The following is a 49,543-nucleotide window of genomic DNA, read 5'->3' on the forward strand; positions in this document are numbered from 1 at the left end:
TTAGTATACCAACGAAGATTGGGCTCTTGCCTTTGTAATCCTCAGTCAATTGTTTTGCTAGTTCTAAAACTTTTGCTTGAATTTCTTCTTCTGTGAACATTATTTCTTTAATTCTATAAGCCATCATTACCCTCCATTATAACGTTTAGATAGTTTTTAGTTTTGCTACTTGCTCTATATTTATCAGCGATGTCATAGCCCACAACGTAGGCTATCTCGTCACCATTCATCAGAAACAAAACTTTACTTCTATCGTCCAAAGACACTTTTTTATCAACAAAGTAGTCCTTAATCTTCTTAGAACCCTTCATTCCGAAAGGATTGAACCTATCGCCACTGCGTCTATTTCTAAGACTAAGCTTACCAGTCAATAAATCGTAATCTAGGTACTTTTTGCTAAGTATTTTATCACTTAATACAAATTTAAATTTACTGCCATAAATATTGTATACTTTATCCAATTTAAAGTCAAGCGATATTTCTTCTGAAAGCTCATTAATATCAAGCTTTTTAAATATAGTTTTTTCAAAATCATTAACAAGATAATGCTTGCCATCTATATCATATTTTTTACCCGAATCGAGCTTAATTAAATTAATCATATCCTCGATATTGTCTTTGCTAATATTGTTTAAATAATTTAAATTCTCTCTTAAAAATTTTCTTAAGACAAGAGTCTTTTCATAGTGATTGAGATTATTGAATTCATCTCTACTAATGGTATTGTCCTTAACTATGTCAATGTATTTATCGCTAATAATATCTTCGAGATAAAGATTATTCTCTTTTGCAATAGACGCGAGCCTCGACATAGACGAAACGATATTCTCATTAAAATTCTTTTTGATAAATGGAATAATCTCGTTACGAATCATGTTTCTTTTGTAATCGTTAGTGAAGTTCGTCGAGTCATCGACGTAGTGGATATTATTTTCTTTTAAAAAATCAAGTATCTCTGACTTTTCAAAGCAAAGTATAGGCCTTATATAAAAGTCCCTTCTTAATGGAATCGATTCAAGTCCATCGAGGCCCGTGCCTCTGAATATATTTAGGAAGATGGTCTCGGCCACATCGTTTTCATTGTGAGCGATGGCAACCTTATCTGCCTTGTACTTTTCCTTGATTTCTTCGAAGAAAAGGTATCTTAGCTTACGGCCTGCCTCCTCGCAAGTAAGCGAGTGCTCCTTGGCATAGCCCGCCATGTCGATGTGCTCTACTTCATATATAAGTCCATACTTCTCTGCGAGATTCTTAACAAAGTCTTCGTCTCTTTGTGCTTCAGCACCTCGAAGGCCATGGTTAACGTGAGAGACAATTATCTTAAGACTATATTCCTCTTTGATTGCTAAAAGCATTTCAAGCATGAAAACAGAGTCAGAGCCGCCTGATACAGCACTGACTATGGTATCGCCTTTATCGATTAAATTATTTTCTTCGATGAAATTTTTGAATTTTTCTAATGTATTCATAATGACCTCTGCTCTTAGAAAAAATATATAAAGTAAAATTAAAGGCTGAACAAATTGTTCAACCTTGCTAAATTCATATTGCTTAAGAAGCTATCTGTTATAATCACCCTTCTTTGAGTGATAGCTGCTCCTTCTATTTTCTTTAAACTTCATTTGATCCATCTTCTCAGTACTTTCTTTTAAAAATCTTGAGATCTTATCTTCGAAGCTTAAATCTTGAGACTCTGTCTTTTCTCCTTCCCAAGTGTAGACCTTCCTAGCTTGCGGCTTAGAAAAATCTTTTCTTGGCTTTGAGAAATCTTTTTTATTATTAAAATCTCTTTGCTTAACAAATTCTTTTTTTGGAAGAGTTTGCTTAATTGACAAACTTAGCTTTCCGTTCTCATTTGACAAAACTTTGGCTTTAACCTCTTGTCCCTTCTCTAAAACATCTGAAACGTTTTCCACGTAATCATTTGATATCTCCGAGATATGTACAAGACCATTTTGCCCACCTTCTATTTCGATAAAAGCACCGAAATTAGTAATATTAACAACTTTTCCACTCACGATGTCTCCAACTGAAAGCGTCATAAAAAACAAAATCCTCCTTAATTTTTATTTGTTTTCCTTAAATATATCTGTGTCGACTTTGTCAACAACTTTTATTTCTTTAGGCTTAATCATGCCTAATTCATCTCTAGCTATTAATTCAATAAATTCTTGAGTTTTAGACTTAGAAAGCAATACCTTTACGTCTGATATTTCGTCCTTAAGTTCTGCTATCTCCTCTTGCTTTGCCTTATCTTCTTTCACTAATTTATTGTAAGTTACTACTTGATTATATAAGTGGATTGACACAATTAATAATAAGGATATAACACCTAACTTAAATGCTGTAATACCACCTTTTTTAGTTTTTTTCATAATCATCACTCCTTACAAATCATAGCTCTTTATACATCAGCTTAGCTTGATCCTTGTTTGGACTCTCCATCAATGATAAAACCTCATAGCTTCTGTGATCATCGCTAAACGTTGTCGTTATAACGTCGCCTACTTTTAATTCATCGCCAGGCTTAGCTACTTTTGAATTTATAAGTATCTTGCCGCTCTTAGCAGCATCATTAGCTACTGTTCTTCTCTTAATAATTCTCGATAGTTTTAAAAACTTATCAAGTCTCATGAAATCACCCTTATGTACATCGTAGAAAGTCAGGCAAAGCCTGACTTTTTACTTATTCTGCTAAAATAAACTTCCCTTAGGGTCTAGCTTATTTTCTTTTTCCTTTAGTGTTAACTGTTTCTTTTAATGTCTTACCAGCTTTGAAAACAGGTGCTTTTGATGCAGGAATCTTAATTTTTTGCTTAGGATCTCTTGGGTTTCTTCCTTCTCTAGCTTTTCTGTCCTTTACTTCGAAAGTACCAAAGCCTACTAGTTGAACCTTTTCACCTTTTTTAAGTGTTTCAGTAACAACACCTGTAAAAGCGTTTAGACAAGCTTCAACGTCCTTCTTAGTCATTTCAGTTTTTTCAGCCATAGCTGCAACTAATTGAGATTTGTTCATAATAAATCCTCCTTTTAAAAAGTGCTTTGAAAAGCCATTTGCGGCTCTTCTATACTTATATTATAACCTATTTTCGCTAAAAATCAAGGTTTTTTTGCATTTTTTTCTAATTTTATTGAAAAAATAGCGATTTTTTTGCTATTTTGATATAAAATCTTCTATTTTTACTAATTTTAGTAAAAGTGCAAGACCTGCATAAACTATAATCCCAAAGGAAATCGATAGTGATGTCGATACCAAAAGTGAAAATCTCATGCTTAAAAGTTCATATACTATCTTAACCGATATCGCCATCATTATGCTTATAGCTAAAACTTTTATCGCGTATGATAATAAATTATATTTTTTATCGACTATCTTTTCTAGATCGATGTAGTTTAGCACCATAGCTACTAAAAATGCGACGTCTGTACTTATTGCCGCGCCTTTTACATTAAAGTAGCTGATTCCAGTTAGTATATATGTTAAAACGATTTTAACGAGTGAGCCAATTACAAGATTCTTAACTGGCTTCTCTGGGCTGCCAACTGCTTGAAGTATAGCCGTAAGTATCTGTATCATACATAGGCAAATTAGGCTTATTGATAGTATACTAAGTAGCTCAGCTGTGCCGTTTATGGCCTCAGGCGAATTATTATAGTATATTAAAGATATGATCGGTTTACTTAGTGCGATAAAGCCCAATGCGCATGGAAAGGCAAAGAGACAAGTGAACTTAAGCCCACTATATATCGTTTGATGCATCTTTTCATGGTCATTTTTCACCATGTAAGCCGAAACTAGTGGCACTATACTCATTGACAAGGCTATGGATATAGCTTGAGGCATGTTAATAAGTGTTGTCGCCATACCCTTTAACCAGCCAAACATATCGTTCGCCTCTGCCATAGTGTAGCCAATGTCTGTTAGTCTCATAAAGACTAGCTTTGTATCGATAAAGTCCATAAGTGGATTGATCGACGCACCTATGGTGATGGGAACTGCTATGGCTAAGATGTTTTTAATAACTTCCTTGTCATCATATATAAAGCCACTCTCATCAAGTCTTTCTTCTCCCTTATATGATTTATAATTGAATAAAAATACTATAAGCAAAAATAAAAAGCCAAAGAAGGCTCCGATTGAACCGCCTGATTGTGCTGCACCTGCTGCAACGGCTACGCCATACATACTAAGAGCGTACTTTGTAAGCATTAGCCCAAAAATTAATTTAAATAGCTGCTCAATAACTTGTGAGATGGCTGTCGGCACCATATTGTCCTTGCCTTGATAAAAGCCTCTAAATGATGACATTAAAGGTGCAAATACAAGGGCCGGTATAAGTGCGACTAATGAGTACCAGCTGTTTTCATTTTGCAAAAAGCCAACTATTTGGTGGCTGAATACATAAACAAAGAGCGCACTCGCTATGCCCAGGATGAACATTAGCTTTGTCGACTCTCTGAATACTTTATGTGCTGCCTTTATTCTGCCAAGAGCATAATTCTCTGAAACAAGCTTGGCGACCGCTATCGGTAGGCCCGCTGTTGATATAGTTAAAAGTATTTGATACACAGGATAAGCTGCTTGATAGTAGCCAATCCCTGTATCCATGATGATGTTTGTTATAGGTATTCTATATACAGCGCCTATAATCTTAACTAAGATGCCCGCTATAACTAGAATAAAGGTATTCTTAAAAAATTTATTTGTTTTTTTCTTTTCCATATATTAATCTACGAAGTAGTAGCCTACCCCCCATTTAGTCTTTAAAAATTTTGGTCTCTTGCTGCTCTCTTCTATCTTGTTTCTAAGCCTTCTGATATGAACGTCAACAGTCCTTTCATCGCCATAGAATTGATAGCCCCAAACCTTTTCCAAAAGGTCCTTTCTCGAGAAAACAACTTCTTTATTCGAAGCCAGTATATAGAGTAAATCAAATTCCTTACCTGTTAGTGAAATTTCTACGCCATCTTTGAAAAGTTTTCTGCCAATGGTGTTTATGGTAAAGTGATTAAACTCAAGTATATTGTTCTTTGCCTCGTCATTCGCTCCTTGAACTCTTCTAAATAGTGACTTCATCCTAGCTTTAAGCTCAAGAATATTATAAGGCTTAACTAAAAAGTCATCTGCACCATATTCAAGTGCAAGTATCTTTTTGATCTCTTCCTTATTGTTTGTCGATATGATTATGGCGACGTTTGAGTCCCTTCTGATGTCTTGGCATAGATTGAGACCGCTCTTGTCTGGCAAGTCTATCTCCATAATTATTAAATTGTACTCATTTGGCTTAAGAAGCTTTTGTGCCTCTTCAGCGCTATATGCTGTATCTATAAGATACTCATCTTGTTCTAGACTGTATTTGAGACCCTGAACAAAGGTTTCATCACTATCTATTAATAAAATCTTTTGCATATATACTCCTACCTTTTTAATACTCTCTTATCGCCAAGCCTCTTCGTTAAGTTTGCCTTGTCAAAATCTTCAAGCAAAGCAAGCGATATCTTTCTATTTGATGAGATAAGGTCCCTGTACTCAGCCAGACTTATCTCTTGATTCTTGTTTAAATACTTAATTAGCTCTTCTCTTGCATTTAAGAAGGCTTTGTAGCTTATATAATCATCATGAAGCCTGCAGATGCTCTTGCTAGCTTGCAAATCTTGGAGCGCTTCATTTAAAAATTCTGGATTGATCTTGATTTTTTCTTGTATAGCATCTTTTGTAATACCGTCGTATTTTGCTTCTTCTATCATATTCAAAACCATATTCATGGACTTTTTGTCTTCATCCGACAAACTTGGTGCGTAGCCCTTGATTGAGACTAGCTCGCCATTTAGCTCTAAGCTTCCTTCGTCAAGTATTAGCTTAAGAAGGCTTTCATATAGCTTTTGATTGTTATTAAGCTTCTTAAAGAATCTATTTTTAATCTCTTCTTTGAAAATTCCTCTTCTAAGTGGATATTTTTCGTAGTATTTATTTAAGTGAACTATTAGTTCTTCGTTCACATTGTGTATATATCTTAATGATACAGGATAGATGCCGTTCTTTAATTCATATATAGCGATGGCTCCATCATCTACAAGTTCCTTTAGCTCTTTGTCAACTAAGTCCTCGGACTTACTTAATAATTTTGCGATTTCTTTTTTATTTAAGAAATCATCTTGTCTTGTATAGATAAGATTGTTTAGAACATCTGTATCAGAGCCCTTTTCATTTATCTTAAACTCTTCAACGGCTTCTTCGTCAAAACGCTTTTTCTTCTTTGGATTAGTTTCAAGTATCACGCCGCCCGCTATAGTTGACATCGGTGAGTAGAATCTTAAAATAAATCTATCCATCCTCTTACAAACTGTTTCGCTCTCAAGAATCAATTGCGCATAGCCTTCTTCGCCCGGATTAAGTACATCTCTATCTAATAGCACTACTCTTGCTAAAATTTCTTCAGTGCCTAAGTATAAGAAGACTCTTGATCCATTCTTTATGGCTCTTTCTTGATCCTTAATGCACTCGATCTTTACATCAATAAGATTAGTGTTTTTAAGTGCATCAGGAAGACTTATAACGCTGCCCCTATGTATATCTTCTTTTTTAACGCCAGGGATGTTTAGAGCGCATCTTTGTGAGGCATAAGCCACATCTTGTGATTCTTGGTGCACTTGTATGGACCTGATCTTAGTCTTTATTCTCTCTGGATATATTTCAATCTCATCTTGTAAGGATAATTTTCCGTCCATAAGAGTGCCTGTAACTATAGTTCCGAAGCCTGATATAACGAAGACCCTGTCAATAGGCAGCCTTGGTGTATCGTTCTTTTCTTCTTTTTCAAAGCTATCGGCATGCTTCCTTAAAATATTTTTTATATCGTCAATGCCTTCTAAAGTCTTGTTAGATACCCTAACTATTTCAGAATTTTCAAGGAAAGTGCCTTTTAAGCTGTCTCTTATGTCTGATGTGACTAGCTCTATCCACTCTTCATCGACTAAATCAGTCTTAGTTAAAGCGACAAAACCGTGTTCGACGCCAAGCATAGTAAGTATGTTTAAGTGCTCAATCGTTTGAGGCATAACGCCTTCATCAGCCGCAATGACAAGCATAACAAGGTCCATGCCGCTAACACCTTGAACCATGTTTCTAATGAATTTCTCATGACCAGGCACGTCGACTATACCTACTCTTAAATCCTTTTCTAGATCAAAGTAAGTAAAGCCAAGCTCTATCGATATTCCTCTCTTTTGCTCTTCCTTTAGCCTGTCAGTTTGCCTGCCAGTCAGGGTGCGTATTAAAGAAGTTTTCCCGTGGTCAACGTGACCTGCAGTTCCAAGTATTAAATGTTTCACTATCTCTCTCCTAAAATTCCCTTAAGTTCACTCGCAATAATTTCGTATTCTTCTTCGTCAATAGTCCTTAAATCAAGTAAGATCTTGTCCTTGTATATCCTAGTAATAATCGGTACTTCAAGCTTCCTAAGTCCTTCTTCAAGCTTTGCAGCCGATATATTTTTTGGATCAATTTCAATTGCCTTTGACTTGATAAATTGGTTTGGAAGTGAGCCGCCGCCTACTTCAGAGGCTGTTTCAACTATATTTAGCTCAGCTCCAGCCATTCCCTCAAGCATTGAGAATAGTTTTTCTGCTCTCTTCTCAATTGATTCGTATGACTCAGTTATCATCTTTATAGTCGGTATTTCAAATGTTTTGTTCTTGTCAATATAATAGTTTAGTATTGTTTCAAGAGCTGCTATAGTCATCTTGTCCACACGAAGTGCTCTTAATAATTGATTCTTCTTGATTTGGCTAATGTATTTTTCCTTGCCGACTATGATGCCCGCTTGTGGGCCGCCTAAAAGCTTGTCGCCACTGAATGTAACTACATCGACGCCGCTTGCAACTGATTCCATAACAGTTGGTTCGTGCTCAAGACCATAGTCCTCTAGATTAATTAAAACGCCTGATCCAAGGTCTTCAATTAGTGGTAGATCCCCCTTTATAGTAGCAATTTCACTTGCGCTAACGCTTTCAGTAAAGCCTAAAATTTTGTAATTTGATGTGTGAACCTTAAGTATTGCGCCTGTTTCTTCATTTATAGCGTTTTCATAATCTCTTAGGTGCGTCTTATTTGTTGTGCCGACCTCCCTAAGTGTCGCCAAGCTTCTTTCGCAAACGTCAGGTATTCTAAATGATCCACCTATCTCAATAAGCTCGCCCCTTGAAGTGATTACTTCCTTGTTCTTGCTAAGTGTGTCAAGTACAAGCATAACAGCCGCAGCATTGTTATTTACTACAAGTGCCGCCTCTGCTCCAGTAATCTTCTTAAGCTTTTCTTCTATATGAGAGTATCTTAAACCTCTTTCGCCTCTGTCTAAGTCATACTCAAGGTTTGAGTAGCTTGATAATAGTCTCATAATATTTTCTTGAGCCGATTTTGGTAGTTTTGATCTGCCAAGATTAGTGTGGATGATGACGCCTGTCGCATTTATAACTGGTCTAAGGCTATAATTAAGCTCATCAGCTAGCCTTTGTGCTACAGCCTTGTCAATATTTTTAAGTCTCTCTCTAAGAGCGTCTTCATCAAGACCTTTCTTAATCTCGTCTCTCATCTCATCTAAGATAGTTCTTATAGTATCGTTAATAAGTCCAGCGTCGTGAAGCTCGAATAATTTCTTAATCTCTTCATTTTCCATAACTTGATCAACGCCTGGGATCATTCTAAATAAATTCATATCACACCTACTTAATTAAAATATATTTATCGTCGAATTTTTTTGCCTTTGCAATTATATTTACATCAAATGGAAGGTCTATCCTTTCCATATAAGTCTTCGCATCCTCTTCTGATAGCGATATCAACAGGCCTCCAGAAGTTTGCGGGTCGAATAATAAATCTTCCATCTCTCTTTTTATCTCAATATCTATCCTAAAGTTATCACCAACAAAAACTCTGTTGTCATAAGCACCTGCTGGCACAAGGCCCATCATCGCATAATCAAGCGCTCCCTTTAGTATAGGTAATTTCTCTGTATATAGTTCAACTGTAACATCAGTATTTCTAAGCATTTCGTATACATGGCCCATAAGTCCAAAGCCTGTTATGTCAGTACATGCGTGTACATCAAGTCCTTCCATAGCGTCCTTCGCCTTCTTATTAAGCGTTTTCATTACTAAAACCGCTTCATCTAAGGAGTCCTTATCGCATATATCTCCCTTTACAGCTGTATTTATGATGCCTAGACCAAGTGGCTTAGTTAATATAAGGACGTCGCCCTCTTTAACACCAGTATTTCTCAAAACTTTGTCAGGATGAACAAAGCCAGTAACGCTCATGCCGTACTTAAGCTCATCGTCTTGAACAGTGTGTCCGCCTATTAGCAAGGCACCTGCCTCCTTAACCTTGTCAAAGCCGCCCTTTAATATTAGCTTTAATACATTTGGTGACAAACAGTTTGGGAAGCATGAGATATTCATCGCAAGTATCGGCTCTCCGCCCATGGCGTAGACGTCTGAAAGCGAGTTTGCTGCTGCTATTTGCCCAAATGTATATGGGTCGTCAACTATTGGCGTAAAAAAGTCCAAAGTTTCTATGATGGCTCTGTCCTCGCTAACCTTGTAAACAGCTGCGTCATCACTTGTTTCCAAGCCTACTAATAGGTCTGGATCTGGCGAATTTTTTTCTAATCCTTTTAATATTTGATCTAAAACCTCCGGTTTAACTTTCGCTGCTCAACCAGATGTCTTAGCGAAACTTGTTAATTTTACATTTATATCATTACTCATACAATCACCTTCCGCTTACGCTTATATAATCTTTCATGTTCTTAAACTTGTTCTCTCCGATTCCTTCTATGTTCATGATATCTTCAATCTTTTTAAACTTATTTTTCTCTCTGTAATCAATAATCTTTTGCGCAGTCTTCTCTCCAACGCTTGGTATTGATGTAAGCTCATATAGATCAGCCGTGTTAATGTTGATCTTCTTCGTTTGAACAGAGCTTGCTGCATGACTTGACTCGCCCGTTTCGCTCGTGCCCTTCGCAGGAACTATGATTCTCTCCTCATCAACTAGCTTTTCAGATAAATTGATTAAGTCGATGTCAGCGTCCTCAGTAAGACCGCCCGCCTCTTTGACAAGGTCGTCCATACGTGTGCCAGCCTTCATCTTGTATACACCAGGCTTTTTAATCTCGCCAGTGATGTGCGTGTAGATGTAGCCCTCTTCAGTATCAGCCTCGTCCAAAGAGTCCTTGGAGCCAGTATCGAAGGCTCTATCGACCTTGACCTCACCATCGCTTTGATTAAAGAAGTCCTTATTCATTATATTTATAAATACTATTATCAGTATGACTATAAGAAATATCTTTAGTCCCTTTTTGATTTTATCGATGTCCATAGAATCACCAGATATATTATACCATAAATTTGATAAAAATGAAACAACTTTATGAACTTTTATTCATAAAGCTTTATGATGCTTGCAATCACTTATTCTTATATGCAGTCACTGTCCATAGTAAAAAGACTTATAGTAAAGCGCACCTAGACATCTTTTTTTAATAAAATTTTTGTACGATAAATCAAGTAAATCTTGTAAATAACAGTATCATAGTAAGTCATATCTAGATTAAAATTTGTAATTTTGCTAAAATATATATTTTTTTGTTAAAATTCATTTCTTAGTCGAACACTAAAAAACGTTTTAAATCCAGCTATAAGCATAAAAAAAGATATAGACCTAGTCTATATCCTATAGTGGTGGAGATGAGGGGAGTCGAACCCCTGTCCGAAAGCCCTTCCTAAAGAACTTCTCCGAGCGCAGCTTTTTACCAAACTTCACTAAGACCAATTTAAAAAGCAAAATAAAGTCTTAGCTAGCTTTAAAATAATCTCTTAACTTTTAAGCTTGGCTAAAAGATTTTCTCGTCTAAGTTGACCCAATATAAAGCCGAACGAGAAAACTCTATATTGAGAGCCGCCTAACTAGGCAGCGTATGCAAAATTATTGTTTTCTGCGTTTATATTTTTTTGACAGATGTAACGTATCCATCGACCCGGCTCGCTATTCTAAATTCCAAACCCCCGTCGAAACCAAAATTCATCCCCGTGTATTTATTATTACCCAGAAGCGTTTTTTCTCTAACGCGTCTATGGCAATAGTTATGGGTGCACGAGGCACCCAATGCTATATATCCATTTGATAAATTCTATATGTTATGTTGATCTTTGCACCAAAGCTTTCAACGTCGTTCATCATGTCTCTGTTGTATTCCCAAATTGTTGATCCTTCAAGCTCTGTGTAGCCTTTTTTAACTGCGTTGATGTATGTCTTTAGGTACATGACGCTTGTAACGCCCTTCTTTTGATACTCAGGCACTACGAATAGAACGAAAAATCTGATTCTATCGATCTTTCTCTTGTGATACAAGAACTTTATAAAGCCAAATGGAAGTAGTCTTCCCTTCATCTTCTTGATGGCTTGGTTATAGTCTGGTAGTGTTATGTTAAAGCCGATTGGTTCATCTGTTTCGTTGTCTCTGGCTATGAATATAAGCTCAGGATCGGCATATGGTTTTAGCTGCTTAACTACCTTTCTTATCTCTTCTTCGTCAAGTGGAGCGAAGTCGTCCCATTCTTTTGGCATAGCCTTTTCAATTACATGCATAATGTCTGCCGCATCGCTGTCAAGTCTATTGAAATCAATATTGTCCACTCTAAAATTGAACTTCTTCATTGCATATGGAACAAGTTTTTCGAATCTTTCAATGTTGGTATCTTCAATGGTATCTTTATATGCATAGCAGTCAAAGTACTTTTCGAAGCCATATTTCACGAAGAAATCATTGTAGTAACTCTTGTTGTATGTGTTCATTATGTATGGTTGATCCTCAAAGTTATCGACTATAAAGCCTCTGTTGTCCTCGCCGCCTGGCAATGAAACTGGTCCTTTTATCTTCTTCATGCCATGTGCCCTCAGGTATTCTACTGCTGCATCAAGAAGCTTTTCAGCGTATTCGTAGTTGTTTTCGCACTCGAATTGTGAGATGTAGCCTTCTTTAAAGCCGTGGTAGTCATTAATGATTTCGTTGATGCCAACTAAAAGTCTTCCAACTACTCTGTCTCCATCGTAGCAGATAAACTTTGTATTTGGGCCTGCGTTGTTTAGGTCGTTGTCCACGCCTTGTAAATATTTTAAATATTCTTTTCTAATTGGCGGAACAAAGTTTTTGTCCCCTTCATATATATCATAGATAAAATAAGCAAACTCCTTTAAAGTTTTTTTGTCAGTAACTTCTTTTACGCTAATCATTGTTACCACTCCTTTTTATTTCTAAAAGCTCATAAACATCCGAGCTTAAATATTTTTTACAAGCCGAAAAATCATTTTCGTAGCACTCTCTGACCTTCGATGCGCTGATGACTTCGCCATCTATAGTCTTTCTCTCAATAAATTCAGTCGCTATACCATATTCAGAAAGTATTTTCTTCATCATTTCATTATACTTTTCAGTAACTTTGTCAATGGGTTCGCTGCCAAAGTACCTCTTTTTGATATTCAAATCCTTTGCAATGCGCTTTGCGAATATCTTTGCGTCAAGCTCTGTATATACCTTAAGCCTATCTGTATCCTTCTTCAAAAAATATGTTGGGAAGGTCGCCCTCGATATGATGTAAGGGCCTGATTTATAAATTTTTACACGATTATTGTCTTGATAATGCTTTTTAACTAGCTCATATCTATCCCTAGTACTAAAGTATGAGGCGTCCTCTTCCAAAACAAAGATGATCAAGTCACGAGGGTCTTCTAAGGCTTTATCTACTAGGTACTCATGACCAAGTGTTAGTGGATTTGCGTTCATGACGATTGCATTGTACTCATCTTTATCAAGATCTTTTTTAATAGTCTCTACCCAATCGGCATATTTAAAGAAACCGCCTTCAAGTAAAATAACGTCTTCAGTCTTTTCAATGACATCCATGGATAAGGAAGTAAAAATGTTTTCATTTTTTGCCTTCGTAAAGACAAAGTAGCTTCTATATCCACTGGCAATAATCTCTTCAAGCGCACTGTTAATAAGCTCTATCGCAAGTCCCTCGCCTTGATATTTATCCTCGATGTAGAAGAATTTAATTAAATTCTTCTTAACTGATACTGTAGCGATTATATTACCAGCATCTCTTATGATGTAGCTCGCATCAACATCTTCGTATATAACATCTCGCTCTAATAAAAAATCTCTAAGAGCCGTTTCGCTTGATGAGCCTTTTATAAGTTTATCTACATAAAACATGATTAATCCACTATAACGCCGCCGCCTACAACAGTTCTGCCATCGTATACAACGAGGCTTTGTGAAAGAGTTATCGCTCTTTGCGGCTCTTCAAAAGTAACTGTGTAAGTACCGTCGTCATTCTTCTTTATTTTTGCTTTTTCATCATTTGATCTATATCTAACTTTTGCTGTATATACCTTGTCTTCATCGATTTCGTCAATCGAGATCCAGTTCACATCTTTAATTATTGCAGTCTTTTTGAATAAATCCTCTTCTGGTCCAAGAATGATCTCGTTATTAATTGGATCTATCTTAGTCACAAAAGCTCTTTGACCCAAAGCAACATTAAGTCCGCGTCTTTGGCCTATAGTATAGTTTCTAATGCCATCGTGCTCGCCTAAAGCCTTGCCGTTCTTGTCTTTAATAAGGCCCTTCTTGCTAATATTTTCAGAATATTTATTTAAAAATGCCTTGTAATCATCATTTGCAATAAAGCATATCTCTTGCGAGTCCTTTTTATTGTATACAGGTATACCCGCTTCCTTCGCTATGGCCCTAGTTTTGTCCTTGTCCATGGCGCCAACTGGGAAGATTGCGTCTCTTAATTGATCTTGCTTTATATTGTATAGGAAATAGCTTTGATCTTTTCTAATGTTTGTAGATTTTTGAAGATAGTGAGTGCCATTTTCATCGTATTTTTCAACATAATGACCAGTCGCAATAAAGTCAGTATCAAAGTTTTTCATCTCATCGTGAAATCTCTTAAACTTGATATTTTTATTGCAAAAAATACAAGGGTTTGGCGTGTGACCAAGCTCGTACTCGCGGATGAATGGCTCAATTACCTTCTCCTTGAAGTCTTCTTTATAATCAACCACGTGATGCTCTATGCCGAGGTAGTCCGATACACGCTTTGCGTCCTCTATCATCTTTGTGTAATTGTCTTTAATAATATCGTCGCATAAATTAAATGTGATAGCTACTACATCGTAGCCAGCCTCTTTTAGTAAATATGCGCTGACGGAGCTATCGACCCCGCCCGATAAAGCTATTAAAACTCTCTTCAAACTATTTCGTCTCTCTTTCTATCAAATCAACTAAATCTTTTGCTAATTTCTTTAATTCATCTTCATCTTCGCCTTCAAGCATGACCCTTAGAAGCGGCTCAGTGCCTGATGGTCTGATGACTACCCTCATGTCAGGATTGTTCTTTGTTAAATAATCTATAGCGTTTTTAACGCTTTTTATCTCTAAAACTTTATTTTTTATCTCATCAGTAACTTTTGCGTTTAAAAGCACTTGTGGATATGTTTTCATAAGTCCATTTAATTCAGCGGAAGTCTTTTTTAGCTCGACCATGGCATTTATTAAAAATATCGCGCTTAAAAGACCATCGCCAGTATTTTGGTAATCCTTTAGTATTATGTGGCCCGATTGTTCTCCGCCAAGTGATAAGTCGTCCTTAATTAGCTCAGCTAAAACATATCTATCGCCAACGCTAGTCACATCAAGCTCTACGCCAATAGTATCAAGATACTTCTTTAGGCCAATGTTTGACATTATAGTCGCAACAAGTTTTTTTTTCTTAAGCTTGTCATGCTTTTTCAAATATGTTGCAAGCGCTGCTAATATATGGTCTCCGTCCATGGTCTTGCCATCAGAGTCAACCACTTGTAATCTATCTGCATCGCCATCAAAGGCTATGCCTATATCTGCCTTATTATCTTTAACAGTTTCTATAAGCGATTCCAAATGAGTTGATCCACAGTTTTTATTGATGTTTCTGCCATTTGGCTCGCCATGAATATATATCATCTCAGCGCCCGATGCGTTTAAAACTTCTTTCGCAGTCACGTAATTTGCTCCATTAGACATATCGCAGACAATTTTAAGGCCGCTGTAGTCCTTCATAAGTGAGCGTAAATAGCTTATATACTCAGTTTTGTCGATTTCATCAGTGATGTAATTACCGAAACGCTCTGGCTTTTTAAGCTCTTTGTCATTTAGCATATTTGTTTCAATCGCTTCTTCAACTTCGTCAGCAAGCTTGTAGCCATCCTTGTTAAAAACCTTTATGCCGTTGTATTCATAAGGGTTATGCGATGCTGAGACAACGATGCCGAATAAAGAATCATTTTTGCTAATGATGTAGCTTGCTTCTGGCGTCGATGATACATTTAAATCGTATACATCAAGTCCCATAGATGTGATGGCTGCTGCAAGTGATAGCTTTATCATGTCCTTTGACTCTCTTGTGTCGCTCGCTATAAAAACTTTGTTACCCTCGCCGCCAATAAAGTAGTCTGCTATATATTTACCTAATTTGTATGAAAATTCACTAGTTAAAAACTCGCCAGCGACGCCTCTAACGCCGTCTGTGCCAAATAATTTCTTCATTATTCTTCCTCCATATATTCTTTAAGAAGCGGGAGCAAAGTTTCTCTGTCGTTCTCAAGCTCGCCCAAACTCACCATTTCTTTAATTTTTCCAAGTGCGTGTGCAAATTTTTTGCCCGGCGCGTAGTCCATAGCAATCAAATCGTCGCCGCTAACAGCAAGTTTCAGCTCACCGCTTTTGTCAAGACTATCCTCTATCTCTTTTATGTAAGCCTCAAATTTTGTGATATTATCAAGCTCTCGGCCCGGTCTCGTCGCAATACTATCTGCCCTAATTAAATCAAGGTAGCGATAGATATTGTCCTTGCCATAGTAATTGTAAAGCCTTCTCACAGCCTTAATGCCAAAGTTCGGGTCCTGCTTCATGTGCTTTAAGATGAGGTCATGAACTAGATTTATAGTCTTCTTATCATAATTAAATTTTTTTAAAATATCGACTGCCATCTCGGCGCCGACCTTGTCGTGATCGTAATAGTGCGATATGTCCCCATCTTCAGAGCGTGTCAATGGTTTTGCAACATCATGAAATAAAGCCGCAAGACGCGTTGGCAAATCCTTTTCAGTTGCTTCAACCGCCTTCATCGTGTGAGTAAATAAATCATAGCTATGATAAGGATTGTTCTGGTCGTAGTGAAACTCCCTGTCAATCTCAGGAAGAACTTCCTTCAAAATGCCCAGCTCATGCATAAGTGTAAAAGCGTAATGAACATTGTCAAGAAGCAAAATCTTGTTAAATTCTTCACGAAATTTGTCCTTCGAAAGAGTTTTTACAAATGGCACAAATTTTTTCGCTGCCTTAAAAGTTTCTTCCTCTATCTCAAAGCCAAGCTTCGCCGCAAAGCGCACTAAACGCAGTATTCTTAAGTAATCCTTAGCAAAACTTTCATACGGATCAATCACCGTTCTTAAAATTTTTGCATCAAGATCCTTTTTTGCATCCATATAGTCATAAATATTTTTGCTCTCATCCATTAGCATAGTGTTTATAGTAAAGTCGCGCCTAATAAGGTCTTCCTTAACATCACTCGTAAAGCTTAAAGTGCTTGGATGCCTGCCATCAGCATAATCATCCTCACGCCTAAAAGTAGTTATCTCAATTGCATTCTCGCCCTTAATCTTGACAGAGCCATATTTCATAAACTTAGTATCAAGCTCATAGTCACATAAAAGATTTATTATCTCGTCAGGCCTCTTCGCTGTGCATATGTCTATATCGTAGACATCCTTGCATAGCAAGTAGTCCCTCACAGCACCTCCAACAATGTATGAGCAGCCCCCTAATCTTTTCAAGATATCAATCGCGTAATCTAAATTTTTCATAATATACAATAGATTATATCACATTCACAAGAAAAAATCAAAAATATGTAAATGCAAAGAAAAACAGCCACATAATGTAGCTGTTAATCCCTTATAAAATTTCTTTTAATTTTTCGCTTTCGTATAAATAATAATCCTCTACTCTATCGACCTCATAATCAAAGTCATCGATGACCTTCTCAAGTGCTTCTCTGTTCTTGATCGAAGTGGCTAAGCTATTGCCACAGGATGAAGAAAGATCTCTTGGCGTAGGTATGATGAGTGAATCGATGCCGATCTCTTTGAGTTTATTATTTAGCATAAGGCACGACGATATCGAATAGAATGTTACTATGACAACGTTATTTTGTTGCTTTAAGCTCAAAGTCTTCTCCATCTTCTTTAACTGCTACTTTATAGCCAGCATTTTCAAGAAATCTTGTAACATTTTCTTTAGCAACTTCTATATCAACTAGAACTGTAAAGTCCTTTGTGCCTTTGTCTGCTTCATTTTTAGCTAAAATAACTGGTTCTGGACAAGAAAGTCCTCTTGCATCAATAATATTATTTGCCATTTTGAGCTCCTTTCTTTCTTTCAGCTATGATGAAGTATGCAGCGATTATTACGAATACAAATCCGATGATAACTGCAACTCTACCATTAGCAGTTGTTCCTTTACCTGATGAAGCTAAACCAAAGTTGTGTGATGCAGCTGCTCCGCATATAAGACCGATAACTGTCATGAATGCGTCTGTATCGCCTTGTGAAGCAAGTATTGTTTGTCTGATAGGGCAGCCACCAAGTAATACAGCTGTTAAACCAACTAAGCCCATGGATAAGAAGTTCCATAAGTGTTCTGAGTGGGCTACTGGTTGACCTTCGAAGCCAAATTTAAATTGACCTAAGCAAAGGTTTAAAACTAAGTTTGCTAGTACTATACCAAGTATACCATATAGGAAGTGATAGTCCTTGATTAGTATTGCATCTCTAAAGCCTGCTGCTGTACAAAGTCTTGTTCTTTGTAAAATACCGCCAACGATTAAGCCTGCTACTAATGAAATTATGAATGGTGCATGCATTGATCCAGGTCCTTCTGTTGAGAAGTGGATAAATGCTGGTTTTGCTAGCGCTAAGATAAGTAATACAACTGCAAATATTGGCATAATAAGTCCAGATAATTTTGATTGATCATGGTTTCTTCCTAAAGAATAACCTTTCTTAATAAATACAATACCTACTCCAATACCTGCAATAAAGCCTAGTAGGCCAACTACAGCGTTCATGTCTCCTCCGCCGATTCTTAGAAGCATTCTAAGTGGGCAGCCTAAGAATACTAAAGCACCTATCATCATTAAGAAGCCGTAAACGAAACGAAGTGCTGGGTTTGAGCCACCCTTTGCTCTGAATTCACCTTTAGCCATAGAAATGATAAAAGCACCTAATATAAAACCAATGATTTCAGGTCTTATATATTGAACAACTCCTGCAGAGTGTAGTCCTAATGCGCCTGCTATGTCTCTAAAAAAGCATGCAACACAGATACCCATGTTAGCTGGGTTACCAAAGTGCATAAGTAAAGCTCCAATTATACCAATAATGGCGCCTCCTATGAAGATAGTCAAATTTTGTTTTTTCTTCATAATATCCCTCCTTTATATGAGTATATCACAATTAGAGGCTATTTTTCGATGTATTAAAAAATTTTATAGTTTTAGCCTTTATTATAAGATATCGTTATCAATATTCATTTATATGATCATAATTATGGTCTTACTATTATTAAAAATATTTATAATGAGACTACTATATATAAAAATATTTTATAATTATTGAATGTGAATTCTTTATGATATATAATTTAATTAACACTATTACTATGGTAAAATTTTAAGAGAGGTGGATTATGCATTACATAGGAATCGATATAGGATCGACTGCTTCAAAGGCCGTAATCCTAGACGAAAACAAAGAAAAAATACTTCACGAAAAAATCATGCCAAGTGGCTGGAACAGCAAAGAAACTGGCGAAGAGATCAAAAGATGGATCAAATCACTTGGCTACGGCGAAGATGATGTGAAAATCACAGCGACTGGCTACGGCAGAATCAGTGTGCCTTATGCGGACAAAACTGTTACTGAAATCACTTGCCATGCCAAGGGCGCTCACTTTTTAAATCCTGAAGACATGACTGTTGTTGACATTGGTGGACAAGATACTAAGGTTATACTTGTGCAAAACTCAAATGTTACGGACTTTATTATGAATGATAAGTGCTCTGCAGGTACTGGAAAGTTTTTGGAAGTTATGGCCAATAGGCTTGGACTTTCCTTAGAGGAAATGTTTGAGTATGCTAAGAGAGGCCAATCTGTTAACATATCATCAGTATGTACAGTATTTGCCGAATCAGAAGTAATCTCGCTTATGGGTAAAGGCACTCCTCGTGAAGACATCGCAAGGGGTGTTGTTGACTCAATAGTTAAGAAAGTTGCCGCACTTGCAACAAGAAAAAATGCATCAGATAATTACTTCTTAACTGGTGGTTTCTGCGATTCAGAATTTACAGTTGAACTACTTAGCGAAAAGCTTGGCGCACCAGTAAATACACATCCAGACGCAAGATTTGCTGGAGCCATAGGTGCTGCACTACTTGCAAAATAATGATAGACGTAGAATTCTTTAAAGAATTAAGGCGTATGGCTTATGTCGATGCCGTCACTTTTAAAATGAGTGAAAATAACGTCATCGGCTACTTTGCCAAAGATATCGACGAAGCATTTTTAATGAGCTATGGCCTCGTGCCCTACCCATTTGGCTCGACTGACACAGAGATTTTAGCTTATGGCGAGTACAATACTTGCGATATGATCAGCGCGACGACCATTTACATGACAACAAAAAAGTGTCCGCTAATCTATTCTTCCAAAATCTTTTTGATCGAGGATATCTGTAAAAAATTCACTGAAGTCTTTAGTGCTAATTGCGATAGATATATCTATGAGTTTAGTGGAGATATTGCAGGGACTGATGTTGACGGCGTTATAAAATCTGTTTACGGCTTTAATTTTGATGAGAAGAAATACAAGCAAAATAAAAAAATATTTTCTAAAATCGATGAGCTTTTACTCGCAATTGAGAAAAAGCTTGAGCCATATGAGTACAACATAGTTAAATACTACATTCGTTACGTGGCTGATCCTGAAAAAAGAGTAAAAATTCTTGAAAGGGTTTTAGAAGATAATCAAAAAAACATTAATATTAAAAAAAATAAATGTATTAATGTCGCCTGTCCAGAAATAATTCTGGATGAACTCAAAGGCCCTATATCTGAGAGCTACAAAAACATTGACCTAGCTCCAAGGGGCTGCATATTAAAAGGAGGAAAAAATGGATAAGAATCATGAAATGTGGACTAATCTAGGCATGGACGTTGAAAAACACGATATGCTATGTGAAGTTTTACCAGGAGCTTTTGGAGATGTATTCCTAAGCCAAGAAAACAGACCAAAGGGTATGGACTATTGGAACATGGTAGTTGGAGACATACACGGTATAAGACCAGCTGAATTAATCGAACACCAAAAGAATGGTGGCAAGGTAGTTGGAACATTCTGTATACACGTACCTGATGAAGTGCCTATAGCAGCTGGAGCAATAGTTACAGGTCTTTGCAGTGGATCTCAATTCTGGGTACCAGGCGGAGAAAAGAAGCTTCCTACAGCAACTTGCCCACTAATCAAAGCATCACTAGGAGCAAGATTTGACAGAACTTGCCCATTCTTCAGAATAGCTGACCTATTTGTTGGTGAAACTACTTGCGATGGCAAGAAAAAAGCTTGGGAAATATTAGCTGAAGACGCTCCTATGTTTATCATGGACATACCTCAGATGAAGAGAGACGAAGACTTCGAAAAATGGGAACAAGAAATCAAACGCTATATGAAGAGAATCGAAGAGCTTACAGGTAATGAAATTACTGAGGAAGGACTAAGAAAGGCTATACATATAGTAAACAACAAGAGAAGAGCTTTGAAGAGACTTAATGAATTTAGAAAGAACGATCTAGTTCCAATAAGCGGTAAAGACGTTCTAGTAATCACACAAGTTGCTTTCTATGATGATCCAGAAAGAACTACCGAAATGATTAACAAGCTTTGCGATGAACTTGAAGAAAGAGTTAAGAACAAAGTTTCAGTTTATAAACCAGGTGCAAAGAGAATACTTCTTACAGGTACACCACTATCTATTCCTAACTGGAAGATGCACCACATCATCGAATCGCTTGGAGCAGCTGTTGTTTGCGAAGAAATGTGTACAGGAATTCGTTACAGCTACAAACTTGTTGAAGAAGATGCGGGTGCTGATATGGATACTATGGTTCACAATCTTGCACAAAGATACCTTGGCAGCATAAACTGCGCTTGCTTCACACCAAACACAGCAAGAATCGACGACATAGTAAGACTTGCTAAAGAATACAAGGCAGACGGCGTTATTGACCTTAACCTTAAGTTCTGTAACCTATATGACACAGAAGGCTACTTCGTAGAAAAAGAACTTAACAAGCTAGGTATACCAGTTATGGGTATAGAAACAGACTACACAGACGAAGACGCAGAACAATTAAAGACAAGAATCGGCGCTTTCTTAGAAATGCTTGACTAATTTAATGAAAGAGCTTAGGCAATACATTCTCTTAGGAGATTCCAGTTCAGCGACAAAACTATACTATCTACTTAAAGATAATGGCTTTGAAGTAACCATAGCACCAACGCCGAGAAATGCAGACCATTGCTGTGGTTTGTGCATTATATACGAAGCTAAAGATAGAGAAAAGATAGCGATGCTCGCAGAAAAAAATTCTATAAAGATAGATAGATTTTGGGAAGACATCGTAAGAGATGATCCAAATAGAATGAGATTTTGCTAATATAAAAGGGATAGACAAAACGTCTATCCCTTCTTTTTCTTAAATCTAGCTAATAATTGTTAAAATTATAGCGAGCATTATTAAACCTAAACCAAGAACAAATTCTATCAGCCCTAGTTTTTTAGCATAAGAAGCATCTCTTCTTTTATATAAAACATCTAAGTTAAAAGAATTTATCAAAGAATATTTCTTTCTAAAATAGATAAGATATCCGAATGTAGAAAAGACTGTACCTAAGATAAATAATAATATTTTCAAAATCAAGATAAGTTTCTACCCCCTAAGATAAACTATACTTCCCTATTCATTAATATAGTTTTAAAATTTATACCATTCAAGTAATAATAGTCCACGCTTTTGAATGGTTTATTCTTTAGAGCATAGTCTAGAAAAATCTTATCCCCTTCCCAATGAGGGCTATGATAAAATTCATCCTCACTCATAAACTTAAGACTGCCCTCAGAACATTCTTTCATCATGCCAGTATAATCATCACTGTAATATACATACATTTTATCATAAGAGTCAGCATCAAGGTCAATGTAGCGAACCTCGCCCATGTAGTAAAAAGTCTTAAGCTTGAGATTCGTCTCCTCATAGACCTCGCGCACAATGCACTCATCCTTCGACTCGCCCGGCTCAATCTTGCCGCCTACGCCAATGTACTTGCCATGATTAATATCGTTCTTCTTTTTATTTCTGTATAAGAACAAAAACTTATTACTATTCTTGTCCTTGATATATATAACAGTGTAAGCTTGTTTTAATTTCATAATAAATTATCGTTTATTTACAAAATTTATTCCAAAAATCTACCCAGCTGCCATGTACTTCTCTTTGGTCAATGTAAATAAAAGTATCTTCATCATACCAATCATGGTTAACTATATCGTCAATAGTCTCAGGAACAAAAAAGTTGAAAAATTCTTTCTTGAACGAACTTCCATACTGTAAATAATATGCACCTACCATCTTTGTAAAATTGGTTTTCTTTACATCTTGTGGTTTATACAAAAGTGCTTCTCCAACCTGATTTAAATCAGGGCTTACTTCAAGAAAAACTAAACTTAAATCATCTTTCTTATAGCCAAGTATAAAACTTCTGTATTTATAGGAAACGGTACGAAGCACTACGAAATTCGCACCACTAATATCTTCTGAATAAGCATAAACTATTTTATATTCCGAACCATTATCTACTTGCTTATCAAAAATTTCTCTCATGCGATTTTTGTTTTCATTGCTTTTTACATTATCTAACTCAACTGTTTTTTTTCCACCAAATAAATTAAACAATCCCATTTTATTGCCTCCTATCATAATTTTAATTTCTTCTGTTAGTTATAGTATTTTTGCGTTATTCCATTTATTAAGTCAGTATAAACAAACTCAATAATTCCATTCTCTTCAAAAAGCCTTAAATGATAATGTATTTTTAAGCCGCTAACTCCTAAAGCATCTAAAAGATCTTGTGCCGTCTTTGCTGTAATGCCAAGCATTATAATTATTTTCAATCTTGCAGGATTACTTACTAAATTAATCTCTTTTAGTGTGCTTAATATGTGAACCTCTTTCATTTTCACATCATACTTACCATCTTTAGATATAAAATAGCATAAATTAATTCAACAGTCAAGTATTTTTTAACGTTAAGTTATATTTATTTTATCTATAATTATCCTTGGAAAATAAAAAAGCTACTAAGTATAATACTTAGTAGCTAAGCTATTCAAATAAACAATCTTCAATCAATTCTATATTCTTTAATTTTTCTATCCACTCTTTCGGTATGGCATCATATCCATAGATAATACCTGCAAATCCTCCTGTGACTGCAGCTGTAGTATCTGTATCATCACCAAGGTTTACTGCTTTTAATACCGCATCCTTATAATTATCTGTATTTAATATACACCATAGCGATGCTTTTAGCGTATCAAGTACAAAACCACCTGATTTAATTTCTCTTTCATCAATATATTTTATGCTATCATCAATATATTTCTCGCCCTTAATTAATTTTCTTGCTATATGAATATATTCTATGCAAGCATTTTTTGATATTTCATGTGCGTGTGTTATAGCTGAAACATTGGCAATGTCTTCATCTGATGCTTCTGTAAATGCTAGTGGAAGTATCCTCATAAGTGATCCATTACCATTATCATGAAAGCCGTCCAACCCATGTCCAAGCTCAATAGCTCCGCGCGTTGTGCCTCCTACATCAAATACTTCGCCATTTGCAGTGAATTTGTCTTCATATAACCATGCTTCAAAATTCTTACGTATATCTTTTAAATCAATGTATCCCATGTCCTTAATTGACTTTGCTGTGGCTAGTGTTAGCGATGTATCGTCGGACCATGTGCCTGCCTCTTGATTCCATGTGCCGTGGCCAATCATATCTGTGCAATTATATGTGTGTCTTTCTTTGAACTCGTATGGCACGCCTAAAGCATCTCCAATCGCAAAACCAAATATAGCTGATTTTAATTTTGACATGAATCTCCCTCCATATTCATAGTGATTTGTATACAAAAAAGGACCAAGTAATTGAAAATACTTAGTCCTAGGCTGGCGCGCCATTGTCTACTTATACGAACCACTTTTTCGCATATGGATCAATATATGTTAGCGTCTTTGATGTATGCTAAATATCTAAATATCTAAATATCTAAATATCTAAATATAAATAAGTATATGTAAAAAAATATAGTCACTATAAAAATAAGACATTGGCAGCCTTACCACGTCGTAACAGGAAGATATAGTGACTATATTTCTATTATACATATTTATATTTTAATTGTCAATACTTATGTCAATTTATTTTTCTTCTTTTTTAACCGCTTGTTCTAACATATATACAATCTGAGCGTTTAACGTTCTTTGATTTTCTACAGCTAGCTTTTTAAGTTTTTCTTTCAACTCTTCGTTATATCTCAAACAAGTCATTACTCTTTCTTCCATTTTTTCTCTCCTAATTAAAATTCTATTTCGCATCCATTATATTTAAAATTCTTTACTAGCTCCATTGCTTTTTGCATTTCTACTATAAACTTTGCAGTTTCATCAATTTTACTTGCTCCAATACTGCTCCAATTAACTCCTAATTCTACTACTTTAGATGTATAAGATATTTCTTGTATTTGTACATCAAGTCCGCCTATTTCTTGTCTTAATTCTTCTCTTACTCTTTCTAATTCTCTTTTGTAATCGTCGTAATTAACTTTTTTTAATTCTTTTGTCATTTTTTATTCCTCCTAAATTTTTATGTATTTCTTATTTGATATCTTTATTATATCACATTGATATCAAAATGTCAAGTACTTTTTTAATATTTTTTTAATTTTTTAAAAAATCCGTTCAAACCCACTGATTACTACATTATTTTTTTAAAATATTTTTTTCTCAACTCCACTCAATTCTACTCAACTCTTTTAAAAACCGCATAAAATCAATAATTTCTACCGATTAATTAAATTCCACATAATTCTACTCAACTCTACTCAACTTTACTCAACGCAATAAAAAAAAGAGGCGTATTTCTACGCCCCTCACTTTTGCCGCCGACATTAATGTCGCCCGCAAATTATTTAATACTATTTTGCACATTATGCAGCTCATTCACGGCACTTTCAATAAGTATCTTTGCTTCTTTTTCATCAATCTTTGGATATCTCTTCACTAACTCATCATAAACCCACTTATATTTTTCATCGCCTTTACCCTTGCCGACGAATATTTCCTCAGCAGCCGTTACTAAAGTATCCACTATCAATTTAAGTAACATCATATTATTCTTATTCTTAGACTTTTTAATATATGGCACTAGCACCCCAGTTATTATCGAACCTAAAAACGCTATTACCGCAAGTATTATATTTACTAATATCTCTTTATCCATCAATATCCTCTCCCTTCAAATCTTCGTCAATGTCACTATCGCTATCTGCGTGTTTTATCTCTTTGCCTTTAATAAAGGCTAGTCCCCAAAGCTCAGCCGTTGTGAAGCCGAACCATGCAGCTATTAAAGCATCCGATACATAAGAGCCTCTATAATTGATATATAGTACCGCCATGCAGAATAGCGCATTCATCGCGATAATCATTGCTACTATCCATTTACTAAATCTCATTTTATTTTTATTTCCCTAAGCGCATTATCCCAGCCGACTGTATAACCCAGCTTTTCCAATAGCTCGCGCGCTTGTACATAGTTATGTCCGTCGATCAGCTTGCCGTCGACCGTGAATTTTTTATTGTTAAAATCAAATTTCACTCTACTTGCATTATCCATAGCTCCGCCCCCTTTATTTTGTAAATCTTTCATCAGCCTATCCCACGGAAATAGCGGACCAGGGCAGTTTGGCTTCTCCTTTGGTGCTACCTCATAATGACCGATTATATGCTCGCGATCTACAACTATATCATGATGGTATTTGCTCTTAACCTCGTTTATGATGTGCCTGTGCAGCCATAACGTCGCTTGATACTGCTCCTCAGTCAAAGCGCCTCTACCCTCTTTGTAACTATAGCCCTCATGCTCAATCGATACCGTAAATAGATTCGCATTTACCGCCTTGCCTCTAACTATTGAGTTCGTGCTATTCTTATAGTAATACTTTCCTTTGCTGTAGATAGCCGTGCCGTTACACCAACTGCCATTACGTATATCCACCAATTGATATATATCGCCATTTCTCGCGACTACAAAATGAGCGCTCGCCTTTGATGCTGGATTGCACAGCCAACTGACAGCGCCTTGAACAGCGCCCTCAGTTATGTGGTTTACTATCATGATAGGAGTTTCTCCACCCCTGCCATTAAAATGGTTAGGGCTCATTCTCCTAATTATCTTTCTTTCCATCTAAGCACCTACCTATTCATTGCCTGTTGTATTAAGAAGATTATAAGTCCAATCCACGCTCCTATGACTAAGTTAGTAAAGTGCTTAACACTTTGCGCTATCTCGTCCACTTTTTGCGTTAAATTGCTTATCCTCTCATCAATAGTATATCTGTAGTGCTCAAGTTCATCTAGCCTTGACGAATGATTATCCAACCTCTTATCGTGTGCTTGTATCTTTTCTTCTACGTTCTTTCTGTAAGTTTCGCATTGTCTGTCGTCCATAGCACACCTCTAATCAAAGAAAATGCCTTGCTTCATCTTCTCAACTTCTTTTTCCACTTCTTTTCTAAATTTCTTTGGCACTTCTTCAATTGTTCTAAGCTCATTAAAAACTAAATAAGCATACACCTTAATTCTTGTTTTTGACATCTTCATCGTCTCCTTTCACATCTTTTGGTTCTTCTCCATCTGCATCGTGCGCTTCCTGTAATTCTGCAATCGACATCATAATTACGTCAATGGACGCCTTTATTTCGTCCAACTTGTCCGCATTGTCCATCGTCATTTCTAGCGCCGCATCTGATAGTTCCTTTAGGTTCTCCGCCGATGGAATAAACTCCACCGCGCCCTTTACCTCAGCCTCTTTAAGTATTGTTATCATCTCATCACCTCAACTTATCTATAGCTGTAGCCGATAGCGTTTAAGTAGCTATCGCCCGCGTCTTTGCCTCTCACTACCTCAACCTTTAGACCAAACGCCCATTTAGCAGCCGTCTTTTTGTCGTTCTTAAGAGTGTAGATCTTTTCCATCATCTCCGTTACTTCTTCCCACGCTGGCGCTGCATCGTTTGCGTTGTTACATACGTAAGCCTTAAACGTTGATTTTTCATCAATCTTGCGTGATACCGATACTATCGCTTGCGTTACTTTTGCATTAGTCTCTTTTTTAAATACATAGCCGCAGCCGTTTATGGCCTTGTTAAATGTAACTAATTTTGACGATACACCCTCGTTCGCATCAGTCGCTTCTATCTTTATGGAGATCTCGCCCGCAGGTATCTTTGCGAAGTCAAGCTTGCTAAATGTATATGTCTGCTCCTTGCCTAGTTCTACTTCTTTTTTAAAGTCCAAAACCTTAGTGCCAAATAATATTCTTACGTCGCACTTATCGCCCTCAGCATCAGTTACTTTGTATTTAAAGCTAAACGGTTTATCTTGCTCGCCGAATATAGCTTTTTCAATGACTATTTCAGGCGCACTGTTAATCCTTGCAAATGTATATCTTCTGTAGCTTGTCGCCTTACTATCAGTCGCCGAGATCTCAATCTCATTACGTGCGTTTAGTGCAAGCGCGTTGAACCTAGTCGCATCAATCTCTATATCATAGTTAGTATTTAATTTAATATTGTTAATAGTTTTAACAATACTGCCGTTAAGCTTACATACAACATTTACAGTATCGCCGTCTTTATCTCCTACGCTTAAACTAATCTTAAATGGTGCTTTCTTGCCACCTAAATCGCTGTCACGTCCCGATATTTCAGGCGCGCTATTATTAGTGACGGTAACTACATTTGACGTTCTATAGCTACTTACTTTGCCATAACTGTCATACGCTCTAACTCTGTATTGTACGGTGTTTGAGCCCACGATGATGGTATCTGATAAGCTTCTTGATGAACCTTTATATATTTGACTAAAACCTGCACTATCCGTCTTTTTTTCTAAGATGTAGCCCGATAAGTTACCGTCTGGATCCGTAGCCGCACCCCATGTTATAACGATAGTCTCGCCACCCTTTACGCTAGTTGGCACGCTAATTGATGATGGCATATTTGGTGCACTGTTCTTTTGAGCTGCGTCTTGGCAGGCTTTTTCACATGATGATTGACAGCCTGATTCGCAACCAGTTTGACAGTTTGATTCACAATAACTTTGACAATAGTTCTCGCAACGATCTTCGCAGTCGTAGCATTGATGTGATTTTTGGCACGTTGTTTGACAGCCTTTTTCGCACGCATCTTCACAACCGAAACATTGTCCGCCTTGGCAATATTTTTCACAGTTGCCACATTCTGATTTGCTTTGACACTTAACTTGACAGCCTATTTGGCAACCTTGACAAGTCATACATCCGCAGTCTTGGACGTTACCAGCGCAGCCACCAACCGCTTGAGGCTTTATTTCCTCCCCAATCTCCAGCCCTAAATCCTTTATATCATCTTCTTTTAAAGCCATTTTAATTCACCTTCCTTTTCCATTTTCATAATCCTATACATCTTCTCAATACACGCACGTTCATACCAGCACATCACATAGTCCTGAATGTGTAAGTCTTTATTTTTAAAGTAGTTATTTATTGAGCAGCCCCCATCGCATATTCTGCGCTTGATACAGTCGTCGCAATATTCTTTCTTAGAGCAATAAACATTCATAGTATCAAAACTACCCGCAAGTTCTAAACGCTTAGCATCGTCAACTCCGCTATAAATATTGCCTATTAAAAACTTATCGCCTACCTCATGATTCTCGACCATTTCCTGACAAGTATATATATTGCCAGTAATCCCAATAGCTGCAAACCTATTCGCACCAAGACCACAGCGTCCACAAGCAGGCAAGCCTTTACCATCTTCACGATAATCGTCATCCTTAAGCTTCGCAATCCTTTTAATATCAGCCCTTGCCCTGTCAAAGTGACTAAAGTTCATAGGCTTACGCCCTGCTTTTAGCTCCTCAATATAATAGTCGCATATCTTATCAAGCTCAATATCCAGCTCTTCAAGCTCTTTATCGCTCCAATCACTAAAGCTGTTTGGTATAAAAAAGCTGTTAGTGTAGCCCTTACTAACAGCAAACATGTAGTTATTAAATAGCTCCGTATGCGTTGGCGGGTCAATAGTCGCCCTAAAAGTCATATTAGGATGATACTTTAAAACTAAGTCAATAATAGGCTCTAAACTCTCGAAGCTACCTTTTCCACTATGATAAGGGCGATTCTCATTTTGCGTCTTTTTATCGCCGTCAATACTAAATAGCATGCCGATATTATTTTTATCGAAGAACTCCATAATTTCCTCATTTAAGAGCGTGCCGTTAGTAGTAAGGCTTAGCTCAAATTTATCGCCGTAGACGTCCCTAATCCATTCTGTGAGCGGCTTTATTATGTCTTTGTACCTAAGCATCGGCTCGCCTCCAAAGAAGTTGATAGACGGCGTTGTACCGCTTTCTAGCGCGTTACGCGCCAAGAACTTCGCCGCATCTTCAGCAACTTTGTAAGTAATCTCCTTAGGCTGTTGACAAACAAAACAATATTTGCATTTTAAATTACATTTTTGCGTTACATTTAAAAAGGCCGACGAGATTAACGGCAGTTTCATTTCTTCCGCCATTAGCCCACCAGCCTTCTTTTATCTTCATCATAGTAGCCCCAAAACTCTTCAGATTCCGCAAGCTTCTCGAACGTTATCATACCAGTATTTTCGTCCAGTCCGCCCATTCCTCCTTGCGTTCCTAGCATCATTATCTTTAAATCCAGCGCCTTTATATCGTCAGCGTTCTTTTTGACAGTTTCATCAGTCCTGCCAGTGCCCGCTAAATTAAGTAAGTCCTGTTTAGTTGCCCATACCAAGCTATCAGATATAACGAACGTCACATTCTTAGCGTCCGTAACCTTAACCAGTATGTCATTCGTAATACTTAATAACTTATCCGTCTTCGCACTAAATAAATCCGCCGCATCCCCACAGGCTATTACCCCATATAAAATCTCGCCACGGTTTGGATCTTGCGCATAAATCCCAATCTCCTTGATATAAAAACGCTCCTCAACGTCCTTATTTACTAGGTTACAGCGTACCACAACAGTACCGTCCTTATTGTCGATAACGTCCGTTATAGGGAAGTACGCCCTTGGGTCAATCAGCGTCGTCATCTCCTTTACCTGCTCCCTACTTATAGGGTCGCCCGCGCCAATCCCTATCTTAGTAAAAGTGAGCGTCTCGCCCGCCATTAAACTAGTCGATAGATGGTCTCCTAGATTCGTTGTGTGCATCGTGTTGAAAAACATCATCACCACATCCTTTCTATATTTTTTGCATTAAAAAAGCACAGTTATTGTATGCTTCAAGTAGTTGTTATACTGTATATCTTAGTAAAATTTACATTACAGACCCTTCTTTATTATCTTGACATAAAGAAAGGCAGTTGCCACATTCTTGACGACAACTTTGTCCTGATTTTTCACAAGCTGTGTTACAACTAGATTGATGCGATTTCTCGCAAGCAGTCTGACAAGTCGTACATGGTTTAGGGCCTGGTGGCGGCTTAACCGTTTGCTTTTCCCATATAATTGTATTAGCATACATAACCTTGCTTATTTCCTCGCCCATATACATTATTTTCTTAATATTTCCATTAACAACCATAAGCTACCCCTATAGTGTGAAATACAAAGTATCGCTCTTAGCCTTTTCAGCATCACTTAATTTACTATATGCATCGCTACTAAGCACAATGCAGTTTTTAAAATTAAGTATGTCTTTTCTCTCTACTTTTGACATCAATCGTGTATCTACATAAGACCTCATAGTACTTATCATATTATCCGTATGGCTTCTTTGATCGCTCCACTCCTTTTTTTCTTCATCAGTAACAGTCCTATGAGTTTCATCGTCAGTCATTTCACTTAGCTTGGTTTTTACTTCAGTTTTGTCCGCTTTTTTATTTACTTCAGCCTTTACTTCATCAATTTCACTTATTGTGGCATTACCAATGTCATCTACAAGACTTTTTAATGAAGCATACTCGCTACTGTCAAGCTTACCCTTCAGCTTTTCATCCACATCACTAGTCTTAGCATAGCCCGATAAGTCAACACTGCCACTACCAGCCTCAACAACCACATCACCAGTCATGCCGTTTACACTAGTCACCTTGTTTTTTTGCGCACCGTCCTCGATATTGTCAAGCTTATTTTTTAAAACATCCGTAAAGTCATTAGTACTTAAGCCTTTACCGTCAATCTTACTTACTTTTTTGTCAATGTCTTTGTTGAGCGCCGTTAACATATTAACTAAAGCCATTGAGCTCGGCACAGTGTTACTATCCCTAAAGATGTATTTATCAGTTATCTGCGTTTTATCAATCTTTGACTTAAGATTTTTTATTATAGTGCTTACGCCCGATTGATTTTTTTCAAGCTCAGTCGCAATTTCCTTAAGCGTATCCAGCTCCTCAGGCGCTCCATCAATGACTTCGCCTATCCTATCATCAATCATCTTCTTTACGCCGCTTCGTAAGTCGCCATCGTCCATCGTTATGCAATCCGCATCAGTTATCACGTCAACGTCAGTCTTGATCTCTACGCCCTTTGCGTCCCTGTCTACGTGCTGCACCCTAATTTTCTTTAAATTACTCAATAAATTCACCCCTTATCATACCTATATCACTAGCTAAGTAGCCGTCCTCGCCCTTAGACATTAAATTGCCATGCGCTTGTATTGGCCATGATTCTATTACCGTACTTATCAAATATCCCGCTACATACGCGTCCAGCTTGCTGTTTATTTCCGTTGGCTCATATTGCTTATACGTCATGTGCATATGCCTACGCCTTAGCCCCGCTACATATAAATCGCTACTTACTTCAATAGTCGTAAACATCTCAATATTTGCAGGTATTATCTTTCTTAGCTCATTTAATAAAGCATTATAACCTACCTTCGTTTTACCGAGACGTAATTTAATCTTTAAAGCATACTTATCATAGATAAGCTCCATCTCATAAGTCCCTTTACCTAAGAATAAGTCCAAGAACTGTCTAAGCGTCCTATCCGTCCATATAACAGTAGAATTCCACTCAATATACACCTTAAGCCTTCTATCTTCTAAGCTTACACTTGGTATAATACCGAGCATCTCTTCCCAGCGTCTTATACCTTCCTCATCAGCTTCTAAGATTAAAGTATTTCTCAAAGTCCTGTAGAATTCATTCCACATCAAATTGAACTCAGGATTTTCAGCCTTTACCCTTGCATAAAACTCTCTCGCCTTTCCAATCACATCATAATCCGTGTAATCTAAAAGCTCAACTCTTCTTCTTTTAATCTTAATCGCCCCCCCTATGCCTTACATACACCATCAGGCACTTTATCTAAAAAGCTTACCTCACCAATCACGGGCACTTCCTCTTCCTCAAAGGTAAGCCTTATATTCTCATCATTAAAAGACACATACTCGCAGTCAACAAAGTACTTGTCATATTCAAGAAATCTGCTAATCAAATTAGAACTTCTTAAAACAAGAGGACGCTTGCCCCAGCCGTCTCTTACTTCCTTGATATACTCACTAACTACCTTCTTAACTATCTCTAAAGTATTGTCCTTGCCATAACCCGATTGAAACACCATCTTAACCTTAACATCGACCTTTTTATGCGTAGCACCTACCACAGTTACAGTATGACCTATAGGAGCTATACCCACACCCTTTCCATGATTCTTAACTGGATCAAGGGCCGTTTGCACATCATCAATCAGTTTAGACGATGGAGTGAGACCGTCAGAGCCTGTAATTACTACCTTAACAGTTCCGCCCCCTTGCCATATAGGAAAAACCTTTACAGCACCGACGCCATCAAGTGCCATCGTCCAGCGTTCGTAGTCCTCAATATTTCCTCCGAAGTTTTTCTTTCTTACCTCTTTAAAATATCTTTCTCTAAACTCTTCTACTGTCTCATCATCTTTAGCAGGCTTTAAAAGTTCCTTTATCATAGCCACTTCATAATATCCAAACAAAGGACTTAGCTTTCCACTTTGCAGGTTATATTCACTTCCAGCCTTTTCAGCAATTAAATCAGCCTCATAGAAAGAGCCTCTCGCCACACACTCACTACCGACAATATACCTTAGCTTATTTATGAAAAATATATCGCCTATTTGAACCTTATTCGAAAACTCCCCACGAATAATCGCCTTAGTAGCTTTATATACTTCAATGCCTCTTTCTTTACCTAATCTCTTAAGATAATCAAAATTAGCAGTATCAGCAAAGGCATTTGCATATAACTCATCAAGTTCGAAATACAAAGCCTCAAGCTCCATACATGCAGGCATCAAAGCATCATATATAACAGAGCCTTCTCTTTTATCCATCTCATCCGATATCCTAGACATACATCTTTTCAGTATGTCCTCAGCATAATACTTAGGCAAGCCTAATCACCTCACTTACTTCAAATTCACCATATATACTATCAACAATAAAACTCAAGCATAAGTTATCCTTCTTGCTCATCTCATCATTGTATAGAAAGTTATGCACATCATTTATCCTATCATCATCAATAAGTGCATCCCTTATCCTATCCGTTAATATCATATACGCCCATCTCTTTTCCTTACCGAAGAGATCTTTCTTCTTTAATCCGTAATTACCATATATAACATACTCACCCTTTTCAGTGTTAAGCTCCTTATATATAGCCTGCTTTAAAGCTTCAATCTCATCGCAATAGCCGCGTATTCTCTCCCTTTCAATATCCATCTTATAAGTCTTACTAGGCTTTACCCTCTCAATCTCAAGCCTATCTTCCAAAAGTTCATTTACTTCTTTATCAATCGTAGGTATCACTATATCCCCTCCTCATGAGTCATATCATAGATAATCCCACTAGTAACCTCAACATCGCCATGTGGACACTTGCCAATCAGCTTACACTTATTAATTCTTCCCTTAAAGCTATATTCAGTGCCATTTTGTCCAACTTCCGCCGCCTCATAGCAATAGAAATATCTTTGACCACCTAAATCCTCTTCCAAAACGAAATCCTTACCGATATCTTTTGCTGTAAACACTCTATACTTAGGAGTAACAACGAATGCACCCGACACCTCAAGATCTCCATCATATAACTTAAAAGTAGGCGGGCTTATCTTTATAAGCTTGGCAAAGACCTTTCTTGCCATATTTTTCTCATCAATCACTCCGCCTGCTATCTTTTCTATAACCGTCTTTAAATTACTACTCATTACTTGCCCCCTAATGGCATTATATCCTTGTTATAAACCTTTACCGTCATTAAATGTATGCCGTCCTTTACCTTATGCGTTACACTTGATACAAACATCATACTATTAACAGCGATATCACCAATCGCGCCAAGCACAACAGGAACTAAAGAACCGCCTCTTACGTCCCAATTGCCGATAACGTCCTTAATCTCAAGAGTACGCTCTTTTCTATTTAATAGTTCCAATAACCTACTAGCCTTCGCGTCCATATCCTCACTCTTTGACGATTCAGCCATATACTGCCTAAGCCCCCACTCTTTAATATGATTCATATCTTCCTTTATGTGATACTTCATCTCTTTCTTTTCATCATCACTATGACTAAGCTTAATTCTGTTGTAGCTATTTTCAATACTCGTCTTATAGCTAAAATTACACGAATTATCAAAAGTTATAGCCTTTTCTACCATCATAGACGAGGGCTTTTTTAAGCATATCCTGCCATTCTCATCAAAAAGAGTAAATATAACGCCATTATGAGCCAAAGTCATATCATAAGCATCCTTAAATATCGTAAAATACTCTTTATTTCTGTGTATCGCGCCCTTTATCTTGTAGCCCGTATCTTCAATATCGCCAGTAATCATACCTTGACGAGAACATACCTCTTTTATGATCTCGCTATAAGTCATATCCTCAAACTTAAGCGTATCTTTATTCTTAAAATACCACATGCTATCGTAGCAAGTATTCTTTATTATCTGATTCTTATCCCTTGACTTAGAAACTATATAGCCAGTAAATATCATCTTGCCATCTTCATCATATACCTTTACATTGCCACCTTCTTGATAATCAATCGTTTCATCTTTAACAAGTTCAAACTCAAGCGTAGACGGCTCAAAGCCCATCGACCTCTTAATAGTAAAACTATCTTTAACTATAGGCTCATAAGTCACACCCCTTGATGTAATAATTATCCTATACACATCACCGCCCCCTTTTATATGTACAAAAAAGAGGCGTAAAGCCCCTTTTCTAATTTAACTCTAATGTCTTGCCCGTATAATCAGCAATTACACTTGTAATTCTATTCTTGTCCTTGATTCTCTTATAGTTTTTGATATTGCCCCCGCCTCTACGAATCGCAACATTTATAGGCTCATTCTCGCGAACCTTTACAGATGATAAAGCCTCTCTATCAGCAGTATTTACTTCAGATAAAGTCGTCTTCTCTCCGTCACTCTTCGCAGTAAGCACCTTTGTTTTAAGTGGTATATATACCTTTAAAGTGATTGAAGCCATAAGACCAGGCGCATTCTCAACCGATTCTTCATAAGAAAAGTCCTCAACCGTTGCTTTCTTAATGATGGAGTTCTTAAGCCCTCTATCGTGTCTTATAATGATAAAAGGAATTATCTTCTTTTCCTTCATCATCTTTTCAATCCCATCAACAACTGTAAAAGGCTCAATATATTCACCTACTATAGGAGCGTAATCCCTAGGTAAGAAGAAATCAAATTTAAAAGTCGTTAAGCTCGGCTTGTTTAAAACATTAAGCTCATCGCCATTTAGTAAGTCAATAGCCTTGTTCTTGCCCTTATAATTCACTTCTATATCTTCAGGAGTGATAGGTAGTTTAAAGCTATCAATATAAAAATCATGCGCCCTCATTATGCCATCACACCTACCCTTTCAACCGCTTCATATAGTCCATCTTCTATTGATTTAATTATGGAGTCAGTATCAGCCGTTTCATGCACATCACCAAATGAATTATCAACATGAACATCAATCTTATCCCAAGATAAATTCTGTATAGCTCTTTGAAACATAACGTCGCGTATAGCCTTTAAATCGTCAGAATTAACTTCTAAACCATCATCAAGCTTCTTGTCAATACTTCCAGCATGACCTGCTGCCTTGCCCATACCTTTATCAATAGATCCTAATTCTTTATCATATGGAGGTATTTTTAAATCCTTAAGCGGGTCAGCCTTTTCAGCCTCTTTTTGTCTAGCTATTTCAGCTTCTTTAAGCTTAATCTCGTTAGATATACCTTGAGAAGCACTATCAATACTCTTGCCACTATTAACAAGCATATCGCCCATGCCATCTCTAATACCTTTTGCAAAGTCATCAAAATCATTAGCAAACTTAACTTCACCTACTTCACTAATATTGACACCAGGAATTAAATTAAGCCCTTTAATAACCAAGTTAATGCCCTTAATTACCCCATTAAGCATAAACTGAACCGCATGCAGTACTAATTGAATAATCCCTAGTATAGCACTAGCTACAACGCTAATAAAGCCACCTATAGCCATACCCAAAGCGCCGAAGATATTAAGCACTACAAGCTTAAATTTAAGCCAAGCAAGCGTTAAGCCACCAAGAGACTGTATCCACTTAAAAAGCAACATAATAAGCGTAAGCACGGCCGTTATTATTAAGATTATAGGATTAGCATTACATGTAATATTAAATACCGTCATAGCCGTATTTACAGCCCATACAGCCAATTGATAAGCCATAAGTGCACCAACAGCAATCTCTATCACTCCGCTAAATTCATTAAAGAATCCTAATATAGGCCCGAATATATCAATGAGTACTCCAAAAACTTCAGAAACGATATTCACAAAGCTCGAAACAAGATTGATTAAAAACTCAATAGTATTCTGCATATTCTCAGAATTTAAAAGCTCATTCCACTTAATAAAAGCACCACTTAGTGAAGCCTGTACACTATTTTTAATCTTAGTCATAATATCGTGGAAGTTCATAGGCATATTTCTAAAAGCCTCATCAGTCTTTTCAGCACTATCAAGCATCGCATTAACTATAACATCGCTTGATAACCTACCTTCTTCAGCGAGCTTTCTTATCTGACTTATATCGCTATCCATATACTTTGCAACCTTATCCAATATTATAGGAGCATTACTCATAACCGCATTTAAGTCTTGACCACGAAGCACACCACTTGCCAAGGCTTGAGTTAAGTTATACATAACAGAGCGTATACCTTCAGCATCAGTTCCTGCAATTTTGAAGTTCTTATTTAGCTGCTCAGCAAAGGTAATAAGGTCATCAGACGATTCAAAAGCATTTCTTGCCTGCATACCAAGCTTACCAATGACATCAGCCGTCATCATAAACTCGCCCCTTGATTCGCTCGCGCTCTTTCTTATCCTTGCCATAAGGTCAGCACCGCTAAGCTCTGCCTCAGTCTTTTTAAAGCTATCAGCAACCATATTAAGTCTTGTACTTACATTTTGAAACTCATCTGCACCCTGTATAAAATTCTTTATACCTTGAAAAGACAAGTAGCCAAGAGCAAGCTTCTTAGCAGCACCAACAGCCTTTTGCATAATTGATTCACTACTAGCTACAGATCGTGACATGTTTTCAATAGAACTGCCTGCACTCTCGCTATTAACCTTAGCTTCAATCAGTGCTTCATCAAGACTATGAACTCCTTCAACTGCACTTCTAAACGCCTCATTTGCTTGTTCTAAAGCTCCCTTATCAATCATGCCTTCAGAAGCCTTCTCGCAGTTCTCCAATGATTTAATCATCGCGTCGACAGATGAAATAATATTTTTTAAAACAGGCGACATAGAATCAAATAATTTAATCTCAGTATTAATCATTTCTTACTAGCCTCCTTCATCTCTTTTCCATACTCTGCCATCATCGCCCAATACAAAGCCTTCTCTTCAATACTCATATTAATGACATCAGAGGGCTTCATATTGCCTTTAGTCATAATAAACAGATGATAGCAAAGCATGGCATCATCATCTGTCCTAATTAGTTTTTTGCTTCATTTATCTTGTCATTGATATTTTCATCAAGAGAGTTAAACTCATTTACTTCAGTTGAAATCTTAGTAAATTCAGCTCCCGTGAACATCTCATTGATTAAGTCCTCTTCATTCATAACGCCGTAGCTATCTTGAAGTTCGGCACTCTTTAAATCAGGCTCAATTATAGATATTTTGATTAACTCCATATTATAAGCCTTAGTATCAAAAAACGGCTTCTTATTTCTAATAGAAACCGCCGCATCTTGACATCTTGCTAACTCCTTAGGACTTAGTAGTTTTATAGTTATAGGCTCAGAGAATCTATCAGATACAAAGACCTCTTTACTTCTCTTACCTTCCTTGACATTCTCTTTTAAAAAGCTAGATAACTTACTCATTAATCTTCCATTCCTTTCAATACCTTAAATAACTCAGGAGCATCAATGTCTTCACAAGTACCATCAATTTTTTCTTTTAAAACCTGATTATCAACATTTAAAAGAGCCATAGTTATATTGTTAAGCTTACAGTCCCTTAATATAACAGTATGACGACCAGCAGAGCTATTAGGATCATCATTAGTTATTTGAAGGTCAAAGTAAGTCTCCTTACCAGTTTTGATATAATCTAAAGTCAAGGCTCTAAATATATCTGTATTGTAGTACATCTCAGCTTCCCAGCCAAGCTTAATACCACTAGATAAATTACCCCCAATAGTTGTTCCAAGTCTTTGAAGTTCAATATTATTCTTTTCAGTCTTAGTCTCAAAATTCGTAAGTTGGAAAAGTAAGTATCTCTTACCCTTAATAGTTGCATAAGCCGCGCCATGACGACCATCAATCGCTTCATAAGCAGGCATTATTCTTTGTTCAGCCATATCTTAACCCCCTTATTTAACCCTAACAATCATATAAAGCTTTCTCATAACCATGATAGGCTTAACAAGGTAATCAACCTCAACGCTATCCTTATCATGACCAGCCTTAACCACTACATCACTAGGTTCAAAGTCTTCAATAGCTCCAAGCTTTTCAAGCGTCTTTGCGTGATTAGTGATATCAGCCCACAAGCTTATTCTACCATCTTCGTTATTTTGCACTTTGCCAATATACATGCTATTGAATATCTTCGCAATATCCATCGCTATTTGGTCAAGCACTCTAATCACTTGATTTTGTGCAAAGTCCTTATTCTTATCCTTAGTATGCTCTATAAATGAGTTTATATCCTCAAGTACTCTTACATCGTCATTGTCCTTATGGAAGACAAACTCGCCTTTGATTATAGCTTTTTCAAGGTCTCTTTGTGCTAATTTATCAGCTAAAGTATATTCACCTAAGTATAAGCTATTATCAAGACCCTTATTTACATCACAGCCAGCAGATGCACCTAAAACATAATATACAAAGCCAGCTTCTTCTTCCTTAGCCTTGCTTGTTACATTGATAACACCTTCATAGTTAGCAGCCTTATTAAATAAAACTACTTGGCACTTCTTACCAACTTCGTCTCTCATTCTCTTAGCAAAGCTTACAAATAGGCTCTTAATGCTATCATCATCACCAGCATAGCCGATAGTGTTGAAGTAGTAGCTTTCTATAGTCTTTAAATACTCACTATAATCATCAGCCTTAACTTCCTTGTCAGTACCACCAGCTAAAGCCTTTACTTCACCGCCTAATTCAGTGTAATTAGCTTCGCCCGATACATCTACATAGTCATTAGACATGATCTCATCAGTCTTCTTATACTTTTCACTTAAGACCTTTCTACCATGGAAGTATACCTCAAAAACAATATTATCTTTATTGTCAATATCTTCCTTAAAAGCTACTTCTATCTTATTTCCACCAAGACCTGCATATTTTGCAGTCAAAGTCAAGCCATTTACGGTAACTTTAGCCTTTTCACCCTTGCCATTAAGTCTATATAGATATAAAGTCTTTGCATTTAATAATACCTCTCTTACCGGTCTTAAAAGTTCATCATCAAAGCTTAAGCCCAATAGCTTCAAGCTATCCTTTTGTAACTCTTCCTTTGATAATGTAATTAACTCATCACCCCAGCTTAAAGGCATAGCAAAAGTCGCATATCCTCTATCGCCAAATATATTAGATGGTCTTCTTACAGATACAAAATTTATATAAGTACCAGGCAAAACCTTATTTTGTACTAAAAAATTTCCTCCGCCTAACATCTACTTAACCCCTTTCTTAATAAAATCGTTATAAAGCTTCTCAACCTCTTTTAGAGTATAAAGCCCATCATCATCAAGCACTACATCTAAGACATCGATATTGTAATCAAGCATAACAGCCCTTTTTATATCTGCCTTAGTATGTCTTACCTCTACATCTTTTTCTTTCTTCACTCTTTAACACTTCCTTCACTATGAAGTTTTTGCATATAATATTTATCAGATATCTTAATATAATTTACCTTAAAATTACAGCTTACATTTATCGTCATGCCTACGTCATCATAGTTAGTCTCACTACTTACATCCGATGCATATAAAGCGCCAGTTTCAGTCTCAATACTTTCTAATGCACTCATAAGCCTTAGCTTCACATCTTGTATATGAGCTAATCCATTGTCTCTTATTACTCTATCGCCCGAGCTTTTTTCCATAACTTCCTTCTTGTCAGGAATATATGTTGCACTTAAAGTGAAATTAGCCTCAAATCTGTTAGCAATAAGCCTTTTAAAGCTGCTATCTATGACCCTTATAAATATACAAGGAGTCTCTAAGCCATTCATGACATTCTTCTCATAGAATTTTATATCGCCAAACTCATTTTTTAAGCTCTTGATAGCATTTTTAACTATCTTATCATCAATATCATAGCTCACTTCATAAGACCCCCTATATATCTATCGACAGTCTTTTTAATGTACTTATCAAGCTCTTTTTTTGCCCTTTCTTCAGCAATTTTAAGCATAAATACACCATCTACCCAGCCAACAGTTATGCCATTTCCATTAACTATTCTATGACCCTTTTCAACGAACCTTGCATAAGTAGTATTGTTATATATTTCACAGACATAAGAGCCATCCGCATCTTGTCTAAAACTAGAAAACCAGCTTCTTCTCAATAAGCCTGTATCAGTTGGTGAAAGTAATTTAGCCTTTTTAACAACCCTAGCAGCAATATCATAAAGAACCTTGCTCATAAGCTCGTCTATAGTTTTATCACTTGCTTTAAGCTTATTTTCTAAATCCTTAAGGCCCTTTAAATCGATGTTTATAGCCATCTTTCCACCTCTTTTACGCTATACTCAAAATGCGAAGAATATGCCTTTACTTTACTCACTGTAAGATAATAATCAACATCATTTTGTGTAACCCTAATAAATGAGCCTGTATCAAGAAATACCTCACTAGGAGTAAATAAAGTGCTTTCCACATCACTTCTAGCGTTCTTATCGTCTAGCTCGTACTTATTGCTATTAAAGCTTAATCTGCATTTAAAACTATACGCTTCAGTATAGACCTCTCTAGTATAGCCTTCATCATCAACTCTTTCTTCCTTGGCATATAAAGAGCCTGATGCCATCATCAAGCTCTCAGATTCGCCTTTAATGCGTTTAAAGATATCTACCATACCATTCTCCTATACCTTGTAAGATAAGCCCTATATCCGTCCATTAAAGAGCCTATAAGAGCCTTAGCATTTAATATCTTATCACTAGATGTATTATCCTTATAAGTAATCGATACGTCACCTTCAGTTATAGATGCAATTGCCCCTTGAATTGCCTTTTCACTATCTTCGCCAGCTTCACCATTAACATAGTTTTTAATGACATATAAATCAAGATAGCTAGCCATAATCATGTTTACATAAGTAAACTTAAGACCTATAGGCATCTTCTCAATGTTACAATAGTTTAGAATAAATTCTCTCACACTTAAAGCGTGCAAAGTAAGCATCTCTATATCTACGCCCTCATATCCGTAGCCATTAAGCTTTTTATGGGCCATTAAGACAGCATCTTTGATATACTTCGTCTCATCATCAATCAAATACTCTTTAATAGTCTCTAATATAAGCTCCTCATTCATACCTAACACCTACTTTTTATTATTTGCTCTTCCTCTTCCTGTCGTTTTCTTTTCTTCGACAACTTCTTTGACTTCTTTATCAGCCTTTTCTTCTTCTTTTGCCGTCTCTGTTGCTTCTTCTTCAACTATTTCCATTTCTTCAACTGTTGCTTCTTCTTTAGCTTCTTTTACTTCAACATAGCCTTCTTCTTTAAGCTTAGCTATCTTTACCTCATCATCAGTGATTCTTACTAAATTTCCTCTTTCTAACTTCATACTAAGCACCTACGCATACAAATATAATCTTCTTATTTGATTCTTTAATCCATAGATCGTGATATTTTCTATAGTCAATCTTCCAAGCATCAGCCTTTTGGTTAGTATCAGGCTCAAATACTCTTAGCTTATCAGTCTTAGATATAGCTATAGGCACTCTTGCAGGAGTGATTATCCAGTTGATATCCTTTGCATCTGCTGCAGCTTTTAAACCACCAGCCTCTTGACCAGATGTCGTACCATCTAATATCTCATACTTAGTCTTAAGCCTTGAAGATGGAGCAATTCTAATTACAGATTCGTCAAGTGATTTAACCTTAAAGCTCATACCGCCTTGCTTAAAGTCAGCAACGTTGATAGATTTACCAATCTTTGGAGAATCTTCAATTAAAGCTCTTGTCTTAGTTGACATTGTTAGTATAAGTGGAACATCATCACCAACTATATCTTGTACTGCTCTTATATGCTCTCTAATCTTAGTTAATGCATTGTCAGCAGTTAAAGCAACTGCCTCAGATTGATTAGCTTTTATAGCGATATCAGCAATAGTTGAATATCTATATGAATCAATCTCTGGTATAACTTTTTCAGTTTGGAATACTTTTATAAGGTTTGCACTAGTTGCTACAAAACCAGATTCATCAACGTCCATTCTATCGATTTGGAAAGTTCTACCTCTGTCTTGTGTCATCTTATAAGTGTTGTATTTAAGTGTGATTCCACCTTGAACAAAGCCATTGTCTCTGTCATAATCTGCAAGTCCTGAAGTAGTCATAGTAGGTATTTTTACTTCGTCCCCACCATTATAAATTACTTCCCCTGCATTAGCTTCCATCCAGCCTGACGTAGCTCCAATTATTACAGCTTGGTCAAGCTTCTTTTGCATAAGTTTTGAATACTCAATTGTGTTAATTGTCATTTAATAGACCCCCTTAATTATTAAAAATTTCATTAATTTGGCTAGCCATCTTTGATTTAGCATCGCCCGTACTTGTTTCAGGCTTGTGTGATTGCATTGCACCACTTTTGCCATCGTCTTCATTAGTTGACTCAGTCTTTTCAAAAAGATACTCGCTACTCTTCTTTAGCTCCTCGATAGCTTCATCAAGACCATCAATCTTATCATCATTAAACTTAAGCTTGTCAAGATCTATAAGCTTCTTTGCAATATCAGATGATTTAAAACCAGCACCCTTTAAAGCCTTTTCAAGCCTTACATCGTTTTTATACTTAGTAAAGCCACTTTCAGCCTCTTTAAGCTTATCCTTCTCTTCTTTAAGTGAATTATTAGCACTTCTTAGCTCTTCTTCTAAAGCCTTCTTAGCTTTTTCAAGTTCAGAAAAGCTCTTTTCCTTTTCCTTAAGCTCCTCATTTTCAGACTTTAATTGATTGATGTTTTTACCATATTCAGCCATTACCTTTTCAATTGCCTCATCAGATAGTCCTAGTCCTTTTAAAAATTCTCTTGTCATTTTCTACACTCCTCTCACATTTCTTACAGGTTTTGTCCCGATTTTTTATATTTAAAAAGCAGCCATCGACAAAATACCAATAACTGCTTGATAAAACTTATTAAATTTACACGATTCTCTCACGATTATTTTCGATTATAGCTAGCAATATAGCCATTCTTTGCTTATATTTTCACGATTAACTCACGATTAAGCAATAAAAAAGACACATTGCTGTGCCTTTAATTGCTATCTTACTGGTTGACCATTTCTATAGGCCTTTTTAGCCTCTTCTAATGTCATTTCGTTTGGTCCGCCATCTATGTTTATAAAACCTGTATTTTCCCAGTTGCAAACTTCACAAACATCGTACGTTTCAACTATATTACCACATACAGGGCATTTCATTTTGTCATCTCTTCCTTCTAATTGTTCTTTCATAATAATCCTTACCCCCTTTAGGTTTAAAATAAGTTTTAACCTTTCCATTATTACTTATAGCCATAAATTCATTTGTTTTTATATTGTATTTCACAGATTCGCCGTCTAAAAATGTTAATCCTAATACTTCATCTTTATTCTCATTCTTGTAAAAATCATTCACTAACTTTAAATAATCATTAGATGTTTTACAATTTTCAAACTCTACTTTGTGTTTGTTAAAATGAGACTCTAAAAGTTTGTTGTTTTTAAAATTAATTTCATTTATATTATACCCTATTTCTCCATTTTTATCAACATCTATAAAATCAGCTTTCAAATGAACTCTGCCCATCTTATCCATGGCAATATTTTTAATTTTGTAACTTGCGTTGTTGTGTAAAATGACCTCTTTTTGCTCTTTTCTAAGTTCAATATCTCCCATGAACTTTTCTAGATCAAATCCACCAACCTTATTAGCATTTTCAAATTCAATAACTAATGGATGATTTGCACCAGTGGTATCTAAGAAGTCTGCAGCTATGTCATAATCTTTAGTAGTACTCATAAAGCCTTTATCTGTAATCACTTTATCTTTAATGCTGTCTATCATCTCTTTAGCTCTTGGATTATTTCCCCCATATCCTAAATTCTCTTGAATATATTCCCAATCCATATCGCTAACATTATCAAATATAGCATCTGCATCTACGCAGCGATATAGCTTATTATAGCCGTGTTCTCTATCAGTAGCTTTTTCTAGCTGCCTTACCATTTCTTTGTCAAAGTCAGTCATATCTCCCATTCTTTCAATAGGATTGTTTCTATCTCTTAGATAATCATTGATATACATTCCCTCACCAGAAGCATAATAATCAACAGCTTCAAGCTCTTCTTGACTAGGCTTATCAATCTTAACTTTGCTTATCTTTTCTTCATTAGCTTCTTTGTCACTAAGCTTAGGTTTAATATCTTGAGTAAAGTCTTTTTTATCATGCTTAGCAATATCAGCGCTATCATCCACTTTATCAACATATTTCTTCTTCCACTCATCATAGCTCATATACTCAGTCTTAACGCTCTTGCCATTTTCATCTCTCATCATTCTTTCTTCAGGCATATCTTCTTCATCGCCAAAGTATACAACAGTTGTACACCTACAGTTAGGGTGGAATGGTGGCATATTTACACCAACTTTAGCATCTTTTATCTTGTAATGCTTATTATCTTGGTCTCCACATATTTCACATGTTTTTCTATCAAGAGTAGCAAGTATCATATATTCTTCAGCCGTAGTATTTTGATAAGCATCCATTACAGCCTTATTGCTAAAAAAGCTATCTTCAGTATTAAGTAGCCTTAAGCATTTCTTGTAGCTTACGTCCATCTTTCTTGACATTCTTCTTGCTGTTTCTTTAAGGTTTGCCCCTCTTGTAGCAGATACAGTAAACTCTTTATATAACTCATCTACCAAAGTTTTCTGGTCTTTCCATATCCTATCAGAGAAAGTCTTGCCGTCAGATGTCCACGGCTTCTTAGCCATCCAGTCAAAGTATTCTTTTGTAACCCTCTTAGTAAATGAGAAGTCGTCCATAGTTCTATATAATAAATACGAGGCACTATAATAATTATGCTCATAAGTTTTGAATAAATTCTCAAAGATAAGGCTTTCATTATCTTTTGCCATGCTCTCAACGTTTTTTACCATCTCACGCCTTATAGCTTCAGCATAGCTAAGATTTTCATAGTTCGCCATAGTCTCCTCTTCAAGCATTAATTCTTTTGCCCTTGCTAGTAACTCTTCTTTTGGTATCTTTTTATTCAAAGCCTTAGTATCAAGCTTTAAGTCATCTGATATCCTAGTTATATACTTTGCTATATCGTCTTCTATAAGTTGAAAAGCTCTCTTATACCCTCTTTTTATTCTTATCTGAGTAATCTTCGACCTTCTTATATCACCCTTAAGAAGCCTCTCAAGCCTTTCACTAAAGTAATTACTCTTCTTCATCTACATAGTCGCCCATCTCTATACTATCTTCATCATCTATAGCCTTTATCTCCTCATCAACATCATCAACGAATGGATGATGCGATAATAATGTTTTCTTAGATAACAAGCCCTCACTTTGTATAATCATATTGATAGTCGCTTCATCATTAACCATTAAATTACGTTTAAATTCAGTAGTGCTTATTAGTTTATCGTTCTTGATATTCTTAATTAACTTCAAGAATCTTTCAAGATGTTCAAGGCTTGCTGTAAACTCAAGAGCCGTTTGATTTGCATCAAGCTCCATATCTGAGTACATAGACTTAATATTTAATTCATTAGGTGCGTTGCTTGTCTTATCACTCTTCATATCAAAAGCCATAGCATTTTCAATAAGCTTTTCTTTAAGTAAATCTAATATAAGCCTATAATTTTCGCTATTAACATTTACTTCAAGAGTGTTAACATCGCCATCAGCACCATCAACACCAGTAGAAACCTTAACAGCTCCATACTGTGCTAACTTTTGCCTAAACTCCCCTAAGTCTTGACCATCATAATTCTTTAGTATCATTATAGTATTTCTAGGGTCTTCAAGCATGTTGTCATAGTAGTTAGAAAGTATAGCGTTAATAGCGTCTTGTAAGCTCTTCACTCTTTTAAGTAGTGGCATCTCGCTTGAATTACTCTTAAAATAAATAAAAGGAATCTCTCCAAAGCTGTACCTTAGCCCATCTTTTTCAAGATATCCTTCTTCTTTTATCTCTGTATAGTCTTTATCTCTTAGATATATCCTAACATCGTCCTTAGTGTATAAAGCCACTTTGTCAATCATCTTTATATTGCCATCTTTATACTCTTCAGTTTGGTATACTCTAATTATTGCATCAAGGCTTTCATGATTTCTATCTTGCCATATAGGTATGATCTCCGTTGAATCCATCTTAGTCATGGATAATTCTCCATTGTCATTTGCTATATATAACCATGATATACCACATAGATAACTCTCAAGAGCTATCTTATTAAGTGTTCTTAAAAATCTATTATCATATAAATCTTGAACCATTTCTTGATATCTTTCATCTTCGCACTTTATAGATGGCAATTGACTAAATAAATAATTCACTTTCTGGTCAACAGCCTTTTTATATTGATTATCAATAATTCTTGCATTAGGAAGATTTTCAATTGACTGCATCTTACCTTCTTTGCCGATAGTCCATCTCTTTTTAAGAAGTATATCTTGTTCGTAATTATAGTACCTTATAGACTCAATCATTTCTTCCTTTTTAAGCTGAAATTCAGCAATCTTTGCATCTATATACTTAACTAGCTCTTCTTTCTTAAGCTTCGTTATATCCATATCTCCACCCCCATTAATTAAAACTAAACTTACTTTGCCTCATATCTAAGGTTAACGCATAGCGGCATCCATCGATTAAGTGGTTATCCTTATCCACCAAGCGATTAAGCACATTGCCGTCCTTATCCGTATCGTAGTCAATATTTTCAAACTCCATAGCAGCGTTAGGACATCTTTTAGGATCTATGATGATGGCATCTAAATCATCAAGCCATTTTTCACCATATTCAACACTTCCTTGTCCTTTTTTAGCTCCATCGCACTTTAGACCATAACCCCTCATCTCTTCAATCGACTTAGGCTCAGCACTATCGCAGATAATTCTCGTATCAGTCCAACCTCTTCTCTTTATCTCTTCAGCCGCTTCTCTATTGCTCATCTTAACCCTATATATCTCATCAAATATATATATCCTTCTTCTTGTCTTGTCGTAGTGAAGCCTTACACACGCTAATGGGTCAGTAGCATAACCCCAGTCAAGGCCCATTCTTATGTTATCAAAGTTTCTAATATCGGCATCTGTCAATTCTTTAAACTCTAAATTATCAAATGGCACAACACCTGAACCGATAGGTTCTCCTAAATACTCATGCCTATATTTTAATGGCTTTACTTTTTTAATATGCTCCGCCTCAAGAATAAAATCATTTGAAATATATGGATTATCAAGATAAGTTGATTTATGAAGATATACATGTTTAGGTTGTAATATACTCTCAAACCTCTTATTAACCCATGATTGACGTCTCTTTGGTGGGTTATATGAATATATAATTTTATAATTCAATCCACCCTCAAGTTTAGCTCTTAAAATTGATAATACAATTGTAGAAACTTCTTCTTCTGTTTTAAACTCTGCCAATTCTTCAATCCATAAAACAGTTATAGGAAACTTACTCATCTTAATTGATTTAATCTTTGCAGGATCATCCGCACCTCTAAAGATAATACTATTCCCCCTAGGTTTATATATTATCTTTAATGGACTGACCTTAAAATCAAAATATCTATCCATACCTAACATTGAAACAGCTTCTTTTAATTGTTCATAACAACTTCCTGATAATGTATTCTCTACTTTTCTTACGCATAAAATTGTTATAGGATTTTTAACTAATTCAAGAATTAATTCAATTGCTGCTGTCGTTGATTTACCACTTGAACGCCCACCTTTTAATACATAATATGTATATAGGCTTTTTTTAAAAACCTCATGAAATTCCCAAAATTTAGGCGTTATTATTTCCGATAATTTAATCTCTTCCATAATAACGCCTATTCCTTATCTTTATTAATATCTATATCATCAACAATAATAACACGCTCTTCTCCATCTAATTCAACAATATTTTTATCTCGCCAATCAGATGGTTTTCTGTTCTTTAACCAAAATATCTGAGCAGTAGTATTAGGCGCAATGTATTTCTTCGTTATTT

Annotated in this window: 61 protein-coding genes and 1 other RNA gene; 4 read left to right on the top strand and 58 right to left on the bottom strand. The window is 36.3% G+C overall.

The features are described 5' to 3' along the window. Positions 1 to 113: 113 nt before the first annotated feature. From tilS to yedE, 20 genes are all read right to left on the bottom strand, one after another. A complete protein-coding gene (tilS, locus tag Q0E71_RS00815; protein ID WP_294794882.1) occupies positions 114 to 1,469 on the bottom strand; it encodes a tRNA lysidine(34) synthetase TilS in 1,356 nt (451 codons plus the stop codon). 90 nt (positions 1,470 to 1,559) lie between these two features. After that, positions 1,560 to 2,042, bottom strand: a complete 483-nt coding sequence (locus Q0E71_RS00820; protein ID WP_294794884.1) for a S1 RNA-binding domain-containing protein — start codon at positions 2,040 to 2,042, stop codon at positions 1,560 to 1,562. Positions 2,043 to 2,066: 24 nt separating this feature from the next. Beyond that, positions 2,067 to 2,375, bottom strand: coding sequence for a septum formation initiator family protein (locus Q0E71_RS00825; protein ID WP_294794887.1), 309 nt, complete (start codon positions 2,373 to 2,375; stop codon positions 2,067 to 2,069). 19 nt (positions 2,376 to 2,394) lie between these two features. Continuing rightward, the gene (locus tag Q0E71_RS00830) at positions 2,395 to 2,634 is read right to left on the bottom strand and encodes an RNA-binding S4 domain-containing protein (protein ID WP_294794890.1); all 240 of its coding nucleotides are present in this window, start codon (positions 2,632 to 2,634) and stop codon (positions 2,395 to 2,397) included. Between the two features lie 88 nt (positions 2,635 to 2,722). Continuing rightward, positions 2,723 to 3,016 carry an HU family DNA-binding protein gene (locus Q0E71_RS00835; protein ID WP_294794892.1) on the bottom strand — a complete coding sequence of 98 codons (294 nt, stop codon included), beginning with the start codon at positions 3,014 to 3,016 and terminating at the stop codon, positions 2,723 to 2,725. Between the two features lie 138 nt (positions 3,017 to 3,154). Continuing rightward, the gene (locus Q0E71_RS00840) at positions 3,155 to 4,723 is read right to left on the bottom strand and encodes a polysaccharide biosynthesis protein (protein ID WP_294794895.1); all 1,569 of its coding nucleotides are present in this window, start codon (positions 4,721 to 4,723) and stop codon (positions 3,155 to 3,157) included. A 3-nt stretch (positions 4,724 to 4,726) separates the two neighbouring features. Further along, positions 4,727 to 5,410 (bottom strand): response regulator transcription factor, encoded by a 684-nt coding sequence (locus tag Q0E71_RS00845; RefSeq protein ID WP_294794897.1) that lies wholly within the window; start codon positions 5,408 to 5,410, stop codon positions 4,727 to 4,729. A gap of 8 nt (positions 5,411 to 5,418) precedes the next feature. After that, positions 5,419 to 7,332 carry a selenocysteine-specific translation elongation factor gene (gene selB / locus Q0E71_RS00850; protein ID WP_294794900.1) on the bottom strand — a complete coding sequence of 638 codons (1,914 nt, stop codon included), beginning with the start codon at positions 7,330 to 7,332 and terminating at the stop codon, positions 5,419 to 5,421. After that, positions 7,332 to 8,714 (bottom strand): L-seryl-tRNA(Sec) selenium transferase, encoded by a 1,383-nt coding sequence (gene selA, locus Q0E71_RS00855; RefSeq protein ID WP_294794903.1) that lies wholly within the window; start codon positions 8,712 to 8,714, stop codon positions 7,332 to 7,334. The genes selB and selA overlap by 1 nt, the downstream gene beginning before the upstream one ends. A 7-nt stretch (positions 8,715 to 8,721) precedes the next feature. Continuing rightward, a complete protein-coding gene (gene selD / locus Q0E71_RS00860; RefSeq protein ID WP_294794905.1) occupies positions 8,722 to 9,765 on the bottom strand; it encodes a selenide, water dikinase SelD in 1,044 nt (347 codons plus the stop codon). Positions 9,766 to 9,769: 4 nt separating this feature from the next. After that, entirely contained in the window at positions 9,770 to 10,378 is a 609-nt protein-coding gene (locus Q0E71_RS00865; protein ID WP_294794908.1) for a helix-hairpin-helix domain-containing protein, read from the bottom strand. A 360-nt stretch (positions 10,379 to 10,738) separates the two neighbouring features. Beyond that, positions 10,739 to 11,088, bottom strand: a transfer-messenger RNA (tmRNA) gene (gene ssrA / locus Q0E71_RS00870). A 79-nt stretch (positions 11,089 to 11,167) separates the two neighbouring features. Beyond that, the gene (locus Q0E71_RS00875) at positions 11,168 to 12,292 is read right to left on the bottom strand and encodes a hypothetical protein (protein ID WP_294794910.1); all 1,125 of its coding nucleotides are present in this window, start codon (positions 12,290 to 12,292) and stop codon (positions 11,168 to 11,170) included. Next, complete coding sequence (locus Q0E71_RS00880) at positions 12,285 to 13,274, bottom strand: [citrate (pro-3S)-lyase] ligase (protein WP_294794913.1); 990 nt, start codon at positions 13,272 to 13,274, stop codon at positions 12,285 to 12,287. Before Q0E71_RS00880 ends, Q0E71_RS00875 begins: the two co-directional genes overlap by 8 nt. Positions 13,275 to 13,276: 2 nt before the next feature. After that, positions 13,277 to 14,323, bottom strand: coding sequence for a tRNA 2-thiouridine(34) synthase MnmA (gene mnmA, locus Q0E71_RS00885; RefSeq protein WP_294794916.1), 1,047 nt, complete (start codon positions 14,321 to 14,323; stop codon positions 13,277 to 13,279). A 1-nt stretch (position 14,324) separates the two neighbouring features. Then, positions 14,325 to 15,653, bottom strand: coding sequence for a phosphoglucosamine mutase (gene glmM, locus Q0E71_RS00890; protein WP_294794919.1), 1,329 nt, complete (start codon positions 15,651 to 15,653; stop codon positions 14,325 to 14,327). Then, positions 15,653 to 16,972, bottom strand: a complete 1,320-nt coding sequence (locus tag Q0E71_RS00895) for a CCA tRNA nucleotidyltransferase (protein WP_294794920.1) — start codon at positions 16,970 to 16,972, stop codon at positions 15,653 to 15,655. The genes glmM and Q0E71_RS00895 overlap by 1 nt, the downstream gene beginning before the upstream one ends. Positions 16,973 to 17,063: 91 nt before the next feature. Next, positions 17,064 to 17,336 carry a DUF3343 domain-containing protein gene (locus Q0E71_RS00900; protein ID WP_294794924.1) on the bottom strand — a complete coding sequence of 91 codons (273 nt, stop codon included), beginning with the start codon at positions 17,334 to 17,336 and terminating at the stop codon, positions 17,064 to 17,066. Then, positions 17,314 to 17,526 carry a sulfurtransferase TusA family protein gene (locus Q0E71_RS00905; protein WP_294794927.1) on the bottom strand — a complete coding sequence of 71 codons (213 nt, stop codon included), beginning with the start codon at positions 17,524 to 17,526 and terminating at the stop codon, positions 17,314 to 17,316. Before Q0E71_RS00905 ends, Q0E71_RS00900 begins: the two co-directional genes overlap by 23 nt. Next, entirely contained in the window at positions 17,516 to 18,592 is a 1,077-nt protein-coding gene (gene yedE, locus Q0E71_RS00910; protein ID WP_294794929.1) for a YedE family putative selenium transporter, read from the bottom strand. The genes Q0E71_RS00905 and yedE overlap by 11 nt, the downstream gene beginning before the upstream one ends. Positions 18,593 to 18,855: 263 nt before the next feature. Between yedE and Q0E71_RS00915 the strand changes: the two genes are divergently transcribed. The 4 genes from Q0E71_RS00915 to Q0E71_RS00930 are packed head-to-tail and all read left to right on the top strand — an operon-like array spanning position 18,856 to position 21,880. After that, positions 18,856 to 19,611, top strand: coding sequence for an acyl-CoA dehydratase activase (locus Q0E71_RS00915; RefSeq protein WP_294794931.1), 756 nt, complete (start codon positions 18,856 to 18,858; stop codon positions 19,609 to 19,611). Continuing rightward, complete coding sequence (locus Q0E71_RS00920) at positions 19,611 to 20,345, top strand: hypothetical protein (RefSeq protein ID WP_294794933.1); 735 nt, start codon at positions 19,611 to 19,613, stop codon at positions 20,343 to 20,345. The genes Q0E71_RS00915 and Q0E71_RS00920 overlap by 1 nt, the downstream gene beginning before the upstream one ends. Continuing rightward, positions 20,338 to 21,615 (top strand): double-cubane-cluster-containing anaerobic reductase, encoded by a 1,278-nt coding sequence (locus Q0E71_RS00925; RefSeq protein ID WP_294794936.1) that lies wholly within the window; start codon positions 20,338 to 20,340, stop codon positions 21,613 to 21,615. Before Q0E71_RS00920 ends, Q0E71_RS00925 begins: the two co-directional genes overlap by 8 nt. A 4-nt stretch (positions 21,616 to 21,619) precedes the next feature. Then, positions 21,620 to 21,880, top strand: a complete 261-nt coding sequence (locus Q0E71_RS00930) for a DUF3343 domain-containing protein (protein ID WP_294794938.1) — start codon at positions 21,620 to 21,622, stop codon at positions 21,878 to 21,880. A 290-nt stretch (positions 21,881 to 22,170) separates the two neighbouring features. Here Q0E71_RS00930 and Q0E71_RS00935 read toward each other — a convergent pair whose 3' ends face one another. The 38 genes from Q0E71_RS00935 to Q0E71_RS01120 form a co-directional block, all read right to left on the bottom strand. Next, on the bottom strand, positions 22,171 to 22,653 hold the full coding sequence (locus Q0E71_RS00935) for an NUDIX domain-containing protein (RefSeq protein ID WP_294794940.1): 483 nt from the start codon (positions 22,651 to 22,653) through the stop codon (positions 22,171 to 22,173). A gap of 13 nt (positions 22,654 to 22,666) precedes the next feature. Then, positions 22,667 to 23,182 (bottom strand): hypothetical protein, encoded by a 516-nt coding sequence (locus Q0E71_RS00940; protein ID WP_294794944.1) that lies wholly within the window; start codon positions 23,180 to 23,182, stop codon positions 22,667 to 22,669. Between the two features lie 35 nt (positions 23,183 to 23,217). After that, positions 23,218 to 23,457, bottom strand: a complete 240-nt coding sequence (locus tag Q0E71_RS00945; RefSeq protein WP_294794947.1) for a winged helix-turn-helix domain-containing protein — start codon at positions 23,455 to 23,457, stop codon at positions 23,218 to 23,220. A gap of 148 nt (positions 23,458 to 23,605) precedes the next feature. Beyond that, a complete protein-coding gene (locus Q0E71_RS00950; protein WP_294794950.1) occupies positions 23,606 to 24,382 on the bottom strand; it encodes an ADP-ribosylglycohydrolase family protein in 777 nt (258 codons plus the stop codon). A 324-nt stretch (positions 24,383 to 24,706) separates the two neighbouring features. Then, positions 24,707 to 24,850 (bottom strand): Arc family DNA-binding protein, encoded by a 144-nt coding sequence (locus Q0E71_RS00955; RefSeq protein WP_294794952.1) that lies wholly within the window; start codon positions 24,848 to 24,850, stop codon positions 24,707 to 24,709. 14 nt (positions 24,851 to 24,864) lie between these two features. Beyond that, positions 24,865 to 25,131 carry a hypothetical protein gene (locus Q0E71_RS00960; RefSeq protein ID WP_294794955.1) on the bottom strand — a complete coding sequence of 89 codons (267 nt, stop codon included), beginning with the start codon at positions 25,129 to 25,131 and terminating at the stop codon, positions 24,865 to 24,867. 341 nt (positions 25,132 to 25,472) lie between these two features. Next, positions 25,473 to 25,787: a phage holin, LLH family gene (locus Q0E71_RS00965; protein WP_294794958.1), complete on the bottom strand. Its 315-nt coding sequence runs from the start codon at positions 25,785 to 25,787 to the stop codon at positions 25,473 to 25,475. Next, positions 25,780 to 26,019: a hypothetical protein gene (locus Q0E71_RS00970; RefSeq protein WP_294794961.1), complete on the bottom strand. Its 240-nt coding sequence runs from the start codon at positions 26,017 to 26,019 to the stop codon at positions 25,780 to 25,782. The genes Q0E71_RS00965 and Q0E71_RS00970 overlap by 8 nt, the downstream gene beginning before the upstream one ends. After that, positions 26,016 to 26,750: an N-acetylmuramoyl-L-alanine amidase gene (locus Q0E71_RS00975; RefSeq protein WP_294794963.1), complete on the bottom strand. Its 735-nt coding sequence runs from the start codon at positions 26,748 to 26,750 to the stop codon at positions 26,016 to 26,018. The genes Q0E71_RS00970 and Q0E71_RS00975 overlap by 4 nt, the downstream gene beginning before the upstream one ends. An 8-nt stretch (positions 26,751 to 26,758) precedes the next feature. Continuing rightward, positions 26,759 to 27,013 carry a hemolysin XhlA family protein gene (locus Q0E71_RS00980; protein WP_294794966.1) on the bottom strand — a complete coding sequence of 85 codons (255 nt, stop codon included), beginning with the start codon at positions 27,011 to 27,013 and terminating at the stop codon, positions 26,759 to 26,761. Positions 27,014 to 27,022: 9 nt separating this feature from the next. Next, a complete protein-coding gene (locus Q0E71_RS00985; protein ID WP_294794969.1) occupies positions 27,023 to 27,160 on the bottom strand; it encodes a CD1375 family protein in 138 nt (45 codons plus the stop codon). Further along, positions 27,141 to 27,392, bottom strand: a complete 252-nt coding sequence (locus Q0E71_RS00990) for a hypothetical protein (protein ID WP_294794971.1) — start codon at positions 27,390 to 27,392, stop codon at positions 27,141 to 27,143. The genes Q0E71_RS00985 and Q0E71_RS00990 overlap by 20 nt, the downstream gene beginning before the upstream one ends. A gap of 14 nt (positions 27,393 to 27,406) precedes the next feature. Further along, complete coding sequence (locus tag Q0E71_RS00995; RefSeq protein ID WP_294794974.1) at positions 27,407 to 28,969, bottom strand: fibronectin type III domain-containing protein; 1,563 nt, start codon at positions 28,967 to 28,969, stop codon at positions 27,407 to 27,409. Beyond that, positions 28,960 to 30,123: a radical SAM/SPASM domain-containing protein gene (locus Q0E71_RS01000; RefSeq protein WP_294794976.1), complete on the bottom strand. Its 1,164-nt coding sequence runs from the start codon at positions 30,121 to 30,123 to the stop codon at positions 28,960 to 28,962. Before Q0E71_RS01000 ends, Q0E71_RS00995 begins: the two co-directional genes overlap by 10 nt. Beyond that, positions 30,123 to 30,800, bottom strand: a complete 678-nt coding sequence (locus tag Q0E71_RS01005) for a phage tail protein (RefSeq protein WP_294794980.1) — start codon at positions 30,798 to 30,800, stop codon at positions 30,123 to 30,125. The genes Q0E71_RS01000 and Q0E71_RS01005 overlap by 1 nt, the downstream gene beginning before the upstream one ends. 367 nt (positions 30,801 to 31,167) lie before the next feature. After that, the gene (locus Q0E71_RS01010; protein ID WP_294794983.1) at positions 31,168 to 32,151 is read right to left on the bottom strand and encodes a hypothetical protein; all 984 of its coding nucleotides are present in this window, start codon (positions 32,149 to 32,151) and stop codon (positions 31,168 to 31,170) included. Beyond that, a complete protein-coding gene (locus tag Q0E71_RS01015) occupies positions 32,144 to 32,794 on the bottom strand; it encodes a putative phage tail protein (RefSeq protein ID WP_294794985.1) in 651 nt (216 codons plus the stop codon). The genes Q0E71_RS01010 and Q0E71_RS01015 overlap by 8 nt, the downstream gene beginning before the upstream one ends. A gap of 59 nt (positions 32,795 to 32,853) precedes the next feature. After that, positions 32,854 to 33,945 carry a baseplate J/gp47 family protein gene (locus Q0E71_RS01020; protein WP_294794987.1) on the bottom strand — a complete coding sequence of 364 codons (1,092 nt, stop codon included), beginning with the start codon at positions 33,943 to 33,945 and terminating at the stop codon, positions 32,854 to 32,856. Continuing rightward, the gene (locus Q0E71_RS01025) at positions 33,938 to 34,363 is read right to left on the bottom strand and encodes a DUF2634 domain-containing protein (RefSeq protein ID WP_294794990.1); all 426 of its coding nucleotides are present in this window, start codon (positions 34,361 to 34,363) and stop codon (positions 33,938 to 33,940) included. The genes Q0E71_RS01020 and Q0E71_RS01025 overlap by 8 nt, the downstream gene beginning before the upstream one ends. After that, the gene (locus Q0E71_RS01030) at positions 34,363 to 34,761 is read right to left on the bottom strand and encodes a hypothetical protein (RefSeq protein WP_294794992.1); all 399 of its coding nucleotides are present in this window, start codon (positions 34,759 to 34,761) and stop codon (positions 34,363 to 34,365) included. Before Q0E71_RS01030 ends, Q0E71_RS01025 begins: the two co-directional genes overlap by 1 nt. Beyond that, complete coding sequence (locus tag Q0E71_RS01035) at positions 34,761 to 35,732, bottom strand: hypothetical protein (protein WP_294794996.1); 972 nt, start codon at positions 35,730 to 35,732, stop codon at positions 34,761 to 34,763. The genes Q0E71_RS01030 and Q0E71_RS01035 overlap by 1 nt, the downstream gene beginning before the upstream one ends. A 49-nt stretch (positions 35,733 to 35,781) precedes the next feature. Continuing rightward, entirely contained in the window at positions 35,782 to 36,417 is a 636-nt protein-coding gene (locus Q0E71_RS01040; RefSeq protein WP_294794998.1) for a hypothetical protein, read from the bottom strand. Beyond that, positions 36,417 to 38,402: a tape measure protein gene (locus Q0E71_RS01045; RefSeq protein ID WP_294795001.1), complete on the bottom strand. Its 1,986-nt coding sequence runs from the start codon at positions 38,400 to 38,402 to the stop codon at positions 36,417 to 36,419. The genes Q0E71_RS01040 and Q0E71_RS01045 overlap by 1 nt, the downstream gene beginning before the upstream one ends. 160 nt (positions 38,403 to 38,562) lie before the next feature. Continuing rightward, positions 38,563 to 38,955 (bottom strand): phage portal protein, encoded by a 393-nt coding sequence (locus Q0E71_RS01050; protein ID WP_294795004.1) that lies wholly within the window; start codon positions 38,953 to 38,955, stop codon positions 38,563 to 38,565. Continuing rightward, positions 38,955 to 39,434: a phage tail tube protein gene (locus tag Q0E71_RS01055; RefSeq protein ID WP_294795005.1), complete on the bottom strand. Its 480-nt coding sequence runs from the start codon at positions 39,432 to 39,434 to the stop codon at positions 38,955 to 38,957. The genes Q0E71_RS01050 and Q0E71_RS01055 overlap by 1 nt, the downstream gene beginning before the upstream one ends. A 12-nt stretch (positions 39,435 to 39,446) precedes the next feature. Next, entirely contained in the window at positions 39,447 to 40,754 is a 1,308-nt protein-coding gene (locus tag Q0E71_RS01060) for a phage tail sheath family protein (protein WP_294795008.1), read from the bottom strand. Continuing rightward, positions 40,755 to 40,928, bottom strand: coding sequence for a hypothetical protein (locus Q0E71_RS01065; RefSeq protein ID WP_294795010.1), 174 nt, complete (start codon positions 40,926 to 40,928; stop codon positions 40,755 to 40,757). It lies immediately after the preceding gene. Then, positions 40,925 to 41,410, bottom strand: coding sequence for a DUF6838 family protein (locus Q0E71_RS01070; RefSeq protein WP_294795013.1), 486 nt, complete (start codon positions 41,408 to 41,410; stop codon positions 40,925 to 40,927). Before Q0E71_RS01070 ends, Q0E71_RS01065 begins: the two co-directional genes overlap by 4 nt. Continuing rightward, a complete protein-coding gene (locus tag Q0E71_RS01075) occupies positions 41,407 to 41,814 on the bottom strand; it encodes an HK97 gp10 family phage protein (protein ID WP_294795015.1) in 408 nt (135 codons plus the stop codon). Before Q0E71_RS01075 ends, Q0E71_RS01070 begins: the two co-directional genes overlap by 4 nt. Further along, complete coding sequence (locus Q0E71_RS01080; RefSeq protein WP_294795018.1) at positions 41,805 to 42,164, bottom strand: hypothetical protein; 360 nt, start codon at positions 42,162 to 42,164, stop codon at positions 41,805 to 41,807. The genes Q0E71_RS01075 and Q0E71_RS01080 overlap by 10 nt, the downstream gene beginning before the upstream one ends. Further along, entirely contained in the window at positions 42,158 to 42,625 is a 468-nt protein-coding gene (locus Q0E71_RS01085; protein ID WP_294795021.1) for a hypothetical protein, read from the bottom strand. The genes Q0E71_RS01080 and Q0E71_RS01085 overlap by 7 nt, the downstream gene beginning before the upstream one ends. Before the next feature lie 9 nt (positions 42,626 to 42,634). After that, positions 42,635 to 42,880 (bottom strand): hypothetical protein, encoded by a 246-nt coding sequence (locus Q0E71_RS01090; RefSeq protein ID WP_294795023.1) that lies wholly within the window; start codon positions 42,878 to 42,880, stop codon positions 42,635 to 42,637. Between the two features lies 1 nt (position 42,881). Next, a complete protein-coding gene (locus Q0E71_RS01095; protein ID WP_294795024.1) occupies positions 42,882 to 43,799 on the bottom strand; it encodes a hypothetical protein in 918 nt (305 codons plus the stop codon). A gap of 13 nt (positions 43,800 to 43,812) precedes the next feature. Continuing rightward, entirely contained in the window at positions 43,813 to 44,352 is a 540-nt protein-coding gene (locus tag Q0E71_RS01100) for a phage scaffolding protein (protein WP_294795028.1), read from the bottom strand. A gap of 228 nt (positions 44,353 to 44,580) precedes the next feature. Further along, on the bottom strand, positions 44,581 to 44,772 hold the full coding sequence (locus Q0E71_RS01105) for a CPCC family cysteine-rich protein (protein WP_294795031.1): 192 nt from the start codon (positions 44,770 to 44,772) through the stop codon (positions 44,581 to 44,583). Then, entirely contained in the window at positions 44,744 to 46,759 is a 2,016-nt protein-coding gene (locus Q0E71_RS01110; protein WP_294795034.1) for a minor capsid protein, read from the bottom strand. The genes Q0E71_RS01105 and Q0E71_RS01110 overlap by 29 nt, the downstream gene beginning before the upstream one ends. Beyond that, complete coding sequence (locus Q0E71_RS01115) at positions 46,746 to 48,107, bottom strand: phage portal protein (protein ID WP_294795037.1); 1,362 nt, start codon at positions 48,105 to 48,107, stop codon at positions 46,746 to 46,748. Before Q0E71_RS01115 ends, Q0E71_RS01110 begins: the two co-directional genes overlap by 14 nt. A 13-nt stretch (positions 48,108 to 48,120) precedes the next feature. Next, positions 48,121 to 49,374 (bottom strand): PBSX family phage terminase large subunit, encoded by a 1,254-nt coding sequence (locus tag Q0E71_RS01120; RefSeq protein ID WP_294795040.1) that lies wholly within the window; start codon positions 49,372 to 49,374, stop codon positions 48,121 to 48,123. Between the last annotated feature and the right edge of the window lie 169 nt (positions 49,375 to 49,543).

It is taken from the genome of uncultured Fenollaria sp., assembly GCF_934202865.1.
Taxonomy (GTDB): domain Bacteria; phylum Bacillota; class Clostridia; order Tissierellales; family Peptoniphilaceae; genus Fenollaria.

Excerpts from the sequence above, each read along its gene's own strand:
- tilS (WP_294794882.1), bottom strand. The coding sequence starts at position 1,469 with ATGAATACATTAGAAAAATTCAAAAATTTCATCGAAGAAAATAATTTA.
- Q0E71_RS00820 (WP_294794884.1), bottom strand. The coding sequence starts at position 2,042 with ATGACGCTTTCAGTTGGAGACATCGTGAGTGGAAAAGTTGTTAATATT.
- Q0E71_RS00825 (WP_294794887.1), bottom strand. The coding sequence starts at position 2,375 with ATGAAAAAAACTAAAAAAGGTGGTATTACAGCATTTAAGTTAGGTGTT.
- Q0E71_RS00830 (WP_294794890.1), bottom strand. The coding sequence starts at position 2,634 with ATGAGACTTGATAAGTTTTTAAAACTATCGAGAATTATTAAGAGAAGA.
- Q0E71_RS00835 (WP_294794892.1), bottom strand. The coding sequence starts at position 3,016 with ATGAACAAATCTCAATTAGTTGCAGCTATGGCTGAAAAAACTGAAATG.
- Q0E71_RS00840 (WP_294794895.1), bottom strand. The coding sequence starts at position 4,723 with ATGGAAAAGAAAAAAACAAATAAATTTTTTAAGAATACCTTTATTCTA.
- Q0E71_RS00845 (WP_294794897.1), bottom strand. The coding sequence starts at position 5,410 with ATGCAAAAGATTTTATTAATAGATAGTGATGAAACCTTTGTTCAGGGT.
- selA (WP_294794903.1), bottom strand. The coding sequence starts at position 8,714 with ATGAATTTATTTAGAATGATCCCAGGCGTTGATCAAGTTATGGAAAAT.
- Q0E71_RS00865 (WP_294794908.1), bottom strand. The coding sequence starts at position 10,378 with ATGGACATCGATAAAATCAAAAAGGGACTAAAGATATTTCTTATAGTC.
- Q0E71_RS00875 (WP_294794910.1), bottom strand. The coding sequence starts at position 12,292 with ATGATTAGCGTAAAAGAAGTTACTGACAAAAAAACTTTAAAGGAGTTT.
- Q0E71_RS00880 (WP_294794913.1), bottom strand. The coding sequence starts at position 13,274 with ATGTTTTATGTAGATAAACTTATAAAAGGCTCATCAAGCGAAACGGCT.
- glmM (WP_294794919.1), bottom strand. The coding sequence starts at position 15,653 with ATGAAGAAATTATTTGGCACAGACGGCGTTAGAGGCGTCGCTGGCGAG.
- Q0E71_RS00895 (WP_294794920.1), bottom strand. The coding sequence starts at position 16,972 with ATGAAAAATTTAGATTACGCGATTGATATCTTGAAAAGATTAGGGGGC.
- Q0E71_RS00905 (WP_294794927.1), bottom strand. The coding sequence starts at position 17,526 with ATGGCAAATAATATTATTGATGCAAGAGGACTTTCTTGTCCAGAACCA.
- yedE (WP_294794929.1), bottom strand. The coding sequence starts at position 18,592 with ATGAAGAAAAAACAAAATTTGACTATCTTCATAGGAGGCGCCATTATT.
- Q0E71_RS00915 (WP_294794931.1), top strand. The coding sequence starts at position 18,856 with ATGCATTACATAGGAATCGATATAGGATCGACTGCTTCAAAGGCCGTA.
- Q0E71_RS00920 (WP_294794933.1), top strand. The coding sequence starts at position 19,611 with ATGATAGACGTAGAATTCTTTAAAGAATTAAGGCGTATGGCTTATGTC.
- Q0E71_RS00925 (WP_294794936.1), top strand. The coding sequence starts at position 20,338 with ATGGATAAGAATCATGAAATGTGGACTAATCTAGGCATGGACGTTGAA.
- Q0E71_RS00930 (WP_294794938.1), top strand. The coding sequence starts at position 21,620 with ATGAAAGAGCTTAGGCAATACATTCTCTTAGGAGATTCCAGTTCAGCG.
- Q0E71_RS00935 (WP_294794940.1), bottom strand. The coding sequence starts at position 22,653 with ATGAAATTAAAACAAGCTTACACTGTTATATATATCAAGGACAAGAAT.
- Q0E71_RS00940 (WP_294794944.1), bottom strand. The coding sequence starts at position 23,182 with ATGGGATTGTTTAATTTATTTGGTGGAAAAAAAACAGTTGAGTTAGAT.
- Q0E71_RS00945 (WP_294794947.1), bottom strand. The coding sequence starts at position 23,457 with ATGAAAGAGGTTCACATATTAAGCACACTAAAAGAGATTAATTTAGTA.
- Q0E71_RS00950 (WP_294794950.1), bottom strand. The coding sequence starts at position 24,382 with ATGTCAAAATTAAAATCAGCTATATTTGGTTTTGCGATTGGAGATGCT.
- Q0E71_RS00955 (WP_294794952.1), bottom strand. The coding sequence starts at position 24,850 with ATGGAAGAAAGAGTAATGACTTGTTTGAGATATAACGAAGAGTTGAAA.
- Q0E71_RS00960 (WP_294794955.1), bottom strand. The coding sequence starts at position 25,131 with ATGACAAAAGAATTAAAAAAAGTTAATTACGACGATTACAAAAGAGAA.
- Q0E71_RS00965 (WP_294794958.1), bottom strand. The coding sequence starts at position 25,787 with ATGGATAAAGAGATATTAGTAAATATAATACTTGCGGTAATAGCGTTT.
- Q0E71_RS00970 (WP_294794961.1), bottom strand. The coding sequence starts at position 26,019 with ATGAGATTTAGTAAATGGATAGTAGCAATGATTATCGCGATGAATGCG.
- Q0E71_RS00975 (WP_294794963.1), bottom strand. The coding sequence starts at position 26,750 with ATGGAAAGAAAGATAATTAGGAGAATGAGCCCTAACCATTTTAATGGC.
- Q0E71_RS00980 (WP_294794966.1), bottom strand. The coding sequence starts at position 27,013 with ATGGACGACAGACAATGCGAAACTTACAGAAAGAACGTAGAAGAAAAG.
- Q0E71_RS00985 (WP_294794969.1), bottom strand. The coding sequence starts at position 27,160 with ATGTCAAAAACAAGAATTAAGGTGTATGCTTATTTAGTTTTTAATGAG.
- Q0E71_RS00990 (WP_294794971.1), bottom strand. The coding sequence starts at position 27,392 with ATGATAACAATACTTAAAGAGGCTGAGGTAAAGGGCGCGGTGGAGTTT.
- Q0E71_RS00995 (WP_294794974.1), bottom strand. The coding sequence starts at position 28,969 with ATGGCTTTAAAAGAAGATGATATAAAGGATTTAGGGCTGGAGATTGGG.
- Q0E71_RS01000 (WP_294794976.1), bottom strand. The coding sequence starts at position 30,123 with ATGGCGGAAGAAATGAAACTGCCGTTAATCTCGTCGGCCTTTTTAAAT.
- Q0E71_RS01005 (WP_294794980.1), bottom strand. The coding sequence starts at position 30,800 with ATGTTTTTCAACACGATGCACACAACGAATCTAGGAGACCATCTATCG.
- Q0E71_RS01030 (WP_294794992.1), bottom strand. The coding sequence starts at position 34,761 with ATGAGTAGTAATTTAAAGACGGTTATAGAAAAGATAGCAGGCGGAGTG.
- Q0E71_RS01040 (WP_294794998.1), bottom strand. The coding sequence starts at position 36,417 with ATGAGGGCGCATGATTTTTATATTGATAGCTTTAAACTACCTATCACT.
- Q0E71_RS01045 (WP_294795001.1), bottom strand. The coding sequence starts at position 38,402 with ATGATTAATACTGAGATTAAATTATTTGATTCTATGTCGCCTGTTTTA.
- Q0E71_RS01050 (WP_294795004.1), bottom strand. The coding sequence starts at position 38,955 with ATGAGTAAGTTATCTAGCTTTTTAAAAGAGAATGTCAAGGAAGGTAAG.
- Q0E71_RS01055 (WP_294795005.1), bottom strand. The coding sequence starts at position 39,434 with ATGGCTGAACAAAGAATAATGCCTGCTTATGAAGCGATTGATGGTCGT.
- Q0E71_RS01060 (WP_294795008.1), bottom strand. The coding sequence starts at position 40,754 with ATGTTAGGCGGAGGAAATTTTTTAGTACAAAATAAGGTTTTGCCTGGT.
- Q0E71_RS01075 (WP_294795015.1), bottom strand. The coding sequence starts at position 41,814 with ATGGCTATAAACATCGATTTAAAGGGCCTTAAGGATTTAGAAAATAAG.
- Q0E71_RS01080 (WP_294795018.1), bottom strand. The coding sequence starts at position 42,164 with ATGGTAGATATCTTTAAACGCATTAAAGGCGAATCTGAGAGCTTGATG.
- Q0E71_RS01085 (WP_294795021.1), bottom strand. The coding sequence starts at position 42,625 with ATGAATGAGGAGCTTATATTAGAGACTATTAAAGAGTATTTGATTGAT.
- Q0E71_RS01090 (WP_294795023.1), bottom strand. The coding sequence starts at position 42,880 with ATGAAGTTAGAAAGAGGAAATTTAGTAAGAATCACTGATGATGAGGTA.
- Q0E71_RS01095 (WP_294795024.1), bottom strand. The coding sequence starts at position 43,799 with ATGACAATTAACACAATTGAGTATTCAAAACTTATGCAAAAGAAGCTT.
- Q0E71_RS01100 (WP_294795028.1), bottom strand. The coding sequence starts at position 44,352 with ATGACAAGAGAATTTTTAAAAGGACTAGGACTATCTGATGAGGCAATT.
- Q0E71_RS01105 (WP_294795031.1), bottom strand. The coding sequence starts at position 44,772 with ATGAAAGAACAATTAGAAGGAAGAGATGACAAAATGAAATGCCCTGTA.
- Q0E71_RS01110 (WP_294795034.1), bottom strand. The coding sequence starts at position 46,759 with ATGAAGAAGAGTAATTACTTTAGTGAAAGGCTTGAGAGGCTTCTTAAG.
- Q0E71_RS01115 (WP_294795037.1), bottom strand. The coding sequence starts at position 48,107 with ATGGATATAACGAAGCTTAAGAAAGAAGAGCTAGTTAAGTATATAGAT.
- Q0E71_RS01120 (WP_294795040.1), bottom strand. The coding sequence starts at position 49,374 with ATGGAAGAGATTAAATTATCGGAAATAATAACGCCTAAATTTTGGGAA.